Source organism: Methylomonas koyamae, from assembly GCF_019669905.1.
GTDB classification, from domain to species: domain Bacteria; phylum Pseudomonadota; class Gammaproteobacteria; order Methylococcales; family Methylomonadaceae; genus Methylomonas; species Methylomonas koyamae.
Genome location: NZ_AP019777.1, coordinates 2920317 through 2977987 on the forward strand (window position 1 = coordinate 2920317; position 57671 = coordinate 2977987).

A 57671-nucleotide genomic window follows, 5' to 3' on the forward strand; every position below is an offset into this window, starting at 1 on the left:
CCGACCATCGATCCGGAAACGGCGGTCAGCGGCAAAGAACCGCTGGCCACATTGAGCCGCTTGCGCAAATGGCAAAATAAAGTGTATTTCGGGCAAAATGCGCTGCACGATAAACCGGGCAGCCTGGCCGTGGGCCAGACCGTGCGGATCGACGAAATCGGCGCACCTCAACCGCCTTTGGCTTAAGCCGGCATGTCGGCCGAAAACGGCCGCCGCCGATTTTAAGAACGATTTAAGATAACGGCGTTTAAATTCCCGGCAACCGGCGCGATGCCGAATCAGCGCCGCCGTTTTTGCATCACAACCAGGACCAAGACTATGTATAAAAAATTACTTGCCATCTCCGTCAGTGCCGCGCTGCTCGGCGCCTGCACCACCAATCCGTACACCGGCCAGTCCGGCATGAGCAATCTCGGCAAAGGCGCCGGCATCGGCGCCGCGGTCGGCGCCGGCGCCGGTACGCTGTTCGGCGGCAACGATTGGAAGAACGCCGGTTTGGGCGCTTTGGCCGGTGCGGCTGTCGGTGCCGGTATCGGTTATTACATGGATAAACAGCAGGAAGAAATGCAGCAATCGCTGCAGGGCACCGGTATCGAAGTCCAACGTACCGCGGAAAACCAATTGGTATTGAACATGCCCAGCACCAGCGACGTGACTTTCGCCTTCGGTAAATCGGATTTGACGCCGGAAGCGCAACATGCGCTTGATCCGGTGGCGCGGGTACTGAACAACTATCCGGATTCGACGATTTCGGTTACCGGCCACACCGACGACGTCGGTTCCGATGCCGACAACCAGCGCCTGTCCGAGGCGCGCGCAACCAGCGTCGCTAATTTCCTGTCGTCACGCGGCGTGAATCGGATGCGGATTTCGCAACAGGGCATGGGCGAAAGTTCGCCGAAAGTGCCGAACACCAGCGACGCCAACCGCGCCATCAACCGCCGGGTGGAATTGTCGATCAACGCCAACCAGAACGCCGGCGCCGCGCAGCAAAACCAACAATATCCGCAGCAGAACCAGCCTTACCAACAACAGGGCTATCCGCAGCAGCAACAGGGTTATCCGCAACAAAACCAGCCCTACCAACAACAGTACCCGCAGCAAAACCAACCCTACCAGCAGCAACAACAATACCCGCAGCAGGGCTATCCGCAACAACCATACCAACAAGGCTATCCGCAACAGCAGCAATACCAGCAGCCTTACTACCGGCAATAGCCCCGCTGCGCTGGAGACAGATACGAATAAGGCCGGAATTCCGGCCTTATTTTTTAGTGTGGGATAGAAAAACTACAGATCAGACTTCGCCGGCCCTGACGTCGAATTCGATTTTCCAGCGCTGTTGATCGCGCCGCGACACCGCTCGCAATTCCAGCGTGCCAACTTCGGTCACCGCCGCCGACAAATGCACCGGTACGATTTCGCCGACTTGGCGGCCGTCTTCGACCGGCAGCGTGATTTCGATTTCGTCCAGCTCTTCCAGCTCGTCGTCGCCCCATTCGTCGAGACGATCGCCAACCTTGTCCTCGCGCCGAGTCTTGGAACCGAAGAAACGGAAACGCACCGGCTCGCCGATCACCAAGCCGAATTCGTCGTTAGGCAACTCCTGCTCGCTACCCTCTTCCATGCCGAACGGGGCGATACAAAGCGCCTCTATCGCCGGCGGCAAACCGGGTACTGCCGGCATTGCGCTTTCGATACCGACATAATAGGCTGCTGCAGTGCCGCCTTTGATCCGCACACCTTTACCTTGGCGCACGAAACCATAATAAGCCGCGCCGCGGGCGACGGCCAAATCCAGATCGGCTCCTTGCAACAACCGGGCAGGAGGTGCCTGCTCCGCCTGCAACCAATTATTCAACACGGCCAGCAACCGCTCAGCCAATACGCCGGCCTTCAACACGCCGCCGTTGAACAGCAACGCCGTCGGGTGCAGAAAGCTGGCGTGTTCGGGCAGCGCGATGGCATTGAACTCCTCGGTAGCCTGGCGCTGTCTGGACAAAAAGGCCGCCAGATGCCGGGTGATGCCTGCGTCTTGGGCGTACGGCAGACCGACGCTGCGCAAACCGCTGCGCGGCCGCGACACCGGCTTATCGGTGGCTTGCGCATACGGCAAAAAGCCATCCACCAATATCCGGTTCAATTCGTCCCGAGTCAGTTCGCTACGCAAGGTACCGCCGATCAGCGACGAACCGCGGCCGGCCACCGCTAACGGCATGCTGGCCAATTCGGACTGGTTGAACAGTTTTTCCTTGGCTTCGCGGCAGGCATGGGTTAAGGCCTGCAATTGCCACGGCTCTAATTTTTTGGCGCCGTCGGTTTCCAGCTTGGCCTTTACCATGTACGCCAGCGCCAAATCCATGTTGTCGCCGCCGAGCAGGATGTGGTCGCCGACCGCGACCCGGGTCAACTGCAAATTTCCGTCCTGTTCGGTTACGGCAATCAACGACAAGTCGGTGGTGCCGCCGCCGATATCGACCACCAAAATCACATCGCCGACTTTGACCTGGTTGCGCCAGTCGCCGGCGCTTTTTTCGATCCAACTATACAAAGCCGCCTGGGGCTCTTCCAGTAACACGGCCTGCCCCAACCCGACCTCGCGCGCGGCTTCCACGGTCAGCTCCCGTGCAGCCGGATCGAACGACGCCGGCACCGTGATAGTCAGGTCCTGCTGCTGCAACGGCTGCTCCGGAAACCTGTGGTTCCAGGCGTCGCGCAAATGCTGCAAATAGGCTTTGCTGGCGGCAAACGGCGAAATTTTGGCAACGTCTTCCGGCGCGTCGACCGGCAGAATCGCCTGTTTGCAATCGACGCCGGCGTGGCACAGCCAGCTTTTAGCGCTGGCAACCAGCCGAATCGGCGTCTTACTGCCCAAGCTACGGGCAATTTCGCCGACCAGATACTCGGGTTTGGCGGTCCAGGGCAAAGACGAGGCGCCCTCGGCGATTTCCGCCGGATGGGCGATGTAGGCGAACGAGGCCAATTGGGCTTTATCTTCTATCGCCCCCGGCGCAACCAGTTGCGGCGTGTAAAACACTTCCAACACCGGGTTATCGTCGCCGGCCGCCAAATCGACATAGGACATTACACAATGCGTGGTACCCAAATCGATACCGACCGAGTAGCGCGCCGTCATAATTCAACCTCGGCCGCGGCGATGATTTTGGCATTGTGGCCTTCGGTCAGTTTCGGCAAGTGCAGTTCGGTCACTTGCCAGCCTTTATGCACCAACACGCCGGAGAACGGCGCTTCGCCGACGATATTGCCGGTCAAACGAAACGCGGCGGCATCGAAGCCTTTGTTCAAAGTAACTCGGCTGCCTTCCGCATCCGGGCTGACCGGTGCCAATTTGAAATGTTCGTTGATCACTTTGCTGCAACCCTGATGCACGACGCGGGCCGCGGCGCCAATATCGGCATCGGCAAAGGCGCTGACGTCTTCTTTGATGAAATCGATGAAACGGGCTTCCTTTTGCAACAAACTTAACAGCTGTAATGCCGCATCCGGGGTGGCTTCTTTCAGCACCACCGGTTCCGGAGCCGGCGCCTGGACGATTTTTTCCACTTCCACGATCTTCTCGACGATTTTGATTTCGGGTTGCGGGGCCGGTACCGCTTCAACCGTTCGCGGCGCGGATTTACAGCGGCGCAGGCCGAGTAAGACCGAGATCAACACGACGATCAGGATAAAAGCCAACACTGCCGCGGTTCCGGCCAGGCAAACATGCCACAAGTCGAAGGTAGTCGGGCGTAACGATAAATCTATGGTGTATGTGTTCATGAACAATGCATGGTTGGTGAAACAAAGCGTTGCACGCGGAGACGGCTCTGCGCCGGGCGCCGGATGGCGCTTAGCTGGCCGATACGGATTATTGCGGCATGCCGGATTTTCTCGCCGCTTCGGCGTACATCAATTCCTGCAACAGATTGCGGGTAACTTGAATGCGCAGTTTTTTTAGGTGGCGGTCGGCAATAACGCCGGGAACTTGGACATCCAAATAGACTTGGCGCATTTCGCCCAAGGTCGGTTCGCACAGCTTGATAATGGCATCGGTCGCATTGCGGCTTTCCAGCTTGGCGAACTCGGGTTTTTGCATCGTATCGACCACGCATTTCTTATAGTTGAATTGCGCTTTCTGAATTTTTTCGATGGTTTCGTTGCTTAAACTGGTCTCGTTCCATTCTTCTTTGGCTTCTTCGGCGCAAGCCATGCCGGCGGCAAGCATCAGCAGGGCAAACAAACGGTATTTCATGAGTTCTTCTCCAATACGGGCATGATGTCGAACGGCGATTTTACGCGATGCCGGCGAACTTGAACAACGACGCCGGCAAATCGCGGTCCGCGCCGGCACCGGCACAGCCGCAGCCGAACCTATTCCACCCGTCAGAAGCGCCGCCCGCGATAGGGTCTAGCGGCGTTCGGACCGGTCGCAAATATGCCGGGTTTCGCCTGGCTCCGAGTAGGACTCGGCGGCAGTTAGCTCCGGCGCCAATCCCGTCAAGTCCTCACTGCATTTTTTAGTCAGTTGCATGGCTTTGTTGCCGGCAATTTCCTGGCCGAACCGGATCGCCCGCTGTTGGGCTGCGTCGCGTTGCCCCGCCGCGCACAACTGCTTAACTTCCGCGCCCAATTGCTTGGCTTGTTGTTCCAGGGCTTTCAGAGCGGATTTGTCGACATTTTTCATGCAATTTTGCATGGCCTGGATTTTTTCCAGCATCTGTTGCATTTTTGGATTCGCGACGGGTTGGCCGCTCCGGCTATCGGTATCGTTTGCGGCCGCCAAAACCGGCGCCATCAAAACAATTATCGGCAATAGTCTTTTCATACAAAGCCTCTTGGTAGTGGTTTCCAGAGTTCCACTGTAGGGCGATCGGGTTCGATCCGCAAGTGCCGCCGCCAAAACCGGGACTCCGCGACCTGCCATGGGCGGATTTAGCAGGATTCGCGAGACAAGCGGCGGATTTTCCAGGAAAATAGCCGCTTCTTTACCGTTTGCTGCACTGCATGTACAAATACGAAGGCCTGGTCATCCACCAAAGCCATGACGACGAGGGCGTCATAGAAGTGGTCGAGAACAACGGCGAGCGCGCCCTGCACTTCGGCTCTCCGGCCCGGCAAAGCAGCATGTTGATTGCCGACCCGAACCGTTTGCACTCGTTTTACGCCCGAGCCATGATGGCCTTGCTGCTGTTCAACGACAACCCGCGCGACGTGCTGATGATAGGCCTTGGCGGCGGCACCATCGCCAAGTTCATGCTGCACCAGTTTCCGGATTGCCGGCTGAAGGTCGTCGAATTCCGCAGCAGCGTGCTTAAAGTAGCGCGCAGCCATTTCGGCCTGCCGTTCAACCCGCGCCTTAAAATCAAAATCGGTTGCGGTGCCGATCATGTCCGGCACCAAAGTCGGGAACTATCGGAGATTCACGATTTGATCATGGTCGATGCGTATGACGACAACGGCATGGCTCCTGAAGTCGGCAGCGAACGCTTCTTCGACGATTGCCGAAATCTGCTGAAAAAAGACGGGGTGCTGGTGATCAATTTATGGGGCACCGACAAGCCGATGTTTCAGCAGGTGTCCTGGCACCTGGGCCGTATTTTTAATTGGCGCATGCTGTATTTGCCGGTGCGTAACCGCGGTAACATCATCGGCTTCGCTTTCGGCGAAAACTTCCCGAAACCCCAGTTCAAAAGCCTGATCGCCAAAGCCAACGACCTGGAACGGCAATACCAACTGGAATTTCCGGTTTTTTTACAAGACTTTAAACGCAACAATCCCAGCATTCTGCATCGAGTTCTAAAACCATGATCCATAACGCCCCCAACATTTTCGGCTACAAAAAATACTGGGCGCACCGTTTCGGCCCGGCCCCCGAATTGCCGATGAGCCGCGCGGAAATGGATGCGCTGGGTTGGGACGCCTGCGACATCATTTTGGTGACCGGCGACGCCTACGTCGACCATCCCAGCTTCGGCATGGCGGTGATCGGCCGGGTACTGGAGGCACAGGGCTTTCGGGTCGGCATCATCTCGCAGCCCGATTGGCACAGGGCCGACGATTTTCGGAGGCTCGGCCAGCCGACGCTGTTCTTCGGCGTCACCGGCGGCAATATGGATTCGATGGTCAACCGCTATACCTCGGACAAAAAAATCCGCTCCAACGACGCCTATACCGCCGACGGTGCCGCCGGCAAGCGGCCGGACCGCGCCGTGAACGTCTACTCCCACCGTTGCCGGGAAGCCTATAAAAACGTGCCGATCATCATCGGTGGCATCGAGGCCAGTTTGCGCCGCATCGCCCATTACGACTATTGGTCGGACAAGGTGCGCAAATCGATCTTGCTGGATTCCAAGGCCGATTTACTGGTGTACGGCAACGCCGAACGCCAGATCGTCGAGATCGCGCACCGGCTGGCTAAAGGCGAGAGCATTCACGATTTGAAAGGCATTCGCGGCACCGTGCACTTCGTCAAACAAGTGCCGCAAGGTTGGATCGAAAAGGATTCGACCCATTTCGACAAGCCTGGCGCAGCCATCGTGCACCAAAATCCGTATCAGGAGATGCCAAGTTGCGAATCGGCACCGGTAGCGGTTGAAAGCGGCCTGGCCGATAACGAAAAAGTCATCCAATTCAAACCGATCGCCAACAAGAATCGGGCGCAAACCGTGATTCGCCTGCCCGATTACGAGGCCGTGAAAGACGACCCGATCCTCTACGCCCACGCTTCGCGGGTCATGCACGGCGAAACCAACCCCGGTAACGCCCGCGCCCTGATCCAACGCCACGATAAGCGCGACGTGTGGATCAATCCGCCGCCGCTACCGCTAACCACCCCGGAAATGGACGGCGTGTTCGATCTGCCCTACTCCCGTCTGCCGCACACCGCTTACGGCAAGGCCAACATTCCGGCCTTCGAGATGATCCAGCATTCGGTGCTGATCATGCGCGGTTGTTTCGGCGGCTGCAGTTTTTGTTCGATCACCGAACACGAAGGCCGCATCATTCAGAACCGTTCGGAAGATTCGATCATCCGCGAGATCGAAGCCATCCGCGACACTTCGCCGAACTTTACCGGCAATATCTCCGACTTGGGCGGGCCGACCGCCAACATGTGGCGCCTGGCCTGCAAGGACCCGAAGATCGAGGAATCCTGCCGTAAGCCATCCTGCGTTTATCCGGGTATTTGCCACAACCTGAACACCGACCAGACTCCGCTGATCAAGCTCTATCGCCGTGCCCGCAAACTGCCCGGCATCAAGAAAATTTTCATCGCCTCCGGCCTGCGCTACGACATCGCCGTCGAAACCCCGGCCTACGTCAAGGAATTGGTGACTCACCACGTCGGCGGCTACCTGAAAATCGCGCCGGAACACACCGAGCAAGGTCCGCTATCGAAAATGATGAAACCAGGCATGGGCACCTACGACCGCTTCAAGGCGATGTTCGACAAATATTCTAAGGAAGCCGGCAAGGAACAGTATCTGATTCCGTACTTCATCGCAGCCCACCCAGGCACCACAGATCGGGACATGCTGAATCTGGCTTTATGGTTGAAACGCAACGGCTTTCGAGCCGACCAAGTACAGGCCTTTTTGCCCTCGCCGATGTCGATCGCCACCGCGATGTACCATTCCGGAAAGGACACCTTGCACAAAATCGGCCGCAACGTGCCGGACATTGCGATTCCGCGCAGCATGAAGCAGCGCAAACTGCACAAGGCGTTCTTGCGTTACCACGACCCGAAAAACTGGCCTATATTAAGAGAAGCATTGAAGGAAATGGGGCGGGCAGATTTAATCGGTAACGGCAAACAGCATTTGGTGCCGAGTTTTCAGCCGAAAACTCATAATAAACCCATTATTACAACCAATAAACAACAGGCTTTTAAAACCAAGCATATTGGTTATGATAAGGCAGACCACAAACCTAAATTAGGTAAAAGGCGGAGCCAATAATTAGTTATTCATTCTCTACTTGCATTTATCCAATATAGACTGATATAAGGCAATGTACCTATTTACGATATGCTCAGAATCAAAATCACGGACAACCTTATCACGAGCATTTAATCGAAGTTTTAAATAGTCTGCAGAATTCAAAATCCAATCGATACCCTTGGCAAGGTCTACGCTATCAAGAGGCCTCGCCAGGTAACCGTTAACCTGATGCTCAATCAGGTCATTGTTACCGCCTACATCGAATGCAACAACGGGAGTGCCACACGAAAGACTTTCCATAATAACATTTGATAAATTTTCCTGACGACTGGGTACGACTACAACATCAGCCGCGTTATAAAGAACCCTAAGACTCAAATCATCAGCCAAATGCCCAACGTAATGAATATTATATGGAAGCGCGGGAACACTTTCTGGTTGGCTGCAGCCGAAAATCACGATTTCAACATCTGGATCATTAATCAGATTCAATGCATTAAATAGTTCGTGATAGCCTTTGTTAATATCGGCAATTACTTTTATAGCACCAAAAACTACGAGATGCTTATCCAATGGCAAATCAAAGAGCTGTTTAGCTAAAACCCTATTAAATGGCGAAAATACATTAGTATCCAGTAAATTTGGCAAATGATGAATGTCATTTACGCAAAATAAGCTACTTTTTTTTGCGCAATCAGTAATCCAGCGACTAAGACCTACAACCGTTAGATCGGCTATTTTTGGATATATTTTTTTCTTTCTAAGATAAACAAAACGACTCAAATCAATATCTGAGCTAGATCCTAACCTAGGACATCTACCGCAAGCGTTAATATATCTATCACATTCCCACATAATATGACAACCACCAGTAAATGCCCAGTTATCGTGTAAACTCCATACAATGGGAGCGTTAATATGAGCCAAATCCTCAATTGAGATCATACCTCCGCAAATCCAGTGAAAATGGACTATATCCGGACTAAATTCTAAAATTTTCTCAAGAACACCTGTAAATGGGAACCATGCGGTAGAGAATAATGTTTTAGTACGATTCTTATAGACTTTAAGGGGCAACTGATCAAAAGTGGGCAATAGCATAGAATAATAATTTCTAGCTTTTGAGGGAGAATTGAAAACACTACGATCATCCGAAAGCTTAGTAACGACTAACATCTGACTGTTAATACCAGAACGGATCAGCGTTTTATGTAAGCGAAACGCTGATTTAGCTGCACCTCCAATATTGTCAGAGGCATTAACTATTAAAACCTTCAAACCGAGACCACTCGCCCCTTCAACATTTGTTTAAATGAACGAAAATGAAAGGTTGCCCAAGAAAAATTATCCGTAAGCATGACCCTTGGTAACGAAGTCAGATGCGCTGAGTGCTCCGGAAATATATTTCCAAAACGGGTGGTCACAGCAGTATCAAACCCTAACTCTTTAATAAGTTTAAACTCCCTTACACCTGCCTCATTTTGTCCACCAAACGGATAGCAAAAATGTTTAACACTTGTACCCAATTTAGATTCAATAATGGCCTTACTACCGATGACTTCATCAATTATCTGATTTTCGGTAAGCTTGGTCAGGGAATGATGATTCTTTGTATGAGCACCTATCGTAACCAAAGGAGACTTACAAAGTGTTTTTAGCTGATCCCAAGAAATCGCCAGTTCAGAAATTTTCTGCTGCCAATCAGGTTGTAAGTTAACAAATAGCCTATTCAACGAATCTATAAAACTCTGTTTCGGGAGATTGATAATCTTATCCCTGATCGCCATAAACGCAGCTTCCTTTTGCCATTTTTTGCCACATTGGAAATGCAGTCCGTCAGCCAAGTTAATTGTATCGTTTTCAACAATAAGATCCTCTAGTAGATACCACCATAGAAGAGCAGTTCTATTAGGAAACGCAGTTGTGAGGTAAATAGCAAACGGTATATTATATTTTTTAAAAATAGGATAGGCGTAAATCAAATTATCTGCGTAACCATCATCCAAGGTTATAACAATTGACTTTGTGTTTCCTTTAGACTTAAGCAAAGAACTATGCAATTCATCAAGACTGATAAATGAATAACCACTACCCAAAGCACTGACGATAAATCTCTCTAAAAACTCCGGGGAAACTTTTAAATTTTCATTTGCTGACAACTTATTAGCATCGCGTGGAAAAACACGATGAAGCATAAAAATGGTAGCGTCTCCCTCGAAAAAACTTAACATCAAAGACGATATCCATAAATATTGAGTTGCAAATCCATAGACGTTCGCCAATTTTTATTAACAAACGGCTTATCTATTTTTGATATTGATTGCAAGCGATAGCGAAATCCTCGCTCTTCTAATGCACCAAGAAGCTTGGAAAGTCGTTGCTGCTCACACCGAAAGGAATGGTATTCAATGAATATATTATCAACTTTATGTAGCTGGTCGGAACAATCCAATATAACATCCGTCTCAGCGCCTTCGATGTCAACCTTTAAAAAATCGATTTTTTCCTCAAGAAGTAACAAATCCCTAAGTCTAACACTTTCTACAAGACTCTCGTTATGTTGCGAAATAAAACCACCGTCGGCACCGTCCGCAAAAAAACCGATTCCATTGCTATGAATCCACAGCGCTTTGTTAACCAGAGAAATATTAGAAAACTGATTTTTAATAAAATTATTTTTCAGAACATTAAAGACATTCCTATCTGGTTCAAATGCAACTATCCTTGCACCCGAATAATATTTAGCAAAAAACAATGTGCTTAAGCCAATATTGGCGCCGCAATCGTAAATAACGGGCATAGATGATGTTGGTGAAAAGCTATAGCAATTATCGACAAATATATCTTTATACTGCCAAACAAAACTAGGACCATCCACTATATCTATTTGAAAACCGTTAAATTTTATATCTTCAACAATCTGATAACGAGGCTTATTCCCATAAAAAAAACTTAATTTATAAAACGTCAATAAATTAGCCTGCTTAAAACATCTATATAGCGGACCAAACAGATCTTTAATCAAGCGGAGCATTTCTTTGCTACTACACAAATTAGTATTTGATAATTGTTATCTTTAAACAACAATTCTCCTCTTGTCAACTCTTCAGACGCCAATCCATGTAAAAATGAAACTGCCGCGAGAACATTCCCATAATACTCTATTTTTACATTCCCTTTCCCAAAGACCTCTTCAAATAATTTAAGGATTGAGAGATCTGTAAACCGCCAATAATCCCCCCATCTATCCATGTCATATCGGGAAATCTGACTTAAACCAGCCACCGTTACCAGCGCAACACCGTCGTCTTTTAATACATAATGAATGCCGGAAATCGCACTTTTTACATCATAAATAAAATTAAGAGTCTGAGTACATATGAAGCAGTCTATTGTTGTCTTAGGCAGCGTTTGTGTATTTGTCAGATCTCCGACAATAGTCGCCTTGTTGTTTTCATTTGAGTAGTGAATAACTTCAAAAACACTTTCAGATTTTGCAAACTTCCTACTGTAATAGCTATCTTGTACCTCCAATACAGTTCCTTTAATATAATCACTATTTTCTTCAAGGAAATTTTCTATAAAAAATCGATCTATTGGAAGACCTCTATCCAATCCAAATACCGCTGAAATGGGATTCACAATACGAAGATTAAGCCAATTAGGCCTATTAAAAACTCTAAACAATTTTTTTACCACTTAAAAATAACCCTTAATTTTTTATATATCTTCTCAATTAAAGGCTTTTTTAAACCTATAAAAAAATCCTCGAAAGCTTTTCTTGCATCGATATTTTCGGAAATTTTTTCTTGAAATAACACATCGTAGGAATATGTCACCTCCACATCGAAATCGTCCGTATTTGCGCAATTAACACCGAGACCATCGTGCCCAATATTTTTAACAAAAGAGGTACTTGGATGAAGAGATAAACCATTATTGATATATGATGATGCATACCAAAAAATCGCCCAGGTATCAATACGCCCTTTCTTATTTAGTTTTATATAATCAAAATATCGATAAGCCCCATTTAAATTGAAGTCGTAGATCATTTTTTTATCGAATAAGCATAAGTATAAATCCGAGTCTTTAATAAAATATCTCCACGCTCTATCCCAAGTCCCCCAACCCCAACATGTCGTTGGCTTTAAAAAAAAAGTACTATCTAATTTTTCGTTGTTAATAGGATATAAATAACCTGATACATGAAAGACTTTCGCTTCGCCTTCATAAAAGTTCAATGCTTCATTCATAAATTTCAAAAAAAATTGACTAGTAACTAGATCATCCTCCAAAACAATAACTTTCCCATATTGATTTACAACGGTTGTTACACCATCAATAATAGATTTCGCTAATCCCCAGTTTTTTTCCCTTTCAATGATCGTAACTTTTTTAAAGCCTATAATAGATTTAATGTACGACCTGACACCCAAAACTGCTTGCTTCGAGTCTTCATACTTAGGTGCATCACTATATATAATTAACTCGCTTTCAAGCGCCAATTCATTATTTTGTAAAGCCTCAACAGTTTTTTGTGTATGCCAGGGGCGATTGTAAACAAAAAGAACAATTGGGGCTAATGTCATTATTTTATCTCAATAGTTTTTAAAACTAAACACCCAAAACCACCGAATTATTTATCTGAAGGCTACTTACTAGTGCTTACGAATTACAAGCATCTCAGACACAGCGCTGCAAAAACTTTTATTAAATAAATAAGTCAAAATTATATAACTTGACCCACCTATAATTAATCCTGATGTCAACCGAAAAACAGGCAGATCAAAATTAGTATAAATCTTACTAAAATAAGCCACTAGTCCAGATATAAATGACAAAGCAAGCGGCAGGCTCAACTGAACAAAATACTCAGATAGCTTAGCATCGCAAATAGGATATACCAAAAAATACCAAGATGGAATCATCAAAAATATTTGGGTAAGTAGCAAAGCAACCGCTAAATCTTTTATACCAAACTGACTTCCAATCGATACGACTGCTGGTATAACCAAGAGTAAAGCTATATTCCATTTAAATTCTAAATCCGGACGACCGCATGCCATCACAAGACTACCAACTAGATTGCCAGTAGAGCGCACTAATGCCCAAAAAGCAAATATCCTTAAAAGCGGAATGGCCTCTCGCCACTGATCGCCGAACAACACAAACAATGTTTCTTCAGCAAACACCCCCAAAGCCACGTATATAGGAAAATTAATGGACGCCGTCATACGCATACTTTTTAGATAAATTTCTTTTATCAGGCTCCTATCATTCTGTGCCTTTGCCATTACTGGAAAACTAACTTGTGTTATAATGGGGTTAATTATACCCGAAACTCTGAGACTCAAGTCTTTTGGAAGATTATATAAACCAACCGATTGAGCGCTCAAAAAATACCCCACTAGTAAAACATCAATTTGTGAGTTTAAAGTATTTGCCAGGTTATTACCTATCATATAAAAACCAAACTTTAGAAATCCTTTAACGTCTTTCAATTGCAAATGAAACTTAGGGCGCCAACCTTCGGCTAAGAAAAAACACACAAATAACGCATTAGAAACCGTACCAGCTAAAGTGCCTATAATTAGCGAATAAACCCCACCGTTACCCAGAGCCGCGCCTATGGACACACAAAAAACAATCGATGCTACAGACAGATCTATTGCAGCCAATTTTTTAAATCGCATGTTTTTTTGCGCCAATACTCTAAATTGTTGACCAATAGCCGAAACCAATAATGAAAGCCCAGCCAACATCAATAGTAATTGCAACTCATATTGACCATAAAAATAAGCCAACCATGGACTACATATAGCAACAAATACCCCTAGAATAATGCCAATTAATACATTTAACCAATAAAGACTTGAAAGTTGTGATGGGGTAATATTTTGAAAATGAACGATAGCATTGCTAATCCCTAAATCAGAAAAAATCTGCAAAACCATTATGATAGAAGTGACAATTGCCATTAAACCGAAATCGGCAGGCGTCAGCAATCTCGCCAAGATAGCAAGTTGCAATAATTGTAATATCGCCCTACATAAAAATGAAAATGTCGTCCACCTCACACCTGAATAAGCTTGGGCTTTTAGGTTCATTATTATGTGGCTACCATTTTAATAAACGTGAAGTATTTTTCTTTTCTGAACCTCATCAATAAAAAAACCCACATTCCTCCTGACTACTTCATCGCTCCAAAAGTTATCAATAACTTCCCGGTTTTTTTTCTTCTGACTTTCAGTCAAAGGAGTAAATATATTATAATCATATACAGTCAAATTAGATAATCCAAAAACATGTGCATCTCTAGCTCTAAAAAAACGGTATATCACACTTTCATCATTAATAAAGACTTTTGCACCCTTATAAAGCATGGCACATATATTACCAAGCGCCTGTTGTCGTCGATGCCCCATAATTACAACGGAGCAACTTGCAATCAAAGTATTGTATTCATCTAAGGGAACAAATTTTAACAATGGCTCAAATCTAGACCCAAATAATTTATAACCTTGATGAACAATTTCATTTTTATAGCTATCTGCCCCATAACTCAAGGGCACGATTATTTTTCTTTCGCCCAATTCCATTTTATAAAGAATTCGAAAAACATCCATATGATTATTAGTTTCAGTTGCAGAATTTCCTACAAGAATATTTTCGTCAACGATTTCTTCCAGGCCAGGTAAAAATGTTTTCTCTACGCTGCCATAATTTAGTTGAATATAACTAGCTCGAAAATTAGCTCCCAACCCGGATTTCAGCAAATAAAAGTCTTCGGGAACAGGCGCTGAAAAAAAATCAACTCGCTTTATAGCTGCCTTAATGAGAGGATAATCAAATATGTACTTTTTTAAATAAAACTCAGCTTCGCTAGCTAACCGCGGCAAATTAGATATTGAACACAGCTCTTTTTTTCTCATCCTTGTAACAAGATACTTAGTCTCATCACCCCAATAATTTCGCTCCCCGCCGGGCAAAAGCTCATAATAATCCCCACCCCAACCACTCCAAAGCACATTAACTCGCTCTGGTGCACTCAAAATTATTTTTGCTCCAAATACATCTAAATAATGAACAACCAAAGAGTCGCACCAAGCTAGGTCATCATGCATAGATGAAGATCGGAAATAACGCTTATCAATAATTCGCATATTACCCGAACTATTCAAATATTTAAGCGGAGACGAAATATCTTTGACTTTTACTAAAAACAGGTTGTTCGAATTTTTACATGCACTAAATAGATCAATCGTAAATGGAATAAATTTCTCATCATAAACAAGATGCAGAATATTCACTATTCCGGTTCCTTTTTAACACTTTGAATAAATTTGTATTCAAGATCAAGAATATTTCGTTTCCTATTGCGAATATGCTTGGCAGGCACACCAGTAACCATGGAAAACTCGCCTACAGAATGCGTGACAAGAGATAATGCTCCAACAGCAGCACCATCACCTATAATGACCCCGGGCAATACAATAGACCCAGCACCGATTATGACATGGCGACCAATTCTTATATCAGCATGTTTTACATTTGTAAACTCTGCTGGTACAGTTGGATTGGTCATTGCTGTACCACTATAATCATCGGAACTTGAATACAAAGAAACACGGGAAGAAAGACCAGAAAAATCTTCTAAGATTATTTTTCCTTTACCAATTAACGAACAATATACTGCAATATGAATATTTCGGCCAATTTCAATACCCCCCTCTCCTGCCGCCAGAACACAAAAATCATCAATTCTTATATCATCACCCAATCGAATATTTTTGCAATTATAGAATGTAGATTTTTCGGAAATCCTTACATTTTTTCCAACATAGGAAAAACCCATATTCTCCATTTCTTCTTCTGTCAACCAAGCCATATCAAACTTTAGCAATTAATGAAATAATATTAATTTGATCAGATACTTTTAGCGCTGGAAAAATCGGCAAACATATGATCGAGTCCGAAATAATTTTTGCTACTTTCAAATTTGATTTTGCTGATGACACCAATCCTCGATACATCGGAAAATCACTAACTAACGGGTAAAAATATCTCCGCACATAAATATTATGATCTCGAAATTTTTGGTATAGATCATCTCTACTTAAAGGATATTCAGGATCGACAATAATTGGAAAATAAGAATAGTTTTGCCTAGTATTGATAGGTAGTGGCAAAAGCCTGATACCTTTGACATCTTTCAAGCCGTCTCTATAAAGGAAGTCGATCTCTTGCCTCCTGTTAATTGCCAGCTCAATATAGTTAAGCTGCAATAATCCCAAGGCAGCCTGAAACTCGTTCATTTTTCCATTGATGCCGGGAGCAACTACGGTGACCTCATCAGCAAACCCAAAGTTTTTTAGGTAGTCTATACGCTGCTTGGTCTTTTTGTCAGGACAAATAATTGCCCCTCCTTCGAAGGTATTGAATACCTTAGTAGCATGAAAACTCAGGATGGATAGGTCTCCATATTTAAGAATACTATTTTCGTGATAAGTGACGCCAAACGCATGAGCAGCGTCATAAATTACTTTCAATCCGTAAATATCAGCAATCTTTTGTATAGCATCAATATCACAGGGACGTCCATATACATGAACGGGCAATATAGCTGTTGTTTGGGGTGTGATAGCCTCTTCAATTCTATTTGGATCCAGGTTTAGGCTAATTGGATCTATATCTGCAAAGACCGGTTTAATGTTATTCCAAAGTAATGAATGCGCAGTCGCAGCAAATGAATACGGTGTTGTGATTACTTCTCCTGTAATTCTGAGAGCTTGTAATGCAGTAACTAAAGCAAGTGTACCATTAGCAAACAAGGATAAATGTTTAACGTTTAAATATTCTGCTAATGCTTTTTCAAATTCTTGGTGAAAGGGACCTGAGTTCGTTAACTGCCTATTTTCCCAAATTTGTTCTAGGTATGGAACAAACTCTTCTAGAGGCGGAAGAAAAGGTTGAGTGACATTAATTTTAGGCATAAATTATGGTCATAGAAAATAACAAAAACGCCTAACCAAATAAATTAAAAAATACCTTATAGTATACAAGGAAACACCTAATAGATATATACAACGAATCGGATAATGTGCGCTAAATAAAGAAGTTACATCTGGCAAGTTCCGATGCGACCGGATATTCATTAACGACTGTAAGAATTCAGCAAAATTGAGCGAGCCTGGATTATTCGCTAATGTTGTGCATGTATAATCAATATCAACCATAGCCTTAGTTGCCACATAAAGTCGCACATCCTGATTGCGTGCGCGTAAATAGAAATCGTGATCGGCTCCATAGTGAGGCAATCGTGTTTCATCGAACATCCCAATTCTGCTGAATACTTGTGTAGAAATAAGTGCGCCCCTACCTCCCACAATTAGCTTAACGGGAATTAAATCGTACATTTCCATTCTAGGCATCATTTTTTTGGGGCCAGAAAGAGTAGGAAACCCAAATAGAAAACAACTACGCGGGCTAATAGTGAGGTCGCCATTACGACAATCGCGCTGCACCGGGGCAATTATGCCGTGCGGATGTTTCTCGAATAACTCGACCAGGATATTAATTGCATCAGGGACAACATAGCAATCGTTATTTACTAACATAATGGCATCTGCTCCGCCCTCCAAAGCAAAGTGTATCCCCAAATTATTCGCGCCCGCCCACCATAGGCTTGAGGAACCACTTATACGGATTACGCCTGGATATTCATTTTCCAGCCCGATTCGGGTTTCATCAGTCGTGCCATGATCCACTACCAATACGGTAAAGTCTTTGTACGTGCTTGCGTTTAACGCATCCAAGCAACGCCGGGTTTGCGTAAAACCGTTAAAGTCGGTGATGACTATATAAAGCTTATTCATGTGACAAGCATAGTCAATTTGTTGTTAAGTGTTTGTCCAATCGATTGCCAATCCAAATTAGAAGGGTACGGCACAATTTCCGGATGTTCCAGTTGTGATTTAAGTACACGTGCCATGTCTTCTGCGACGGGCTCGCATAAAGAAGCGGGTGACTCTTTAAATACTTCCGCATGGTCCGAGACCCTTGTAGCAACTACCGGCTTGCCGCAGGCTAGGTATTCGGCGATTTTGCAGGCACCTGACATAGAATTGAACTGATCACCGGCATATGGCACAACAACAACATCGCAAGCATTAATTAAATCGGGCACGGATGATTGCGGCAATTCTCCGTAATATTTGATCCAGGGATCGTTGAAATCGATTCCTTCGACGCGTCCGGCAAATGCGAGATTTAAATTGGGTTTCGCTTCTATCAAAAGCCTGCAAGCTTCAATCAAAATTGGACCTCTCGCCGGATTTATCGAACCGAAATAACCAACCACTTCTGTGTCTAAGGCGAGATTTAGTTTACGCCTAGCGTTAACGCGATCGCCTACGGTAAATACATTGCGATCAACACCGTTCTGAATTAACAAAGTATGTTGGTTAAGCCTAATTTTGACCCAACGCTGCAGCGATTCGCTTGCACAAGTAACCAGACTGGACTTCCTCACAATATAGTTAAATACCGATGTGAAGCCGGGAAATCGATTAATTCGAAACGCGGGGTAATAATCATAAACATCGTATACAAACTTTATTCGCAATCTGCGAGCCAGTAGAAGCCCAATTAGTCCGATATAGATATCGCCGCTAGCGACAATAACATCTGGATTTATAGTTTTCACATGCAAATAAACCTGCCGAATCGCTTTAAGTAAACTAGCCGGTCTTAATGGAATGGTTTGAAATGAAACCTCATTCTCCCTTACAACTAAAGCAGTTCGATTCCGGTAATCGAAGGCATCTACGAAGACAATATGTCCTTGTTCCGCCAATTGTTTGGGTAAATGATAAAGCCGACCGAAGCAGTCATTGATGAGGTCTTTGTTGGTATAGTAGCGTTTACAAAGGATAAAGATATTCATAAGCGCGAATAACGGAAACGAGCTAAGATTTGAATTCGGAGGGATTTGATATCGAAAGATATAACAAACTCAGTTCACTTGCTATAAATTTCCAATCGTAAGCCCGGGCAAATATTTTGCCGTTTTTTCCCAAGGTTATTCTGAGTGTGTCGTTTATTATCAAAATTTCGATCGCTTCAGCAAGCGCCCTTGCGTTATGGGCTTTTACAAGTAACCCGTATTTTTCATGCTCTATTATTTCCGCAATCCCCCCCACATCGGTGGCAATAATCGGTAATCCACTGGCCAGTGCCTCTAAAAATATGACCCCCTGTCCTTCAGTATCGCCAACTTTGTCAATTATAGACGGCGCAACAAAAATATCTGCCGCTGCATAATAATCAGGCAATCGATTATTTGGCTGCTTGCCATAAAAAACAACTTGGTGATTAATTCGACGCTCGGTTGCCATTGTCTTCAATCTACCGGCTTGATTACCGTCTCCTATAATCCATAACTCCGTTTTTGCTAGCAGTGTATCGGGAAGTAAAGCATAGGCTTCCAGTAAATCCGCCACGCCTTTTTTTTCCACCAACCGCCCTACAAATAACAAAATCAATTTTTCCGGCGTCAGCTGACCGATCAATGCTTCACGGTTGCCGGAGGCGAAACGCATATAGTCGACGCCCATAGGAATAACATGAGGCTTAGGTAAATCAGCGCCAAATGCTACGGATGTTGCTTTAGTATTACTCGTCCAAGAATTACAATTTTTGATGGTCCAACGCTTGACTGCTCCCATCAGCTTTCCCTTTAGCGCAAACGCATCGCCGCCGTGGGCGGTAATGATTGTGGGTATGCGAAACAACTTCCCCAACAGCACTGCGACAGTACCTTGCGGAAATATCCAATGGGCATGAATCAACGAGGGACGTTGGCTAAGCAATATCCATGCTGCGCTTACGAACATGGATAATATGAAAAACGGAACTTGCAAATATAACCAAGGTGCGGCGCGCAGGTTTGGCAGGATGCCGGAACCGTAGGCTAATTGCTGCAGCCTGCGCGGAAAAAAATAGCGGAAATGTCTACAAACTAAGCCAGGCGGCTGCCGAAATGGCTGAACTTCGGAATGATCGGGCGCGAGAATTAGCAGATCGACATTCTGCTTTACCAGCGCTTCCGCCAAGTAACGCAGAAATATCGAAGCGCTGTCATCCTCGTTACGGGGGTAGCTCGATGTGAGCCAGAGAACTTTGGTCCGCTTAGCGTCGTTAGGCCGGTCGCTCATTGTTGGAATCTCTAAAAACTCATACCAGCTTAGGCGATTTCTGCAAACCTACAGCAAATTTAGCGGAATAACATAAACGGAAGGGATGATTGAATCTGCCGCCTATCTCTCCCTCATTGCTAGTTCCGAGAAAAGATGAGTTTTTAAAGACTCCCTTATTCGACCCGGTCCGACAGAACTAATGCACCAAACTCAACAACACCCCTGCCGCTACCGCCGAGCCGATCACGCCGGCCACGTTCGGTCCCATCGCGTGCATCAACAGGAAGTTGTGCGGATTGCTTTCCAGACCGATTTTGTTGGCGACGCGAGCCGCCATCGGTACCGCGGAAACCCCGGCCGCGCCGATTAACGGATTGATCGGCGTCGAGCTGAACCGGTTCATGATTTTAGCCATGATGACGCCGCTGGCGGTACCGATGGCGAATGCGACCGCACCAAGGCCGAGAATACCCAAGGTTTGCACTTTCAAAAACGCCTCGGCGCTAAGTTTGGAACCGACCGACAACCCGAGAAATATGGTGACGATGTTGATCAACTCGTTCTGCGCGGTCTTGCTTAAACGATCCACCACCCCGGTCGCATTCATCAAGTTACCCAGGCAAAACATACCGACCAGCGGCGCCGCCGACGGCAATAATAACGCAGTCAACATCAACAGCATCAACGGAAACACCACTTTCTCGGCCTTGCCGACAGTCCGCAGTTGCTGCATTTCGATGCGGCGCTCATCCTCGCTGGTCAACGCCCGCATGATTGGCGGCTGGATCAGCGGCACCAGCGCCATATAGGAATACGCGGCGACGGCAATGGCACCCAATAATTCGGGCGCCAGCTTGGAGGCGACGTAAATCGCAGTCGGGCCGTCGGCACCGCCGATGATCGCAATCGCCGCCGCTTCTTTCAAGCTGAACGCCATGCCCGGCACGGCATTCAAGGCCAGCGCGCCGAACAGCGTGGCGAAGATGCCGAATTGGGCGGCTGCACCGAGAAACAGCGTTTTCGGATTGGCTAGCATCGGCCCGAAATCGGTCATCGCCCCGACGCCCATGAAAATCAACAACGGAAATACGCCGGCCTTGATGCCGCCATACATGTAATAAAGGATGCCGCCTTCGTCTATCATCCCGGCAACCGGAATATTGCTCAGTACGGCGCCAAAACCGATAGGCAACAACAATAGCGGCTCGAAGCCTTTTCTGATCGCCAGATACAACAACACAAACCCGACCGCCATCATGATGATTTGCGGCTGGGTAATGTTGTAAATACCGGTGCTTTCCCACAACAGTCTGAGATTTTCCATGGCTTGATTTATTCGATTGGGTTGGCTGGCAACAAGGCTAAGGCATGCGGTCGAGTTTAGTTTGGCTACCGGCTACCGCCCTAGGGCAACCGGAGCAAACCAACTATGAGGCGGTTACAAGGTGACCAGAACGTCGCCTACCGCAACTGAATCGCCTTGGCGCACGTTGACCGCGCTGACGATACCGGCGACTTTGGCCCGAATCTCGGTTTCCATTTTCATCGCTTCCATGATTAACACGACGTCGCCTTCGGACAGATGGGAACCGACGTTGACGTTGACTTTCAATACTACGCCGGCCAATGGCGATTCGACCACGCCGCTGCCGCTGACGATGGGGGCTGTCGAAGCCAGCATCGGACCGTTTTCCGATGCCGAGGACGGTTCCACCACTATTTCGCCGTTGCCCGGCGCGATTGCGACGTGGTAATTTTTGCCGTCCACATTCACGGTGTAGGTTTCGGCCTCGACCGCCGTTTTAACGGCAGCCGGTACCGAAACCGGGGCGGGTTCCAGACCCGGTGCCGGCTCGAATGCGGCAGGATTGCCCCGGTTTTGGATGAATTTCCAACCCACTTGCGCGAACAGCCCGTCGATCAGCGCGTCTTCTTCAACGTTATCGGCCAGCTTGACGCCGTCGGCCTGGGCTTTGGCCTGGACTTCGGCCACCAATTTGCTCATTTCCGGCTCCAACAAATCCGCCGGACGACAAGTGATCGGCTCGGCACCGTTCAATACTCGCGCTTGTAATTCTTTATCGACAGGTGCCGGAGTTGCGCCGTACTCGCCGCGCAGCACGCCGGCAGTCTCTTTGCTGATCGTTTTGTAACGCTCGCCGGCCAAAACATTCAATACCGCCTGGGTGCCGACGATTTGCGACGTCGGCGTCACCAGCGGGATATAGCCCAAGTCTTTGCGCACCAACGGAATTTCCTGCAGTACCGCGTCGAAACGGTCGGCCGCACCCTGCTCCTTCAATTGGCTTTCCATATTGGTCAGCATTCCGCCCGGTACTTGCGATACCAAGATCCGGCTATCCACGCCTTTCAGGCTACCCTCGAACTGCGCATATTTCTTCCGCACCTCGCGAAAATAAGCGGCGACTTTCTCCAGCTTGGCCAAATCCAGACCGGTATCGCGCTTTTGGCCGGCCAATGCCGCGACGATGGTTTCGGTCGGGGTGTGGCCGTAAGTCATACTCAACGAAGAGATCGCGGTATCGATATTATCGACGCCGGCTTCGATGGCTTTGATACAAGTGGCAACGCTCAAGCCGGTGGTGGCATGGCAATGCAGATGGACCGGAATCGCGACAGCCTTCTTCAATTTGCCGATCAGATCGTAGGCGTCGTAAGGGGTCAGCAAGCCGGCCATGTCTTTGATGCAGATCGAATGCGCACCCAGATCCTCGATCAGCTTGCCCTGCTCCACCCACTTCTTGGTGGTATGCACCGGGCTGGTAGTGTACGAAATGGTACCTTGGGCATGGGCATCGGTATTCAGCACCGCCTTGATGGCTCTTTCGATATTGCGCATATCGTTCATCGCATCGAAAATTCGGAATACGTCAATACCGTTGACCACGCAACGCTCGACGAATTTATCGACCACGTCGTCGGCGTAATGGCGGTAACCGAGGATATTCTGGCCGCGGAACAGCATTTGCTGCGGTGTGTTGGGCATGGCTTTCTTCAGCAAGCGCAACCTTTCCCACGGGTCCTCGCCCAAATAGCGGATGCAAGCGTCGAAGGTCGCGCCACCCCAGGATTCGATAGACCAATAACCGATCTGGTCGAGTTGCCCGCAAATCGGCAACATGTCTTCGATACGCAGCCTGGTCGCCAGAATTGACTGATGGGCGTCGCGTAATACCACCTCAGTAATTCCCAGGGGCTTGTTTACCTTTTCCACTCTTTACTCTCCTAATGACTTTTTTGGGTCGTACCAGACCTTACCTTGTGGGTAACTATCCGTTTTTATGCTTTTTGCGGTATTGCAGAACTGCGGCGGTTATCGCGGCAACCACCGCTTTATCGTTACCGGCGACGACCGGTTGCTCGGGAAATTTGGACGGGACTTCGGGAAAATAGCGCCGGACCAGGTTGCTCATGGTATTGATCGCAACCACCAGCATGGCCAAAAAAGCGTAAACCATCCCCATGCCGATTAGCATTAATTCAATACCCGAAGACAGCATTTCGTTCATAATCGTCGTCCAAATGATTAATTAGCCTGGGCATTATCGCCCAAATAAGCAGGACTTCACAATCCTGAGCGGAATGAAGGGTTTAAGGCCGCAGTATCGAAAAGTAAAAAACCGGCAGCACCTGCGTTAGGCAAAAAAGCCGGCTGCGACCGCCGCCCGTAGCGGAAAAAATCGCGGCGCTCGGGCCTGCAAGGCCCGGCCGCCGAGGTCAGAGCGCTTGCAGAAAATCCAGCACCTCGGCTACGTGGACTTTGACCTGCACCTTACGCCATTCTTTGGCGAGAACGCCGTTCTCGTCGATCAGAAACGTGCTGCGTTCGATCCCTTGCACCTGTTTGCCGTACATATTCTTCATTTTGATCACATCGAATAAACGGCACAGGTTTTCGTCCTGGTCGGATAGCAAATCGAACGGAAACGCTTGCTTGCATTTAAAGCCTTCATGGACTTTGACGCTGTCGCGCGATACCCCCAACACCACGGCATTCAACGCTGCGAATCGGTCGATATTGTCGCGGAAGGCTTGGCCTTCCTGGGTGCAGCCCGGCGTATTGTCTTTGGGGTAAAAATAAAGCACGACTTTTTTGCCGCGATAATCGCTGAGTTTGACGGCTTTACCGCCGGTCGCGGCTACTTCGAAATCCGGAACGGTATCGCCGATGGCTATGGCTGTCATGAAATCACCTTTTAACAGGTTCGAGAATGGCGTCTATATTCAAGCTGTCGCAAAAATCCAGAAACTCTTCGCGCAAAGACAGAATCCGCACCGCTGGCGGCACCAACAGGATGAATTTGGTGGAAAATACCGAAGTATTGAAAAAAGCCGCGCTGTGACGGCTGGCGGAGACTTCCTCGATACAGATGCCCCGGTCCAATAGGAAGGAGGTTACGGCAAACAGGATGTCGTTCTTGTCGACGGAGATGGTTTCCAGCGTGTATGGCACGCCTTCGATCGCTTGTGGTTCCTGGCTCGGCCGCAGGAAGCTCATCTGGATTTCCAAGCGGATTTTAATCGCATCCAGCATGCCTTCCAGCTTGGCGATATGGTTCCAATTGCCGTCTATCAACAGATAGGCGGCGGTAAGCTCGGTCAAATTGGAGGTACGCAGCTCCAGTACGTTACATTGGCAGGCGCTCAACGCCGACAAAATTTCCCCAAGAAAACCGTTGGACTTCTCGCCCAACACCGTAATCGCCAGTTGCATAATCCCAAGTCCTTAAGTACGCTCCATCCAGTTTAACACCAACCGCGCTAAAAACGCAGTTGCGAAATGGCAACCGCGTCAGTCGTGGCGAATGGCGGTGATCCCGGCTTGTTCGTCGAAATGAACCGTCAATTTTTTACCGGTCCGGGCTTGACGCAATCCGGCCAAATCGACTTTAAACGCTACCGCCAGTTGCTGGTCGGTGACCGGCGCGGTGCGTTTCGGCGCGACGACGGCATGGCGCCAGGACAGCAACAAAGTCCAGCCCAGCCATAACAAAGCGATCGCCAGCACGATCTCGCCGTACAACGCCAATAACTCCAGCAAAGTCTTGTAACCGCCGAACCAGCGAATCTCGTCCGATAAGCTTTTCAGCCCCATCAGCCAGCCGGCCAATGTCAACAACGGCCACAAAAAATACAGCCACAGTAGCCAACTGACCAGCGCCATGAACGCCGAACCGCATTTCTGCCGAAAGCTTTGCAAATGCGGTTGGTTGATAATGATTTCTTTCATTTTTGCCGTAAGCCCCTGTCCAAAGTCACCCAAACCGCGCGCTGGCCGCGTTTTTTGCGCAGAGCCTTGATGCAGCCGTTGATGGTAGTGCCGACGTTGATCAACCAGTACACGATCGGATACCAGATCATCCAATAATAATGCTGGGCCGAGCCGCCGCTTTTCTTTTCGTAGACCGAGTCTATCGTCAGACTGACCGCAAACTGCACCAAACAGGTCACGCACAGCAGCATGCTGGTCCAGTGCGGCGATAAATCTTCCAGCGCTTCCTGCGGTTCGCTACTGAACCATTCCAGCGGCACCGAGGCCAACATCGCCACCACTAAAAACGCCCAGCTCAGGCTGATGCAGCATTCCAGATACAACGGCCACATGCCGCGCGAGCGCCAACGCAACAGCGGCCGGAAATAGCGTAACAGCACTTCGACCCCGCCCTGCGCCCAGCGACTGCGTTGTTTCCATAAGCCGTTCAGCGTTTCCGGCATCAACACCCAGCACAGCGCATTCGGCTCGAAACGGATCGCCCACCCGGCCAGTTGCATTTTCCAACTGATATCGATGTCCTCGGTGACCATATCCGGGCTCCAGTAACCCACGTCGTGCAAAGCGGTTTTACGGAAACCGGCAATGACGCCGGATATCGTGAACACGTGACCGTAAGCGCGCTGGGCGCGTTTGATCATGCCGACGATGGCGGAAAACTCGCCGACCTGGATCTTGCCCAGCAACGTGGAACGGTTACGAATGCGCGGATTGCCGGTCACGGCACCGACGTGCGGATCTTCCAGAAAATGTTTGACGATCCACGCCGTTGCGTTCGGCGCCAACAAGGCGTCGCCGTCGATGCCGATCAGAATCTCGCTATTCGCCAACAGCGCCGCGGTGCGCAAACCGACCGCCTTGCCTTGGTTACTGGCCAGATTGACGACGCGGATTTGGCTGTGTCGGTCGGCCAGTTCGTGCAGGATTTCCAGCGTATTATCTTTACTGCCGTCGTTGACGGCGATGATTTCGTAGTTCGGATATTGCTGGTGCAACAAATATTCGATGGTTTCGCGAACGTTTTCGCCCTCGTTGTAACACGGGATCAGTATCGACACCGGCGGATATTCCGCCAGCACCGGCAAGTCCGACAACACGTTGCCGCGGTTACGTTCCCAGCGAATGTAATAGACGATGCCGCCCAGCATCCAGACGTAAGCCATCAACAACGGATAATAAAATACGAAGCGCGACAGCCACTCGTTGAACTGCCACCAGGGCACCTCTTCCAAGCGCTCCCGGCCGATCAGCCACAAGTCGATTAAATGCTGCATCCAAGGTTGCGAGAGTAGCTGTTCCATGTCCGGTTTAATCCTTGATTTCTACCGGAAAGTATTTCTTCAACTCGGCCAGCTTGGGTTGGTCGTGAAACACATTATCCGGGTAATAGCCGATATGCTTGGCACCGAGTTTCTTCAGCAATTGAAACTGTTCGGTAAATATCGGCATCGGAATATCCTGCTGGGTTTTCCAGTTTACCGCCTGTAACTCGAATACCATTTTGTCCAGCGCTCCGGGAGTTTGCGCGGTTTTTTCGACCAATTCGGCCAACCATTGCTTCGGGTTTTCCGCTTCTTCCATGAACGGCATCGCTTCCACCGCCACGTAGTCGTAATGTTTCAAGAATGTCGGCAAGGACTGCGCGTACCATTCTTCGCTGTAGGGCTTCAATAGCGGCAGCGAATAGAAATTGCGTGCGGTTTTGATATAAGGCCGGTAAAAGCGGACTTTATTGGTCAAATAGTCGGTGAACTGCCCCATCAGCTCGGTTTTGTATTGGGCCCAGCGCAGGCGCAACTCGCTGGACGAATGAATCGCGTCGAATTCGGCCGGCAAGCCCCAGACTTTGTGGGTAAATTCCATCGCCAGCGGCGACACGTCCTCGAAGTCCGACAAGATACCGTCGTCGTGAAACAGGATACCGTTGAAATCGCAAGATTTCGCCAGATCCTCGTAGATCTCGCCGACGAATTGGCGGGCCTCCGGATTGAACGGCGACAAACGGGTGTAGACGTGGCGGGACAACTGCGGCTCGCCGTCGCGCCATTCTTTGACGTACCATTTCAGCGGCACATCGGCTTTGTAGGCCATCATCGGCATCCAGGCGTAGACTTTGACATCGGCTCCCTTTCTCAGCCGCAGCGAAACGTAGTTGAACAAATCCCGCCGCATCGGCAGATGTCGGTTAGGAAAATACAACTTGTCGGCGTTGCCGTCGCCATCCGGATCGGAAAAAGCTTGCAGATAGACGGTATTGGCGCCGCTGGCCTTGATCCTCTCGACCACGGCGGACAGGTTTTTCTCGGTTTGCTCCTCGTCTTCGTCGTAGATATAGTCCATGTCGACATGGGCCACCCGCAACTCGCGGCCGGTGCGCAATTTGGTGACGATGGTGGCAAAGCGCTCGGCAGTAGGGTCGTCGGTCATGATCATGCGCTTCATCACCGCCGCGTCGGCCAGTGTATTGGCGCCGTCGTTAAGGCCCATCGTCAACGGCATGCCGGCGTTTTTCGCCGCTTCCAACGCAATCGCGTTATATTCGCCGTAAGGCCAGACCATCACCCGCGGCCGCTTGCCCAGCATTTGCAGCAATTGCTCGGAGCTTTTCTCCAGTTCCTGAAAAATCCGCTTCCGGTACTCCTCGTCTTTTTCGTATTCCTCGTATTCGCTGCTGTAAAGCCGGGTCGTGATCGCGCTTTGTTCGTTGCCTTGCGGATTGGCGACGATGCCGTGGTGGGCGTTAAAGCTGTGCGAGGCGATTTCGACCAGGCCGCTGGCGGCAACCTCGCGAATCTGCGCCGGCGTCATCAACGGCTTGTTAGTACCCGCGTGGTTATGCTGTTCCATCCAACTGCCGACCACGGCCAGCGTGGCCGGGTATTTGTACTTTTTCAGCAGCGGCATCGCCCGGGTATAAAAACTTTGGTAGCCGTCGTCGAAGGTCAGGATGACGGCTTTGTTCGGCAACGGCTTTTTGCCTTGCATCGCGTCGAGCAAATCCTGAATCGAAATGACGCGGTAGCCGTTGCTTTTCAACCAGGCAAAATGGTCGTTCAGATGCTCCTTATTCACCGCCATCCGGTCGAACGGCGGGACCCTTTCTTCCTCCTCCAAAATATCGTGGTAATTCAGCACGATAAAACTGGAACTCGCGGAATCTGCAGCCTGCAACGGCCCGGCAATCCAGCAGGCGATTACAAAAAATATCCCGGCAATAAGGCGCATGTTCATTAAAAGTTAAATTCAGCGGAAATTGAGAATGGAAACGGCCGCCATCGCGAGTCGCGCGGGCCTAAAATGGAGGGCGCATTTTACCCGAACGGCCTGTTTTAGCCCGTTTTTTATTTTTTACCGTCGACGACGCAACGGCAGCTGCCTTACCCGGCAAATCGGATTGGCTAAGCCGGCTTGGTTTCGGCGAAAACCGGTTATCATGCCGCCACTATCCGCCCAGCGCAGGTGCGACCGGTTGCAACCGCCGGACCGTATCGCAGCGGGGCTGGCTCGCAACCCTCTATTCCGGAGCACTCATGGCAAACCGAACTAACCCAGCAAATCTTTCCGGACACGGCTCCAGTGGCGAAAAACGGCTCGGCGACCTTTATGCCGGTTTCTCCGTGTTTCTGATTGCGCTGCCGTTGTGCCTCGGCATCGCCACGGCCTCCGGTTTTCCGCCGATGTCGGGCATCATTTCCGCAATCGTCGGCGGCCTGCTGGTGTCGCGCATCAACGGCTCCCAACTCACCGTAACCGGGCCGGCGGCCGGCTTGATCGTCGTGATATTCAATGCGGTGCAAGCCTTGGGCGACGGCGACGCCTGGGCCGGTTACCGTTATACGCTGGCGGCGATTGTCGTCGCCGGCCTGCTGCAAATTGTATTGGGCTATTTCAAAGCCGGCCGTCTGGCCGGTTTCTTTCCGGCCTCGGTAGCGCACGGCATGCTCGCCGCAATCGGCCTGATCATCATCGTCAAGCAATTGCCGGTGATCGCCGGGTTGCAGCTACACGGCAATGGCTTGCCGGCGGCGATAGCGCAATTACCGCAGACCTTAACCTATTTCGTACCGACGACCGGACTGATCGGCCTGGCCGGCATCGTTACGTTGCTGGCCTGGCCTTATCTGCGGCATCCGCTGTTGCGCCGCATTCCGGCTCCCATCGTCGTGATCGGCATCGGCGTACTGATGGGCAAACTGTTCGGACTTGAGCGTCCGCACCTGGAATACGCTTTCGTGTTGCCGTCCGGACTCGATTTCGCAGCCAATTTTCTGGTCGCGATTCCGGCCGGCCTGGCCGACAGCCTGCAATTGCCCGATTTCGGCAAACTGGCGAGTTGGCCGTTCTGGGAGAGCGTTATCGCCATTTGCCTGATCGGCAGCCTGGAAAGCCTGCTCAGCGCGGCGGCGGTCGACAAACTCGACCCGGCCCGGCGCTATTCCGACCTGAACCGGGAGCTGACGGCGATAGGCGTCGGCAACGCGGTGTCCGGCATGCTGGGCGGCTTGCCGATGATTGCCGAAATCGTCAGAAGCTCGGCCAATATCGATGCCGGCGCCCGCAGCAGTTGGGCCAATTTCTTTCACGGCGGCTTTTTGTTGCTATTCGTCGTGCTGTTCCCGCATTGGATCGCGGCGATACCGTTGGCATCGCTGGCGGCGCTGTTGGTCTACACCGGTTACCGCTTGGCCTCGCCCAAGGTGTTCGCCAAAAGCATGGATCTGGGCAAGGAGCAATTGGCCTTGTTCCTGATCACGATTGTCGCGATCCTGGCCGGCAATCTGCTGTCCGGCGTACTGATCGGTATCGGCGCAAAAATACTGCTGCATTTGGGCCGGGGCGTACCGCTGGCCAACCTGCTCAGCCTGTCTTACCATCTGCGGGCGGACAGCGCCGACCAATGGACGGTCAAGGTCGACGGCTCCGCATTGTTTTCCAATTTTCTGGCCTTAAAAAGCCAATTGGCGACACTCGGCGACGGAAAAACCGTGATCTTCGATTTAAGCGGCGCCGAACTGATCGACCACACCGTGATGGAATTCATCGATAGTTACCGCACCGATTACACTGCCCGCGGCGGGCGTTGCGAAATCCGCGGTTTGGAAAATCTGCAAGCCCTGGGCGAGCACGCCTTGGCGGCCCGGAAACGAGCCTGAACCGAGCGGAAAATGCCGCACGTTGCGTTACCTGCTGTTGCCGTCCGAGCCAGAGCGGCCTGTCGCCTGGCGAAGCGCGGCAATCCCGACCACCGTCGGACCATCGCTGCCGTGCAAAGGCGATCTCGGCCGATTTATCATGTAACGAAACGCCTCAGCGGAGCTTTACTGCCGCACCGCGCTAAAACCGATATTCCCCAAGTATTGATACCGCCCATGAAACGTCCGATTTTGCTCAGCTTCCGCTTTGGCCGCATGTTGTTTTACCTTGGCCTGCTCTTCCCGATTTACCCTGCCCAAGCCGGATCCGCCGCTGCCGCATGGGCTGCGGTTTCCGGCCCCAGCACCGATGCCGACGGCGGGCAAAGCATCGGCACCTATAACGGCGGCTGCATTGCCGGCGCCGCGACGCTGCCGCTGCAAGGCCCCGGTTACCAGGTCATGCGCCTGTCGCGCAAACGCTATTACGGCCACCCGGCATTGATCGGCTTCATCCAGCAGCTTGGTCTGGCGGCCGAGCGGGAACGCCTCGGTTCCTTACTGGTCGGCGATCTCGGCCAACCCCGCGGCGGCCCGACACCGAGCGGACACCGCAGCCATCAAACCGGCCTGGACGTCGACATCTGGTTTTTGCTGCTGCAGCCGGCCGAAACCCGCATCTTGAGCGAGGCGGAACGGGAAACCTGGAATGCACCCTCCGTCGTCGACAGCCGCGCCGATGCGGTCGATCGCCGGCAATGGACCGCAGCGCATGCCAGAATATTGGAAGCCGCGGCCCGGCAGCCGGAAGTGGACCGGATATTCGTCAACCCCAGCATCAAACAGGAGCTGTGCAACCGCAAATCGGCCGGCGCGTCCGATTGGCTGCGCAAAATCCGGCCGTGGTGGAAGCACGACGACCATTTCCACGTGCGCTTGAAATGTCCGCCGCATAACGGTCTGTGCCAAGCGCAAGAACCGCTGCCGGCCGGAGACGGTTGCGACGCCAGCCTGGCCTGGTGGTTTTCCGACGAAGCCAAGGCGCCCGCCAAAAGCGCGCCGCAACCGGCGCCACCGTTACCGCCACAATGCGAACGCCTGTTGCGGCAACCCTAAGCGTTACACCCAATGTCGTTAAGTTGAGGATGGTAGGAGCGGGCCATGCCCGCGATCAAACGCCTTCGGTCGCAGGCATGGCCTGCTCCTACAGGATTTGAACAAGCCGGGCTGTTCCTTAAGTTAACGGAATTGGCTTTACACCGGCTTGACCGGGGTACCTGAAGTCCTCGGCCGCTAAGCCAGGCGAGAACCGGCCAGCAGTTCCAGCAATTGCGGCCCGGCCATCGGTTCGTTGAACAGGTATCCCTGCGCGTAATCGCAACCGGCCGCAATCAACCAGTCGCGTTGCTGTGCGGTCTCCACGCCTTCGGCCACCACTTTCAAGCCTAACTTGTGCGCCATGACGATGATCGCTTCGCACAAAGCCTCGTCCTGGGATTCCGGACTTAAGTTATTGATAAAGCTGCGGTCGATTTTGATGTAATCGATATCGAATTTTTTGATGTAGGACAGCGACGAATAACCGGTGCCGAAATCGTCGATCGCGACTTGCACGCCGGCGTCGCGAAAATCCAGCAAGCGGGCTTTGGTCAGTGTTTGCGCATCCAGCAGCAGGCCTTCGGTAATCTCGACCACCACGGCCGCGCCGTCCAACTCCAAACTCTTCAAGTAATTGAGCCAGCCGAAATCGGCGTCGGAACGCGGCCGGAATTGCACCGGCGATTTATTCACGCTGATCTGAAAATCGGCCCGGTAGCGCTCGCGCAACAATTTGGCCTGCTGCGCCGCTTGGCGGAACACCCAGTCGCCGATCTCGTGGATCAAGCCGCTTTCTTCCGCCAACGGGATGAACTGGGCCGGGCTGACCATGCCGCGTTGCGGGTGCCGCCAACGCAGCAAGGCTTCGGCTTTACTAATCGCGCCGTCCGGCAATTCGACAATCGGCTGGTAATACACCTCGAGCTGGCAATTGGCCAGCGCACTGCGCAAATCGGTAACCATAGCCAGCCGGAATTGCGCGGTTTGCTGCATCGACGCCGTGAAAAAGCTGTAGCCGTTCCGCCCTCTTTCTTTGGCGGCGTACATGGCTTGGTCGGCGTTTTTGATCAATTGCTCCTGGTCCAGGGAATCGTTGGGATACAGCGTGATGCCGATGCTGGCGGTGACGTAGTTCAATTCGCCGTTCAGCGGAAAAGGTTCGGCCATTTTGCGCAGAATGTTCTGCGCAACGCGTTCCGCACTTTCACCGTTTTCCAAATCGGGCAGGATAATGGTGAACTCGTCGCCGCCCAGGCGGGAGACGGTATCGGTGTCGCGCACGCAACCGGCCAGACGCTCGGCGGCAATCTGCAGCAGGCTGTCGCCTTGGATATGCCCCAGAATATCGTTGATTTCCTTGAACCGATCCAAATCCAGAAACAACAGCGCCAGCACGCTGCCGTTGCGATGCGCTTTTCTAATCTCCCGCGCCAGACGGTCGAGAAACATGCGCCGGTTCGGTAACCCGGTCAACGCATCGAAATTGGCCTGCCGCCAAATCTGTTCTTCGGATAATTTTTTCTCGGTGATATCGGAAAACAGGCCGATGTAATGGCGGATGTCGCCGTTACTGCCCGGTAGCGTCGAAATACTCAACAGACCGGCGTGGAGTTCGCCGTTCTTTTTCCGGTTCCAGATTTCGCCGCGCCAATAGCCCTGTTCGCGCACGCTTTGCCACATCTCGGCGAAAAATTCCGGGGGATGGCGGCCGGAACCCAACATACGCGGATTTTGGCCGACGGCCTCTGCCCGGGAATAACCGGTCATCGTAGAAAAAGCCGGATTGACATCGACGATGTTGCCGTCGACGCCGGTAATCATGATGGCTTCGTGCGCTTCCTGAAATACCCTGGCCGATAGCTCCAGCCGCTCCTCGGCTTTCTTGCGCTCGGAAATGTCGGTGCTGCAACCGTACCACTTCGCGATTGCGCCTTGGCTGTCGCGGTGCGGCACGGCGCGGGCCAGATGGTAGAAATACCGGCCGCTATGGTGGCGCAAACGCAATTCCGCTTCGTAGACACTGCCCGATTCCACGGCTTGCCGCCAACATGCCGATACCGCCGGCAAATCCTCGGGATGTACGTATTTCTGCCATCCAGCGCCGGCCAGTTGTTCGGCGCCGCAACCGAAATACTCGATGACCCAGTCGTTGGTGTAATCCAGCGCGCCATCGGCCGTCGCCGTCCAGACCATTTGCGGCAACAACTCGCTCAAGGCCCGGTAGCGCGCCTCGCTGTCGGCCAAACGCTGCTCGAAGCGTTTGCGTTCGGTAACGTCGCGGCTGATACCGACCACCCCCGAAGCTTGGCCATCCGCCCCGAAAAACGGCGTTTTCACCGTGTCCAACAACACCCGTTCGCCGTCCGGGTAAGTGATCCATTCTTCATGGCCGATGGAGCGGCCGGTCTGCAAGATTTGTATGTCGTGCTGGCGAAAACCGGCGGCGGTCTCGTTGTCGAAACAATCGAAATCGGTCTTGCCGAGCAGCTCCGCTTCGGCTTTGCCGGCGTAGCGCGCGAACGCCTTGTTGCAGCCGAGATAGACGCTATCGCGGTCTTTGAAGAAAATCAGGTCCGGCACCGCATCGACCAAGCTGCGCAGCAGAGCCTGCTCCTGTTGCAGCGATTCGCGCAGCGCGTATTCCTCGGTCACATCGCGAAACACCAGCACGACACCGCATATTTCGCCGTCCTGGCGCCGAATCGGCGCCGCCGAATCGGCGATTTGGTATTCGGCGCCGCCTTTCGCGATCAGAACGGTATGGTTGGCCAGGCCCATGATGCAGCCGGTCGCCAGCACTTTGGCGACCGGCGCTTCGGTCGGCTGGCGGCTGTAGGCATTGACGATGTGAAACACCCGCTCCAACGGCAGGCCCGCGGCGTCCGCCAAGTGCCAGCCGGTCAATGTTTGGGCCACGTCGTTCATGAAACTGACCCGGCCTTGGGCATCGGTGGCGATCACCCCATCGCCGATCGAAAACAACGTGACCGCCAGATTTTCCTTGCTTTCCGCCAGCTCGGCGATGGTAGTGGCCAATTCGGCCGCCATCCTATTCAAAGCGTCGCCTAGAATAGCCAACTCGCTGTTGCCGGCCAGCCGCGAGCGTACCCGGTAGTCGCCGCCGGCGAAGCGCCCCACCACATCGACCAGATGCCGCAACGGCCGCTCCATCCATAGCGAAATCGCCGAGGCCATCGCAATCAGCAATAAAATGCCGATACCCCAGATCGGATACATCGAGCGCACCAGCAAATTCCAGCTTGCCGCCTTGCTGCGCGACAAATCGTAATTCAGCACCAGCAAGCCGATTTGGTTCGGCCGCAGCCTGCCGGGATCGGTGGCCATCGCCACCGCTTGATAAGCCGTCAAGCGCTGCCTGTCTGCGGAAAAACGGACCGCGGCCCGGCGCTCGGCCCGGAGCCGCTCGAATTCAGCCGGGCCGGGTTCGGTGGAAAGTTCGGCATAGTTGCGTCCGATCCATTCGAAACGGGTCGCCCGCAGCACTTTACCGCTGGCATCCAGCAACGCGGCACTGTCGATATGGCTGTCTACCGCCAGCTCGGCGATTTGTTCGGCGATCAGTTCCTGTTGGCCGTGCCGGTACAGGGTTTCGATATGCAACTCGGTGTCCGCCAACAAGCGGCGCACATCCTCCATCGCCTCGGTTTCGATGCCGAGCAACATCCGGTTATGCTGGTAAAACAGCGAAAACAGCAACAACAGGCCGAAACTGCCGATCACCAAGGCCGGCAACGCCCTACTCAAGCGAAGCGTAACGATAGGTTTCACCGTTGCGGCTCCGCGACGAATTCGGCGGCGGCGATATTAGCAGTAGCGACCGGATTCGCGATCAAGCGATGCTGCAACATCAATTGCACCAACTCGGCGGCGACCCTCGTCAACTCCGGCTCGGCGCCGGTCAGCCACTCCCGATTGGCGCTGCGATCCGGCAATTTCAAGCCTTCGAATAACGGCAACACCCGATCCGCGGCGACGCCCAACCGCGGCGCCATTCGTTGCGCCGCATCGCTTGGGTTGGCCGAAAAATAAGCGAGCGCGGCAAAATGCGCAGCGACCAGACTCCGCAGCGCTTCTCTATGCGCCGCCAGCACGTCGGCGCGCACCACCAGCACATCTAAAATGCGGCCGGGGATTTGCCGGCTGCTGAACAATTCGCGGGCACCGGCCGCCAATATCCGGCTGCGAAACGGTTCGAAGGTGACCACGGCATCGATACCGCCTTGTTGCCAGGCCGCTAAATGGTCGTTCACCGTCATCGGTGCAATGCTGACTTGGCCGATGTCCAATCCGGCGCTTTGCAAGGCCGCATCGAGCAACACCGCTCCGGTCGCGGTGTTTTCCACCCCGATCCGCTTACCGCGCAAACCGGCCACGGTATCGATCCCGTCCCGCGCCAGCAATGTGTCTGCACCCTCGGAGCTATCCAGCACCAACACCACGCGCAAATCGACACTGTCTTGCTGCATCGCGGCAATGGCTTCGTCCAGCGTTAACGCGGCCGCTTCGACGGCGCCATTCTGCAAGGCATGGGAAACCTGGCTGGCTGAGGTCATTTCCACCAGGCGTATCGGCGCCGAGCCGAACAAGCCCAAACTCCGGGCCAAGTACAAGGTTTCGTAACCGGGCCAGACGTTGGTGGCGACCCGCAATAGCGGTTGCGGAGCGGTCGCAACCCAGGAAAAAGCAGTGAGGTAAAACAGTGCGATTAAGCCGGCCAGCGTCAGTAACGGTCGTAGCTTTGCCGGCAGTGAGCGTTTAGCGGTAGGCATTAAACAACATCCGAGTATTCATTCCGAAAGGCAAAACATCCGGCCGGTTTAGGTTGGGCAGACCTCTGGGCTATGGCGTTAAGCTGAGCCGCTCCCGGTGAGGCGTTGGAACTACGGCCGGCCGACCTTAGGTCCGCTGCGGCATGCCCGATAGCCCGTGCTATACAAGGCCTTAACCGACTAGCTTCGGCCTCCGAACAGCTACGCTAACGGAAAGCCCGCAGCGCACCGAATGCAACCATGGGCCGTTACGGTACAAGATTAGCGACGACCGGCAGGATTTCAAATCGGGCGGGCCCGGACAGGCGGCCGGCCTGGGCAGGCCGGCGTTGCCGCACCATCAATGGTGGCAACCGGCGCCGTGGATGTGGCCGTGGGAGATTTCGTCGGCGCTGGCCGGGCGGACCTCGACCACTTCGACGTCGAAAGTCAACGCTTCGCCGGCTAAAGGATGGTTGCCGTCGACCGTTATATCGTCGCCGTCGATTTCGGTGATGGTAATGATGCCGGGACCGTGGCTGACATCGGCATGAAATTGCATGCCGACCTCAAGATCCATACCGTCGAACATTTTCCGGGAGACAACCTGGATCATGTCTTCGGAGACTTCGCCGTAGGCCTGGTCGGCGGGAATCGTCACATTGAATTTGTCGCCGGCCTGTTTGCCGGTCAGCGCCGCTTCCAAACCGGCGATGATATTGCCGGCGCCGTGCAGGTAAACCAGCGGAGCTTCGCCTCTGGAACTATCCAACTGCTCGCCGCTGCCGTTGGTCAAGGTGTAATGGATGGAAACGGCGGTTTTGTCTGTGATTTGCATAAGGCGTCTTTACTGGTTAGAAAAGCCGACATGATAAAGCCTTTTGCCGCGTATTGCGCTATTTCTGGTACTCGATCGCGTTGATGTACCAGGTGAACGTGCCGGCTTCGGTTTTGACCACGGCATCGTCGTCCACTTGTTTTTTTAACAATGCCCGCGCCATCGGCGAATCGACCGAAATATAATCCTTGCGGTCGAAAATCTCGTCGTAACCGGCAATGCGAAACCGCTTCTTTTCGCCGTCGTCGTTTTCGATCTCGACCCAGGCGCCGAAAAACACCCTGCCCTCCTGGTCCGGATGGTAGTCGACCACTTTCAACGTATCCAAGCGCTTTTGCAGATAGCGCACCCGGCGGTCGATCTCGCGCAAACGCTTCTTGTTATATTGGTAGTCGGCATTTTCGCTGCGGTCGCCCAGGCTGGCAGCCCAGGTCACCAGTTTCGTCACTTCCGGCCGCTCTACCCGCCACAGGTGATCCAGTTCCTGTTGTAATTTTTCGTAACCCTGCCGGGTAATCAAAGGTGTTGCCATAGTTTTGCCCGCCTCGTTTCGGGAAGTCGCAAAATTGGAGTCAATGCAATTGGTGCAATTGCAAACGGCGCAATTGCGGCGCCAGTTTTGCCGTGCCGGCTACGACCAGCAAGGTCATCGCACCGCCGAATACCACCGACGGCACCAAACCCAACAAGCGGGCCGCGACGCCGGATTCGAAGGCGCCGATTTCGTTGGACGAACCGATGAATATACCGTTGATGGCCGACACCCGGCCGCGCATCGCATCCGGCGTCGCCAACTGCAAAATCGTCGTGCGCATCACCACCGACACGCCGTCGCACAAGCCGGACAACAGCAGCAAGGCTCCGCCCAGCCAAAAGCCGGGCGCCAGGGCAAAGCCGATCATGCACAAACCGAAACCGGCCACGGCCGCCAGTAGCCAGCGGCCGGCGTGGGCGTCGATCGGACATCGGGCCAGGAACAAGCCCATCGCCACCGCACCGACTGCCGGCGCCGCGCGCAGGATACCCAAACCTTCCGGGCCGTAGTGGTAAATTTCATGGATAAAGGCCGGCAGCATCGCCACGGCCCCGCCGAACAGCACCGCAAACATATCCAGCGATTGTGCACCGAGTACGATCTGATTGCCGAGCACAAAGCGCAAGCCTTCGCCGATGCTGGTAAAAATCGGCGCGCTCTGCGCCGGCGACGGCTCCGCGACCCGCAACGACAACAGCGCCAGCGTGGCTACCAGACACAAGCCGGTCGCCGTTTGGTAAGCCGCCGCCTTGCCGGCCCAGGCCACGATCAAACCGCCGATGGCCGGCCCCGCCACCAGGCCGAATTGAAACGCGGAACTGCCGATGCCGGCGGCGCGGGCGTAATGTTCGCGCGGCAGCACCAACGCGAACAACGCGCTGTAGCTGGGGCCGATAAAAGCCCTGGCGATGCCGGTCAAGCCGACCGCGGCATAAATCCAGACCAGCGGCCGGCTGACGATCCAATTCTCCGCCACGGCAACCAGCATCAGCCCGTTCAAGGCCACCAGCAGGCAGGCGCCCAGCCCGAACCAGCGCCGGGAATAGTGGTCGACCGCATAGCCGGCGAATAGCGCGCAGCAAAAATACGGAAGCGCTTCGGCCAGACCGATCAAGCCCAAGGCCAGCGCATCGTGGGTCAATTCGTAGATATGCCAGCCCACGACGATAGCCATCATCTGGTAGGCCAGCACAATCAATAAGCGGAAACCGAGTAATTTGATAAAAGCGGAATTGAAATAAGCAGGCAGGTGCATGTGGTTTCGAAGCAAAGGGTCGCAATGCGGCGGTTGCCGCGTACCGATAAGTTTACCGCGTTTCGAGCTGCCGCAGGCCGGCCGGCAACGCGCCAAAGAGAGGCCCACACGGCTTACGGTACACTGGTGGGCTGCCGGCAGACAGATTGAGAAATCGCCGGCATTGGCTATTATCAAACCTAATCCGCTAGATCAACGAGGGCATCGATGAGCTTGACCGCAACCGCTAATAAGAACAACAACCGCAGGCTGGCGCTGCGCATCTACGAGCAAATCAACCTTTTCTACCAAGTACTGCCTTACGGCGAATTCTCGACGGCAAACGGCCGGCTATCCGGCCCGGAGCTGCCGGCATCGAACAGCATCGAAAACGATACGCTGCAGGCCAATATCAGCGTCAACGGCATGTCGTTCACCAGCAAGGAACGCCTGCAAAGCGGGGATTACCTGCAACTCAGAATATTATTGTTATCGAGCATGACCACGGTCAGCACCTGCGGCCAGGTGGTGTATTGCAAACCCAGCAATCCGTATGAAGACGGCCGTTACCCGCATAGCGTCGGCGTCCGTTTCGTTAACTTGAGCGAATCCGACGCCGCATTGCTACACCGCCACGTCGAACGCCGCCGGCGGCAAAACATGGCGATTACCGCGCTGGCCGCCGTTACCATTTTGGCTGCGCTGGCCATGCCCGATCTGGCCTGGTCGCTGCTGCTCGGACTGCTGCACCATCTGTGGGCAATCGCGCTGCATCTGGCCCATCTGTTGTTCGAGTATCTGGAGATGGGGCTGGATCACGTGGTCGAACATCTGTTCCACACCGACACCCACGAGACCCAGGTCATCGTGTTTTATACCATCGTCAGTACCGGTGCCGTGGCGTTGTACTTGATAGGCCGTAAAGTACCGGCCGCCGCCAAACGCCGCTACCAGGCTTTGCGGTTGTTCGCCTCCCGCAAAAAATCCAGTTGCCTGTATTTCTGGGACCAGCAAAGCGGCCTGGACAAATTGAAAATCGTCGGCATCGGCGCCGGCGCTTTGAGCGCTTACCTTTATTTGGCGTTCTAAATTGCTTCGGCAATACCCCTCGCCTGCGATCAAACGCCTTCGGTCGCAGGCATGGCCTGCTCCTCCAGAATTTGAACAAGCCGGTCTGTGCCTTAACTTAACGACATCGCAGCGGGCCCAACCCCGGTTTTACCCGATTTTACACTTCCGGCCGGAACGCTCCGGCCGCACTTCAGTCAGAATATTTGCTTGTATGGCAGGCAACAGCCGATGTGCAGCGGCTGCTGATTTTCAAACAGTCCGATCCGATTAATAGCAACGAACGGCTTGAACCAACGACTTTCAACCGGTGGCACGGTAAATGCTAAGTTAATATTCCAATTTCAATCGGCAATTTTAATTGCCCAGTTTGTTAAAGGACGAACAACCGCGCGCATGACCGATCTTAAAACCAAATCAGCCCGCACCCGCACCCGGCTATTGACTGCGGCTGGCCGCATCTTTGCCGAGAAAGGCTACCAGGAAGCGACGATTGCCGAAATCTGCGAACAGGCGCAAGCCAATATCGCTGCGGTAAATTACCACTTCGGCGACAAGCGCAATCTTTATCTGGAAGCCTGGCGCCATGCGTTCAACGACGAATTGGCCCGTTATCCGGCCGACGGCGGCGTCTCGCGGCAGGCCTCGGCGGAGCGGCGCCTGGCCGGCAGGATCGAGTCGATGATCCGCCGCATCGCCGACGCCCAGTCTTATTCGTTCGCCATTGTTCACAAGGAAATGGCACAACCCACCCGACTGCTAGCCGACATCCTGGAAAAGGAAATCAATCCGCAACGTTTGCAAATGTTCGCTTTATTGCGCGAATGCCTGGGTCAGAACGCCAGCGAACAACAACTGCAATATTGCCATGCCAGTATCATGGGCCAATGCTTTCAATTGCTGCGCTTGAAACAAATGCAGCAGGCCCGGCCGCAACGCGCTTATCCCAGCGATTTGAGCGATATCGACGCCTTTGCCGCCCATGTCATCGATTTCTCGCTGGCCGGAATTAGCGCCATCCGTTCGCAAAATTTACCTAAACGCCTCTCCGTATGACGAATCAACCGACAACTTCGCCGGTGTCCGGCAAAAGCCGAACCTGGTTTTGGCTGGTAACCCCATTGCTTCTCAGCCTGGCCGGTACCGGCATTTATTTCCATAACGGCGAAGCCGCGCCGGAGCAAAAAGCCGAGAAAGGCAGCAAAGGCCGGCGTTTTTTTCAGGAAGACGACGCTCCGGCGGTGGTCGCGGTCGAAACGGCACGTAGCGGCGACTTTCCGGTGTATCTGAACGCACTCGGTACCGTAACCGCGCTGAAAACCGTCACCGTCAAACCGCGGGTGGACGGCGAACTGGTAAAAGTCCACTTCAGCGAAGGCCAGTTGGTCAAAGCCGGCGACCTGCTGGCCGAGATCGACCCACGGCCGTTCCAGGTGCAGTTACAACAGGTCCAAGGCCAATTACAACGCGACCAAGCCCTATTGAAAAACGCCGAACTCGACCAGAGCCGTTACCAAACCCTGCTGGAACAGGATTCCATCGCGGCTCAACAGACTGTGACGCAGGAGTCGGTAGTCAAACAATACCGCGGCAGCGTCGAGATGGACCAAGCGCTGGTCGACAACGCCAAATTGCAACTGAATTACGCCAAATTGACCGCACCGATTTCCGGCCGGGTCGGTTTGCGCCAGGTTGACCAAGGCAATATCGTCCGCGCCGGCGACGCCAACGGCTTGGTGGTCATCACCCAATTGCAGCCGATCAGCGTCGTCTTCACATTGCCGGAAGACCGACTGCCGGAAGTGGCCAAACGTTATCGACAAGGCCAGGACATCGGTATCGAAGCCTACGACCGTAGCGGCAAGACCAAACTGGCCGCCGGCAAACTGATCGCGCTGGACAACCAGATCGATCCGGCCACCGGCACCATCAAACTGAAAGCCGAGTTCGATAACCGCGAACAAACCCTGTTCGCCAACCAGTTCGTCAACGTCAGAATGCACCTGGAAACCTTACGCGGTGTCACGCAAATCCCGGCGGCGGCGTTGCAGCACGATGGCCAAGGCCCTTTCGTCTATGTGGTAGACGGCGAAAACGTAGCCCATCTGCGCCGCATCGAACCCGGCCCGGGCAACGACGAAAAAATCGCCGTGCCAAACGCGCTGGCCGCCGGCGAAGCCTTGATCGTCAACGGCAGCGACCGGGTCAAGGACGGCGCTAAAGTCGACGTTGCCGAGCGGGACGGCCAGACGGTCGCCGCCCAACCGAATGCCAATCCACCCGATAGCGAAGCGGGCAAACGCCGGCGGCGCGGTTAAGCCATGAGTTTCACCGATCCCGGCAAGGCCGGCTTTAATCCGTCCAAATTATTCATCCTGCGGCCGGTCGCAACCTCGTTGTTGATGGTGGCCTTGTTGCTGGTCGGCGTACTGGCCTACCGGCTGCTACCGGTGTCTGCGCTGCCGCAGGTCGATTATCCGACGATACAGGTCACCACGCTGTACCCCGGCGCCAGTCCTGAAGTAATGACCGCCATCGTCACCGCACCGTTGGAGCGCCAGTTCGGGCAAATGCCGGGGCTGACCCAAATGACCTCGACCAGCTCCGGCGGCGCATCGGTGATTACGCTGCAATTCAACCTGAATCTGGATCTGGACGTCGCCGAACAAACCGTGCAGGCCGCGATCAACGCCGCGACCAATTTCCTGCCCAGCGACCTGCCGCAAGCGCCGATCTACAGCAAGGTCAATCCGGCCGATACGCCGATCATGACGCTGGCGGTCAGTTCCAAAGCGCTGCCCTTGTTCAAAGTCGAAGATCTGGTCGATACCCGCATCGCCCAGAAAATCGCCCAATTGCCCGGCGTCGGCATGGTCAGCATCAGCGGCGGCCAACGTCCGGCAGTGCGGATTCAAGCCAACCACAAAGCCCTGGCCGCTTACGGCATCAGCCTGGAAGACGTGCGCGCCGCAATCGCCGCCGCCAACGTCGCCCAACCCAAAGGCTCGATCAACGGCCCGGCCCGCGCCGCGACGATAGACAGCAACGACCAATTGCGTTCGGCGGCCGAATACCGCGAGTTGGTCGTCACTTATAAAAACGGCGCGCCGGTCAAACTGGCCGACATCGCCAATGTCATAGACGGCGCCGAAAACGTGCGACTGGCGGCCTGGGCCAACGACAATGCCGCCGTGGTCGTCAACATCCAGCGCCAGCCCGGCGCCAACGTAATCGAAGTCGTCGACCGTATCAAAGAACTGCTACCGAAATTACAGGCCGGGCTGCCAAGCGGCGTCGAAGTCTCGGCGTTGACCGACCGCACCGTGACCATCCGCGCCTCGGTACGCGACGTGCAATTCGAATTGTTGCTGGCCGTGGCGCTGGTGGTGATGGTGATCTTCCTGTTTTTGCGTAACGTCCCCGCCACGATCATTCCCGGCGTCGCGGTGCCGTTGTCTTTGGTCGGTACCTTTGCCGCGATGTATCTGGCCGACTTCAGCATCAACAACCTGACGTTGATGGCTTTGACGATTGCGACCGGCTTTGTGGTCGACGACGCCATCGTCGTCATCGAAAACATCTCGCGCTACATCGAACGCGGCGAACCGCCGTTGAAAGCCGCGCTAAAAGGCTCGGAACAGATCGGTTTCACCATTATTTCGCTGACCTTCTCGCTGGTTGCCGTGCTGATTCCGCTGCTGTTCATGTCGGACGTGGTCGGCCGGCTATTCCGCGAATTTGCGATCACGTTGGCGGTGGCGATTTTGATTTCGGCGCTCGTCTCGCTGACCTTGACGCCGATGATGTGCGCCAAATTATTGCGCAGCGGCCACAGCGAGACCGAGGCCGGCGCCGGTTGGTTCGACCGCTTGATTGATGGCTACGGCCGCACGCTGGAATGGGTCATGCGCCGGCAAACCGCCACCTTGTTGGTGTTCTTCGCCACCGTCGCGCTGACCGTGGCGATGTATGTCTGGATTCCGAAGGGATTTTTCCCAAGCCAGGATACCGGCCTGATTCAGGGCTTTTCCGAAGCGCCGCAAACGGTATCGTTTCAGGCCCTGGCCGAACGGCAACAACAATTGGCCGCATCGATCCTGGCCGATCCGGCAGTGGCGAGCCTGTCGTCGTTCATCGGCGTCGACGGCATTAATCCGACGCCGAACAGCGGCCGGTTTTTGATTAACCTGAAACCGCACGGCCAACGGCCGCCGGCGGACAAAGTCATCGCCGCGCTGCGCGAACGCCTGGCCGGCCAGCCCGGCATTGCCTTGTATCTGCAACCGGTGCAGGATTTGACGCTGGAAAACCGGGTCAGCCGCACCCAATACCAATTCACGTTGGAAGGTGCCGATCTGGACGAACTGAACCGCTGGACCGGTAAATTGGTCGACCGGCTCCGGCAGCGGCCGGAGTTCGCCGAGGTGACCAGCGACGTACTGGACCAGGGCCGACAGGTGTTCGTCAATATCGACCGGGCCACAGCCAGCCGGCTCGGCGTCAGTACCGCCGCCATCGATAACGCCCTGTACAGCGCTTACGGCCAACGCCTGGTCTCGACCATTTTTACCCAAGCCAACCAATACCGGGTGGTGCTGGAAGTCGATCCGGCTGAGCAAACCGGGCCGCAAGACTTGCAGGGATTGCGGATACCGTCGACCAACGGTAGCCAGGTGCCGCTGTCGGCCATCGCCGAACTGTCCGAGCGGCCGACCACGTTGGCGATCAATCATCTCGACCAGTATCCGGTCACAACCGTATCGTTCAATCTGGCACCCGGTTATGCTTTGGGCGACGCGGTCGCGGCGGTCGAAGCCGCTAAACAAGATGTCGAATTGCCGCTGGCTATCCGCAGTGCCTACCAGGGCGCCGCGCAGGCCTTCAACGCCTCGCTCGGACATACGCTGTGGCTGATTCTGGCAGCCATCGTCACGGTCTATATTGTGCTCGGCGTGTTGTACGAAAGTTACATCCACCCGCTGACGATCTTGTCCACCCTGCCCTCGGCCGGCGTCGGCGCGTTGCTGGCATTACAGCTATCCGGCGGCGATTTGGGCATCATCGGCATCATCGGCATCATTTTGCTGATCGGCATCGTCAAGAAGAACGCGATCATGATGATAGACTTTGCATTGGAGGCCGAGCGCCAACAGGGCCTGCCGCCGGAACAGGCGATTTTTCAGGCCTGCCTGCTGCGGTTTCGGCCAATTCTGATGACGACGCTGGCCGCTTTGCTCGGCGCCCTGCCGTTGATGCTGGGCAACGGCGTCGGTTCGGAATTGCGCCATCCGCTGGGCATCACGATGGTCGGCGGCTTGTTGTTGAGCCAATTGTTGACGCTATACACCACGCCGGTGATTTATTTAGCAATGGATAATCTGGCGCGCCGGGTCAAAACCGCATGCGGCGTTGTCGGCGACGGCACAACCGAAACCGGCGGCGAATCGCGATGAATTTATCGACCCTGTTCATCCGCCGTCCGGTCGCGACCACGCTGCTGACCGTGGCAATCTCGCTGTGCGGCATGTTGGCGTTCCTGAATTTACCGGTATCGTCGCTACCGCAAGTGGACTTTCCGACCGTGTCGGTGCAGGCGCAATTGCCCGGCGCCAATGCCGAAACCATGGCCGCGACCGTCGCCACGCCGTTGGAGCGGGCATTGGGCCGGATCGCCGGCGTCACCGAAATGACTTCCAACAGCTCGCAAGGCTCGACCCAGATTACCTTGCAGTTCGACTTGAGTCGCGACATCGACGGCGCCTGCCGCGACGTGCAAGCCGCGATCAACGCCGCCGCCGGCATGCTGCCCAGCAACATGCCGAACCGGCCCAGTTATCGGCGCGACAATCCATCGGATTCGCCGATCCTGATTCTGGCATTGACTTCGGACAGCTTCAGCCGCGGCCAGATGTACGACGCCGCGTCGACGATATTGCTGCAAAAAATTTCGCAAATTCCCGGCATCGGCCAGGTGCAAATCGGCGGCGCGGCCTTGCCGGCGGTGCGGGTCGAATTGAACCCGAATGCGCTGAGCCATTACGGCATCGGTTTGGAAGACGTGCGCAATACCATCACCCAGACCAACGTCACCCGGCCGAAAGGCGTGTTGGAAAGCGCCGATACCCGCTGGCAAATCCAGGCCAACGACCAGGCCCGCAAGGCCGACGAGTATCTGCCGTTGATTGTGGCCTACCGTAATGGTGCGCCGGTACGGATCGCCGACCTGGGCGAAGCGGTCGATTCGGTCGAGGACCTGCGCAATACCGGCTTGCATAACGGCAAACCGTCGGTTTTGCTGATCATCCGCAAACAACCGCTGGCCAACGTGATCCAGACCGTAGACCAGGTCCTGGCCGTGATGCCGCAACTGCGGGCGGCATTGCCGAGCAACATCGAATTGTCGGTGGTGGTCGACCGCTCGCTGTCGATTCGGGCGTCTATCGCAGAAGTCGAACACAGCCTGTTCGTCGCGGTGGTGTTGGTAATCCTGGTGGTACTGGTGTTTTTGCGCAATCCGCGCTCGGCGCTGGTGCCGGTCGTCGCGGTGCCGGCTTCTCTGCTCGGTTCCTGTGCCGTAATGTATCTATGCGGATTCAGCCTCAACAACCTGACGCTGATGGCCTTAACCATTGCTACCGGCTTCGTCGTCGACGACGCCATTGTCGTGGTCGAGAACACTAACCGCCATATCGAGGCTGGCGTGGCGCCGTTCCGCGCCGCTTTGTTGGCAGCCAAGGAAGTCGGTTTTACCGTATTGTCGATGAGCCTGTCGCTTGTCGCGGTATTCCTGCCGATTCTGCTGATGGGCGGCGTGCCGGGCCGGCTGTTTCGCGAATTCGGCGTGACCTTGTCGGCCGCGGTGCTAGTGTCCTTACTGGTGTCGTTGACGACGACGCCGATGTTGTGCGCGCGCTGGCTGGGCAAGGACGAAAAACGGCACGGCCGGACCTACCATGCGATTGGCTCGGCCTTGGACTGGCTGCAACGGCTTTACCTGAGCAGCTTGACTTGGGCCCTGCGCCACGGCCGGATCATGCTGTTGTTGCTGCTGGCGACCATAGGCTTGAACGTTTATCTGTATGGCGCGATCGACAAGGGCTTTTTTCCGACCCAGGACGGCGGCCGCCTGCTGGGCGAGATTCAGACCGACCAGAACACCTCGTTCCAGACCCTGCAAAAGCAGTTCGGACAAATCGTGGACATTCTGCTAAAAGACCCGGCCGTCGCCAACGTGGCCGGTTTCGCCGGCAGCTCGCAAAGCGCGAACAGCGCTCGGATCTTCATTACCTTGAAACCGCACGAACAGCGCGACGGCATCGAGATTGTGATGGACAGGCTGCGCAAGGCGGCTGGCCGGATACCAGGCGCCAATCTGCACATGTTCCCGGCCCAGGAACTGCGTATCGGCGGCCGGATGTCGTTCGGCCTGATCGATTACACCTTACAGTCCGACGATCTCGAACTGCTCCGGCAATGGACGCCCAAAGTCCAGGCCGCGTTCGCCAAATTGCCGGAATTGAGCGATGTCAACTCCAGCCAGCAAGACAAAGGCGAACAGATCGGTCTTACCGTAAACCGCGATCTGGCAGCCCGCTACGGCGTCAGCCAGGGTTTGATCGATACCAGCCTGAACAATGCCTTCGGCCAGCGCCAGGTATCGGTGATCTACAATCCGCTAAACCAATACCGGGTCATCATGGAAGTGGCACCGCAATATTGGCAGTCTACCGATACTTTGAAGCAGCTTTACATCAGCGCTCCCGGCCAACCCGGAGCCGCCGAATCGAGCCAGCCCAAGCAAGTGCCGCTGTCGGCGCTGGCCAGTTTTGCCCCGACCAATACACCGTTAACGGTGCGCCACCAAGGCCAATTCGCGGTCAACGAGTTGTCGTTCAACCTGAAACCCGGCGTATCGATGTCGACCGCCAGCGCCGCGATCGATCAAGCCTTGCGCGACATCGGCCTGCCGGCAACGATAACCGGCGGCTTTCAGGGCTCGGGCAAGGCGTTTCAGGAAGCGCTGCGCAACCAACCTTGGCTGATTTTGGCGGCCTTGATCAGTATTTACATCGTGCTCGGCGTGCTTTACGAAAGCCTGGTGCATCCGCTGACGATCCTGTCCACCTTGCCCTCGGCCGGCGTCGGCGCGTTGCTGGCGCTGATGGCCTGCGGCAAGGAATTCAGCATCATCGCGCTGATCGGCGTGATTCTGTTGATCGGCATCGTCAAGAAAAATGCGATCATGATGATCGACTTTGCCTTGCACGCCGAACGCGAGCACGGCCTGGATTCGCGCGCTGCGATTTTCGAGGCCTGCTTGCTCAGGTTCCGGCCGATTCTGATGACGACGTTGGCCGCCTTGTTCGGCGCGCTGCCGTTGGCCTTCGGCAGCGGTTATGGCGCCGAATTGCGCCAGCCGCTTGGCATCGCGATCATCGGCGGGCTGATATTCAGCCAATTGCTGACGCTTTACACGACACCGGTGGTTTATCTGTATCTGGACCGATTCCGACTGTGGCTGCACAGCCGTTTTAACAACCTTAACGCCCGCCCGGCGACCCACTCCGTTTAACACTGATCTTCATGCGCTCAACAAAAAACTCCGCCACGCTCGCCTGCTTGCTGACCTTGCCTTTGGCCGCCTGCACGGTCGGTCCCGATTATGTCCGCCCGCAAGCGGCGCTATCCGACGAATTCAAGGAAATTAAAGGCTGGAAACAGGCACAACCGCGCGATAGCGGATTGCCCGGTAAATGGTGGGAAATATACGGCGACCCGTTGTTGAACAGTCTGGCCGAGCAAGTCGCCGGCGCCAACCAGTCCGTCATGCAAGCCGAGGCGCAATACCGCCAGGCGCAGCATCTGGTGCAATCGGCGCAATCGTCGCTGCTGCCGGTGGCAACCTTGACCGGTACCTTCAACCGCTTCAAAGCCGCCACCGGCCAAAACGTTGCCGTCGCCGGGGTACGCAACCTGTTCGGCCAGGCGGTCGGTATCGCTTGGGAGCCGGATTTATGGGGCCAGGTCCGGCGGCAACTGGAAGCCAATACCGACAGCGCCCAAGCCAGCGCCGCGACATTGCACGGCTTGATTCTTTCCAGCCAGGCCACGCTGGCGGACAACTATTTCCAATTACGCACGCTGGATGCGCAGAAGGCTTTGCTCGAGGAAACCATCGCCGCGTTTGCCAAGACCCTGGAAATCACCAAAAACCGCTACGCGGTCGGCGTCGCCGCCAAAGCCGATGTCGTCCAAGCCGAAACCCAACTCGAAACCGTCCGCGCCCAAGCCATCGATTTGGGCGTGCAACGCGCCAAACTCGAGCACGCGATTGCAGTCCTAATCGGCAAAACCCCGGCGGAACTGGCATTGGCGCCGACGCCGCTAAACAGCCAACCGCCGGGTATTCCGGTCAACCTGCCGTCGGAATTGCTGGAGCGCCGCCCGGACATCGCCGCGGCGGAACGCCAAATCGCCGCCGCCAACGCCCAGATCGGCGTCGCCAAGGCCGCGTATTATCCGACCCTGAATCTGGGCGGCACCAACGGCTTCCAGTCCGGCGACCCCGGCAACCTGTTTACCATGGCCCGCCGCTATTGGTCGCTGGGCCCGGCCGGCCTGGCCTTGACCCTTTTCGACGGCGGCGCCAAGAACGCCCAGTACAAACAAGCCATCGACGCCTACGATGCCAGCGTCGCCGCGTACCGGCAGACCGTACTGACCGGCTTCCAGGAAGTGGAGGACAATTTGGCGGCGTTACGGATTCTGGAACAGGAAACCCAAGTCCAGGACAAGGCGGTCGCCAACGCCAAACAAGCCCTGGCGTTGACCAACAACCAGTACCAAGCCGGCACGGTCAGCTATCTGAACGTGATGACCGCGCAAACCGCCGCGCTGGCCAACCAGCAAACCGCGGTGCAGTTATTGGGACAACGCCTGTCGGCGTCGGTGCAACTGGTCAAAGCGTTGGGCGGCGGCTGGAACGAAACCCTGCTGCCGACGGCGGACCAGGCCGGCGGCGAGCGGAAGTGGACCGATTATTTGATTCTACCGTTGGTGGAATAAACGGCTTGGCGGCTTGAGCCGCGACAACGGATTCGATGCGGCGGCGGTGTTAACCCCGTCAGCCGGCATCGGCCAACAATACCCTGCCCAACAAGCTCTGCTTGTCGATCGCCGTTTCCGGCTCCGCCGCGCAACGCGCGACCAGCGCCTGCAACTCGGCGCGCAATGCTTCGTTACGCTGCTGTTCCGAGACCAATACTTGCTTTATCTCTGCGAACACCGCGGCCAAAGCGTGTTGCAAGCCTTGGCGCAAACCTTTCAATCCAGCCTTGTACAACGACGGCTGGATTTTTTTATGCAGGAAAAACGGGATCAGCCAGCTCAAGCCGATCAACAGTACGCTGTGCACGGCAAAGTCGGTACCGAGATAGGCGCTGTGCTCGGCTGTACTGTGGTAGTAGCCGGAAAAAACCTGGTAGCCGACCGCGCCCATCGCCGCCAGCGGCAGCACGGTTTCGGCGGCTGCGGTCAGTTTCAAGAGGAAGCGTTGCGCGCCGTTACCGGGATGCAACATCGCCCGGCGCCCGGCCAGTTCGGTCTGCGCGGCCAGAGTATTGCCGGCCTGCTCGCGAATGTTTTGCAGAGCGGCCTTCAACGGCTTGGTCGGCAATCCGGCTTGCGCCGCCTGCAGCACCAATTCGTCGAGCATGTCGTCCAGCCGGTTCTGCGCCCAAGCGTCCCACAGCGCAATCTCGGCCTTATCGCCCAGGTTGTCGGCCCAGAATTTGGCCAGTTGTTGCATGGCCCAAGCCAAACCGGTTTGCAATTGGGTTTCGGCTTGCTGCCACTGCGCGTCGAGGTTGGCCTGTAACGCCTGAAAATCGCGGCCGCCGAGCCCGTCCGCCAGGTGTTGCAGAGTTTGTTGCAAGCGCCGCCGGCGCAGTTGCTGATTGCGGCGTTCCAACTGGGCCACGTTATGCCGGCCGGACAATTGCCGCAATTGCTCCAGCAACAGGCCGAATTCGTCGCCGTGCGGTTCGCTGCAACTGGTGCGGAAGATCAACGGATCGGCGAAACCGGCCTTGGCCAGTTGCTGCCTGAAGTCGTCGTATTGCACCGGCAGACCGCGGTCCCATTGGTTCATGACGAACAGCCAGGCGTGTTTGGCGCCTTCCGCCAGCAGCAACTGCCACGCTTTGTTGTCGCGGTAACGCTCCGGGCTGACCACGTACAACAGCACGTCGATATGCGGCAGCCATTCCAGCACCAGGCGCTGGTTGCCGAGTTCGACGCTATCGAAATCCGGCATGTCGATCCAGACGATATGGCTGTTGCGCTCGTCGTCGTGCCGGCTGATTTTGATGCTGTCCAGCGGCAAACCCTCCGGCAATTTATCGACACCCAGGCTGCTGTGGTGGTATAGCGTGACTTCGCGCGAGGTTGGCCGTTCGATACCGGCTCTGGCGATGGCTTGGCCGGCCAGCCGGTTTAACAGGCTGCTCTTGCCGACGCCGGTACCGCCCATGAAAGCGACGATCAAAGGCGTACCGTCCCGGCAGGTCTCGGCATTAAATAGCGCAGCGGCTGCGGCCGGCTCCAGATTCTGCAACAAAGCAACCTGCTCGGCGCTCAGCCGGCCTGCCGCAGCGGCGCCTGCCGCCCATTGTTGGGCAGCGGCCAACAGCTCAGAGTATGCGTAAGCCATGTTTCTTCTCTTTCAAAGCCAGTTCCGCGGCGTGGCATTGTTGTTCGGAGATGTTGAAGCGGGTCTGGCTGTGTACGGCCAGCGGCAATTGGTACAAGCGCTGTTTCAGACAACCGTCGAACAAGGCGTTGTTCACGGTAGCGAATTGGTGCTGTTTCAATTCGGCTTCGACCCGGTGCATGTAACTGCCGATGGCGCTTTCCGCCAGCAACGACGTGATGGTCAAGATCAACGGCGTAATCACCAGATCTTGTACACCGATGCCGCCAGCCTGAATCGCCAGCAGCATTGCCCCGGCGTCGGTGGTGGCTCTGGTCGCGCGCAGGCTGTTCAGAACCAACGGCTGGTCCTGTAATTTACGGTACAGGCGTTGCGCGGCCGCTTCGACATCCTGCTGGAAATCCTGGTGGTAGCTGTCGACGGCGCGTTGGTAGGCCATCAGAATTTCGCCGCGGCGCTGGCGCAAAGCCATCGCGTTTTCCCGCCACCAATAACTGTCCGCCGGTTCGGTTTCGGTTTTCTCCAACACCCGGTCAGCAAGTTGAATCAACAGATGCTCGCCCAACTGCTGCAATACCGCCAGTTCATGGCTGGGATTGGCGGCGGATTTGGCGTTGCTCCAATCCATCATCTTGCGAAACGGCCAGGTCATCGCTCGCCGGGTTTTACCTAATATCCGCGCCAGGCCGGGAATTTCCAATAGCGTCAGCAGATTCAACAACGCATTCTGGAAGGTTTCGTAATGGTGGGGATGGTTCAGGTAGTCGCGCCGGTAGTCGCGCAAGGCATCGGCTAGGCATTGGTCGACCAGGGTTTGCCAATGGCGTTGGGCATGGTGTTCGCTGAACACAGGCTCCAACCACGGCAGCCAGTAACGGCCGATAAGCTGTTGCTGCTTGTCGGCATGCTTGCTGCGCACCGCATTCTTCGCCAGATCGGCCACAAGCCGGGCGGCCTGAGCCGGCCATTGCGGTTGCGCCGGCGCTTTTTGGAACAGCAGCGCCACCATCGGCGGCGGCGGGTCGCTGCGGGTTTGCCGCCATTTGTCGCGCAACGAATCCAGAATCACGGCCTCGCTGCCTTCGCTGAGTTTGTTGACGCAAACCAGGGTCGGCTGGCGGTAGGCTTCGATAAATTTCATCAAGTCCCACACCGATTGGTCGGCGTATTTTTCCTTGCTGACCACCAAAATCACGGCATCGGCCAAGGCTATCGTACGCACTACACCTTCCCGGTAATCGGCCGAATCGATCGAATCGAAATCCGGGGTATCCCACAACACGCAGTCCGGCAGCAGGCTGGAATCGGCTGCGGACGGGCTCAGCGAGTAGCAATCGTAGCGTCCCGGCCGCAACGCATCGCGTTGCAACTGCTGGAAGCGGCCGAAATACTGCTGCAGACCGGCGCAATCTTCAATCGGTACCCGATGGCAAAAACCTTGGGCGTGCACCGTATAGCCGGCCAGCGGGCTGACCCCGGCGCTCGCGCTGTTCAATAGCAGATTGACTACCGAGCTTTTGCCGGCTTGAGTCGGACCGATCACGGCAATCTGCAACGGCAAGGCCGGCTGGTTTTCCAGCAATTGGCCCTTGCGGATAAACGCCTCGGCGTGAAGTAGTTGTTCTATGCGTTGCTGGTATTCCGTAAAGCGGGAATTTTTTCGGTCCAACTGCTGTAGCACAATTTCGTAACGCTGTTTGAGAAGTTGGATAAATTCCAGCATGTGGTAAGCTTGTGTTTTTAATTACCGAGTAATTTGGTTTGTTGGGTGACCCGCATTACAACCATTATAAATACAAAAAATCGGGTTTGTTTATTTAGCCACTGGGGGGCTGCAGTATGAAAAAAGCGTCAACGGTATTGGTTTTATTGCTGTGTTCGGTGATGGCCGGTTGCAACAAAAGCAACCAGATCAACGGCAGCAGCATGAAAACCGTCAACAGGTCGATCAGCCACATCAAGGAGAAATTGCCGCTGGACCAGCGCATCGAGTTCGAAGTGTCGTTCTGGACCTTGCGCGACGAGATCCGCAGTAACCAGGAGTTCCTGGACGCGATCGACGGCAAAACTCCCGAGCAGTTGATAGAAACCGGTAAGGAGTTGTTCGCCAAACGTAAGGCTTCCGGCAATAAAGAGTACTCCCAGTACAGCTCTTGGGACCAAATGATTACCCAATATTCGCAAGAACGCATCGACCAGAACCGTAAGAAAACGCCGGACGCCCGCGACAAGAATCCGCCGGCGCGGGTCGATTACAAAATGCACGCGATGTAATTATTTGCGCACGGCCACCGGGGCCGGCAGTTGCTTCTGGTCCGCGAGGACCGCAACAAACTGGCTGGCCTCGGTAATGGTTTTCTCCATCACCTCGATCAACTTCGAAATATCCACGCCAATCTCGACAAACTCGTGCCGCAACGCCGCGATGGCGTGAGCATTGAGGTTGTGCTTCAGAAACAGAACCTGGTCCTGAAACGCCGCCAACACCGGCACCATGCGGTTTTCCGCAGTTTGCAGCGCCTTGAGTAAACGGGCATATTGCTGGCGGGATTTTTTCAACTGTTGCTGGCTGCGGGCCCGTAATGCCCGGTTGCTGTATAAATCCAGTTCCGTTTCCCATTCGGCGAACAAGGCCTCGCTGACCTCCTCCACCGCTTGTATCTTCTGGCTGACGGCGTCGGCTTTACTACGGCATAAATCGTAGCGCCGCTTCAATTGCTGGTAGCGTTGTTCCAACGAGCTCTCCGGCAAGTGCACCAGGGTTTTGAATTTATCCAACGCTTCGACGAATTGGTCGCGGCTGTCTTTCAGACTATGGCAGGCCTGGTCGACCTGCATCACGACGATGTCGCGTTTGTGGTGGCCGAGCAGGGATTCCCGGCTCTGGTAATAGGCTTTGCGCAAGCGCCGGTTCAGAATGGCTTTCAGGAAATTAATCATGGCGAAACAGGAATTCGTCTTTATTGACCACGGTAATCTTAAAGGATGCGGCGTTAGCGAAGCGGGCAAAAGCCGGGTCGAGAATGCCCTGCCGCTGCAATTCCGGCCAAGCGGTGCCGGCGGTAATCCGCGCCGACTTGACCACGACCAATGCGTCGGCGGCGATGCGTCCGGCCAGCCAAGCGGCCAGACTATCCGAGGTGATATCCCAACTGGCCGGAATCCCGGCCGCGTCCAATTCGGCGATTTGCGGCACCCAAACTAGCGTTTTGGCGGAAACCGCTGCGGCTGCCACCGATTCGGCACCGGATACGATTTCCAGTTCGGGACACAGTCCGCGCATCAATTCGGCCATTTGCTGCATGGCCAGCAGCGCCATACGGTGTGCGGCAACCTCGCCGAAACGATATCGGCGCTGCGCCGTCCGCACCTGATCGGCAAACGGGCCGCCGCCGGGCACGATCACAGTCAGTCCCGGCAATCGCATCGCGGCCGCCAAACACAGCGGCAACGCGGCGGTTTCCAACAAACTGCCGCCGAGTTTGACGACGCGAATCATGTCCCGAATTGCGCCAACACCTGCAACAGTGCCGCCGCTTTATCGAAGCATTCCTGGTATTCCGCGTCCAGCACCGAATCGTTGACGATGCCGCCGCCGGCCCAAAAGCGGATGCTGCCGCGGTTGTGCACCAGCGTCCGGATCGCGATATTGGTGTCCATATTGCCGTCGAAGCCGACGTAACCGATCGCACCGCAATAGATGCCGCGCCGGTGCGGCTCCAATTCCTCGATGATTTCCATGGCCCGGATTTTCGGCGCACCGGTAATCGAGCCGCCCGGAAAACAACTGCGCAACAAATCCAACGCATGCTGGCCGGCCGCCAACTGGCCGGTGACGGTACTGACCAAATGGTGCACGGTGGCATAGCTTTCCACCGCGAACAAATTCGGCACCCACACCGAACCTTTGCGGCAACACTTGCCCAAGTCGTTGCGCAGCAAATCGACGATCATGACGTTTTCCGCCCTATCCTTGGCGCTGGCCACCAAATCCTCGATCTGAGCCTGGTCCTGTTCCGGATCGGCCCGGCGCGGGCGGGTACCTTTGATCGGTTTGGTCTCGACCGCACCGCCGGTCACTTTCAAAAATCGTTCGGGCGACGAACTCAATACCTGTACGTCCGGCAGATTTAGATAGGCGCTGAACGGAGCGGCATTGATCCGCCGCAACACCGCGTATGCTTGCCAGGGGTCGCCGGCGCAGGCACTGCTGAAACGCTGCGTCAGATTGATCTGGTAACAATCGCCTTCTTTTAAATAATTTTTGATTTTGCCGAATGCCGCCGCGTATCGGTGCTTGTCCATGTTGGCGGCCGGCGCCTGCAACACTCGAAAAGCTTCGGCCGGCGCCGGCGGCGCTAGTTGACTGAATTCGGCAACCAGGCGCTGCTGCAACGCATCCGCCAGATCGTATCCGACCAGCCAGCTTTGTTGTTGCTGATGATCGACCACCACGGCCCAGCGGTAAATGCCGACGGCCATTTCGGCGATTTGCTCGGCATCTTCGGCAATGGCCGGCAATTTTTCGATGCGCCGCGCCAGATCGTAGCCGAAATAGCCGATCGCACCGCCGCAAAACGGCAAGCCGTCGATGGCCGGCAAGCTTGCGCCCAAGTGTTGCTTCAACAATTCGAACGGATCGGCGCCGCTCTCGACGACCCGGCCGTCGCGCTCGATCCGGGTGGTATTGCCGTAGGTTTGCAAGGTGGCAACCGGCGCGTAAGCCAGAATATCGTAACGGTCCTGGCGGCTATGGGGTTGCGCGCTATCCAGGAACACCGCCCACGGCAGATGGGCAATCGGAGCGAATAATTGCGCGCTGTCCGGAAAATAGGGCAGCGGATGTTTAGTGGGTTTGGCTAGAAGCATTAAACGGGGATGCAGGGCCGGCTTGGCCGGCAAGGACGTGATTGAACACCGTCAGATTTTATACCAGCCGCCGGCTTTAACCAAACCGGCCGGCCAGATAGGCCACTGCGGCGGCCGGCGCACAATCGCCGGCATCGATCTGGCCGCCCCCGCCTGCCGTAGGCAGTAAATCGGCGAAATCCCGGTAAATCAAGCCTAACTCGGCGGCGATCTGTTTGACCAGGAAGCGGCCGACACCGGCACCAAGCATGATGCAGCATTGCGGCCGCGCCGCCGCTTGCAGCCGCCTTCGGCAAGCCTCGACAAGTTGTTGCTGCTGGCATTGTTTAAGGTGGGCAGCAAATGCCAGCCACAGCGGCCAATCGGCAGCGTCGAATTCGTAACCGGTCAAACGCGACAAACGCCGGGCGCTGGCAAGCGCCGTTTTTTCCGCACCGTCGGCGGTATCGGCCTGATCGTGGGCGTCGTTCAAGTCGCCGGTCAGCCGATAGACATCGGCCGTTGTGGCGAACAGTTCGGCCATTAAACCCATGTTCCGGCCATTGAACTCGGCCTGTTGAGCAATCGCCATTACCGGCGTTCTGACCACGCCGGTATAGACCAGCTCACCGGACACCAGGCGCTGGTAATCGGTATAGCCTGCTACGCGGGGCTGGGATTGTTCGATCAACAATAAATCGGTCGTGGTGCTGCCGATATCGACGAACAACGCATCCGGTATGTGTTGGGCCGCCAGCATCACGCTGGCCAACCAATTGGCGGAGGCGATGTCCATACAATCCGCCGCAGCCACCCGCCCGGCCGCCAAAAAACCGCGCAAACCGGCGAAGACATCGATCCGGTCCGCACCGTAATGGCGACACATCGCGTCGATAATCGCCGCGACGCCCTGCTCCCGGCTGGTAAAACAATCGACCAGTTCGCCGGTCATGGTCAACGCATGCCGGCAGGCGCTCAAATCCAGGTTGGCGGTTAGTTCGGCTATCGC

48 protein-coding genes (2 of these 48 cut by a window edge) are annotated in these 57671 nt (G+C 54.1%); 13 read left to right on the plus strand and 35 right to left on the minus strand.

The features are described from left to right. Nucleotides 1-186 carry the 3' end of an MOSC domain-containing protein gene (locus tag MKFW12EY_RS13105; protein ID WP_054759058.1) on the plus strand. 636 nt of this gene lie to the left of the window's left edge, so 186 of the gene's 822 nt are visible here — the last part of the coding sequence; the start codon falls outside the window, past its left edge; it ends in the stop codon at nt 184-186. Between the two features lie 132 nt (nt 187-318). Further along, nucleotides 319-1218 (plus strand): YiaD family glycine zipper/OmpA-like lipoprotein, encoded by a 900-nt coding sequence (locus MKFW12EY_RS13110; RefSeq protein WP_064029120.1) that lies wholly within the window; start codon nt 319-321, stop codon nt 1216-1218. Nucleotides 1219-1297: 79 nt separating this feature from the next. On the opposite strand, the gene MKFW12EY_RS13115 is transcribed toward MKFW12EY_RS13110, so the two are convergent. The 4 genes from MKFW12EY_RS13115 to MKFW12EY_RS13130 all read right to left on the minus strand — a co-directional run bounded on the left by MKFW12EY_RS13115 (nt 1298) and on the right by MKFW12EY_RS13130 (nt 4825). After that, nucleotides 1298-3136 (minus strand): Hsp70 family protein, encoded by a 1839-nt coding sequence (locus tag MKFW12EY_RS13115; RefSeq protein ID WP_221053142.1) that lies wholly within the window; start codon nt 3134-3136, stop codon nt 1298-1300. Continuing rightward, the gene (locus MKFW12EY_RS13120) at nt 3133-3780 is read right to left on the minus strand and encodes a DUF2760 domain-containing protein (protein ID WP_054759062.1); all 648 of its coding nucleotides are present in this window, start codon (nt 3778-3780) and stop codon (nt 3133-3135) included. Before MKFW12EY_RS13120 ends, MKFW12EY_RS13115 begins: the two co-directional genes overlap by 4 nt. An 88-nt stretch (nt 3781-3868) precedes the next feature. Then, on the minus strand, nt 3869-4252 hold the full coding sequence (locus MKFW12EY_RS13125) for a hypothetical protein (protein WP_054759064.1): 384 nt from the start codon (nt 4250-4252) through the stop codon (nt 3869-3871). A 156-nt stretch (nt 4253-4408) separates the two neighbouring features. Beyond that, complete coding sequence (locus MKFW12EY_RS13130; RefSeq protein WP_054759066.1) at nt 4409-4825, minus strand: hypothetical protein; 417 nt, start codon at nt 4823-4825, stop codon at nt 4409-4411. 179 nt (nt 4826-5004) lie between these two features. On the opposite strand from MKFW12EY_RS13130, the gene MKFW12EY_RS13135 reads away from it, so the two are divergent. Both MKFW12EY_RS13135 and MKFW12EY_RS13140 read left to right on the plus strand, forming a co-directional pair. Next, a complete protein-coding gene (locus MKFW12EY_RS13135) occupies nt 5005-5808 on the plus strand; it encodes a spermine/spermidine synthase domain-containing protein (RefSeq protein WP_221053143.1) in 804 nt (267 codons plus the stop codon). Beyond that, complete coding sequence (locus MKFW12EY_RS13140) at nt 5805-7955, plus strand: YgiQ family radical SAM protein (RefSeq protein ID WP_221053144.1); 2151 nt, start codon at nt 5805-5807, stop codon at nt 7953-7955. The genes MKFW12EY_RS13135 and MKFW12EY_RS13140 overlap by 4 nt, the downstream gene beginning before the upstream one ends. A gap of 15 nt (nt 7956-7970) precedes the next feature. Here the strand turns inward: MKFW12EY_RS13140 and MKFW12EY_RS13145 are convergent, their stop codons facing one another. The 20 genes from MKFW12EY_RS13145 to pgaB all read right to left on the minus strand — a co-directional run bounded on the left by MKFW12EY_RS13145 (nt 7971) and on the right by pgaB (nt 28661). After that, a complete protein-coding gene (locus tag MKFW12EY_RS13145; RefSeq protein WP_054759069.1) occupies nt 7971-9215 on the minus strand; it encodes a glycosyltransferase family 4 protein in 1245 nt (414 codons plus the stop codon). Beyond that, nucleotides 9212-10168 (minus strand): polysaccharide deacetylase family protein, encoded by a 957-nt coding sequence (locus MKFW12EY_RS13150; protein ID WP_054759071.1) that lies wholly within the window; start codon nt 10166-10168, stop codon nt 9212-9214. Before MKFW12EY_RS13150 ends, MKFW12EY_RS13145 begins: the two co-directional genes overlap by 4 nt. Beyond that, nucleotides 10168-10962 (minus strand): FkbM family methyltransferase, encoded by a 795-nt coding sequence (locus tag MKFW12EY_RS13155; RefSeq protein ID WP_221053145.1) that lies wholly within the window; start codon nt 10960-10962, stop codon nt 10168-10170. Before MKFW12EY_RS13155 ends, MKFW12EY_RS13150 begins: the two co-directional genes overlap by 1 nt. Then, nucleotides 10959-11636 carry a methyltransferase domain-containing protein gene (locus MKFW12EY_RS13160; RefSeq protein ID WP_221053146.1) on the minus strand — a complete coding sequence of 226 codons (678 nt, stop codon included), beginning with the start codon at nt 11634-11636 and terminating at the stop codon, nt 10959-10961. Before MKFW12EY_RS13160 ends, MKFW12EY_RS13155 begins: the two co-directional genes overlap by 4 nt. After that, complete coding sequence (locus MKFW12EY_RS13165) at nt 11630-12529, minus strand: glycosyltransferase (RefSeq protein WP_221053147.1); 900 nt, start codon at nt 12527-12529, stop codon at nt 11630-11632. Before MKFW12EY_RS13165 ends, MKFW12EY_RS13160 begins: the two co-directional genes overlap by 7 nt. 69 nt (nt 12530-12598) lie before the next feature. After that, complete coding sequence (locus tag MKFW12EY_RS13170) at nt 12599-14047, minus strand: MOP flippase family protein (protein WP_082409638.1); 1449 nt, start codon at nt 14045-14047, stop codon at nt 12599-12601. Nucleotides 14048-14065: 18 nt separating this feature from the next. Then, a complete protein-coding gene (locus tag MKFW12EY_RS13175; RefSeq protein WP_054759083.1) occupies nt 14066-15250 on the minus strand; it encodes a TDP-N-acetylfucosamine:lipid II N-acetylfucosaminyltransferase family protein in 1185 nt (394 codons plus the stop codon). Further along, nucleotides 15250-15828 (minus strand): acyltransferase, encoded by a 579-nt coding sequence (locus MKFW12EY_RS13180; protein ID WP_082409639.1) that lies wholly within the window; start codon nt 15826-15828, stop codon nt 15250-15252. The genes MKFW12EY_RS13175 and MKFW12EY_RS13180 overlap by 1 nt, the downstream gene beginning before the upstream one ends. Before the next feature lies 1 nt (nt 15829). After that, the gene (locus MKFW12EY_RS13185; RefSeq protein ID WP_054759085.1) at nt 15830-16933 is read right to left on the minus strand and encodes a DegT/DnrJ/EryC1/StrS family aminotransferase; all 1104 of its coding nucleotides are present in this window, start codon (nt 16931-16933) and stop codon (nt 15830-15832) included. Nucleotides 16934-16942: 9 nt separating this feature from the next. After that, complete coding sequence (locus tag MKFW12EY_RS13190; RefSeq protein ID WP_082409640.1) at nt 16943-17815, minus strand: glycosyltransferase family 2 protein; 873 nt, start codon at nt 17813-17815, stop codon at nt 16943-16945. After that, nucleotides 17812-18885, minus strand: coding sequence for a glycosyltransferase (locus MKFW12EY_RS13195; protein ID WP_054759089.1), 1074 nt, complete (start codon nt 18883-18885; stop codon nt 17812-17814). Before MKFW12EY_RS13195 ends, MKFW12EY_RS13190 begins: the two co-directional genes overlap by 4 nt. 22 nt (nt 18886-18907) lie before the next feature. Then, nucleotides 18908-20155 carry a glycosyltransferase gene (locus MKFW12EY_RS13200; RefSeq protein ID WP_221053148.1) on the minus strand — a complete coding sequence of 416 codons (1248 nt, stop codon included), beginning with the start codon at nt 20153-20155 and terminating at the stop codon, nt 18908-18910. Nucleotides 20156-20333: 178 nt separating this feature from the next. Further along, on the minus strand, nt 20334-21461 hold the full coding sequence (locus MKFW12EY_RS13205; RefSeq protein ID WP_064021335.1) for a sodium ion-translocating decarboxylase subunit beta: 1128 nt from the start codon (nt 21459-21461) through the stop codon (nt 20334-20336). Between the two features lie 114 nt (nt 21462-21575). Beyond that, on the minus strand, nt 21576-23372 hold the full coding sequence (gene oadA, locus MKFW12EY_RS13210) for a sodium-extruding oxaloacetate decarboxylase subunit alpha (protein ID WP_054759091.1): 1797 nt from the start codon (nt 23370-23372) through the stop codon (nt 21576-21578). A gap of 55 nt (nt 23373-23427) precedes the next feature. Beyond that, the gene (locus MKFW12EY_RS13215) at nt 23428-23667 is read right to left on the minus strand and encodes an OadG family protein (RefSeq protein ID WP_054759093.1); all 240 of its coding nucleotides are present in this window, start codon (nt 23665-23667) and stop codon (nt 23428-23430) included. Nucleotides 23668-23875: 208 nt separating this feature from the next. Further along, nucleotides 23876-24343: a peroxiredoxin gene (locus tag MKFW12EY_RS13220; protein ID WP_054759096.1), complete on the minus strand. Its 468-nt coding sequence runs from the start codon at nt 24341-24343 to the stop codon at nt 23876-23878. Between the two features lie 4 nt (nt 24344-24347). Next, nucleotides 24348-24872 (minus strand): glycine cleavage system transcriptional repressor, encoded by a 525-nt coding sequence (locus MKFW12EY_RS13225; protein ID WP_054759098.1) that lies wholly within the window; start codon nt 24870-24872, stop codon nt 24348-24350. A gap of 78 nt (nt 24873-24950) precedes the next feature. Beyond that, nucleotides 24951-25388, minus strand: coding sequence for a poly-beta-1,6-N-acetyl-D-glucosamine biosynthesis protein PgaD (pgaD, locus tag MKFW12EY_RS13230; protein ID WP_054759100.1), 438 nt, complete (start codon nt 25386-25388; stop codon nt 24951-24953). Beyond that, the gene (pgaC, locus tag MKFW12EY_RS13235; RefSeq protein WP_082409641.1) at nt 25385-26731 is read right to left on the minus strand and encodes a poly-beta-1,6-N-acetyl-D-glucosamine synthase; all 1347 of its coding nucleotides are present in this window, start codon (nt 26729-26731) and stop codon (nt 25385-25387) included. The genes pgaD and pgaC overlap by 4 nt, the downstream gene beginning before the upstream one ends. A gap of 7 nt (nt 26732-26738) precedes the next feature. Next, nucleotides 26739-28661, minus strand: a complete 1923-nt coding sequence (pgaB, locus tag MKFW12EY_RS13240; RefSeq protein ID WP_221053149.1) for a poly-beta-1,6-N-acetyl-D-glucosamine N-deacetylase PgaB — start codon at nt 28659-28661, stop codon at nt 26739-26741. 299 nt (nt 28662-28960) lie between these two features. Between pgaB and MKFW12EY_RS13245 the strand changes: the two genes are divergently transcribed. Together MKFW12EY_RS13245 and mepA are read left to right on the plus strand one after the other, a co-directional pair. Further along, entirely contained in the window at nt 28961-30583 is a 1623-nt protein-coding gene (locus MKFW12EY_RS13245; RefSeq protein WP_221053150.1) for a SulP family inorganic anion transporter, read from the plus strand. Between the two features lie 216 nt (nt 30584-30799). Further along, the gene (gene mepA / locus MKFW12EY_RS13250) at nt 30800-31678 is read left to right on the plus strand and encodes a penicillin-insensitive murein endopeptidase (protein ID WP_245006309.1); all 879 of its coding nucleotides are present in this window, start codon (nt 30800-30802) and stop codon (nt 31676-31678) included. A gap of 177 nt (nt 31679-31855) precedes the next feature. On the opposite strand, the gene MKFW12EY_RS13255 is transcribed toward mepA, so the two are convergent. The 5 genes from MKFW12EY_RS13255 to MKFW12EY_RS13275 form a co-directional block, all read right to left on the minus strand. Then, the gene (locus MKFW12EY_RS13255; protein ID WP_221053151.1) at nt 31856-35449 is read right to left on the minus strand and encodes an EAL domain-containing protein; all 3594 of its coding nucleotides are present in this window, start codon (nt 35447-35449) and stop codon (nt 31856-31858) included. Next, nucleotides 35446-36450, minus strand: coding sequence for an ABC transporter substrate-binding protein (locus tag MKFW12EY_RS13260; RefSeq protein ID WP_221053152.1), 1005 nt, complete (start codon nt 36448-36450; stop codon nt 35446-35448). Before MKFW12EY_RS13260 ends, MKFW12EY_RS13255 begins: the two co-directional genes overlap by 4 nt. A gap of 340 nt (nt 36451-36790) precedes the next feature. Further along, entirely contained in the window at nt 36791-37267 is a 477-nt protein-coding gene (locus MKFW12EY_RS13265; RefSeq protein ID WP_054759111.1) for an FKBP-type peptidyl-prolyl cis-trans isomerase, read from the minus strand. Nucleotides 37268-37325: 58 nt separating this feature from the next. Next, nucleotides 37326-37799: a transcription elongation factor GreB gene (gene greB / locus MKFW12EY_RS13270; protein WP_054759113.1), complete on the minus strand. Its 474-nt coding sequence runs from the start codon at nt 37797-37799 to the stop codon at nt 37326-37328. A 40-nt stretch (nt 37800-37839) separates the two neighbouring features. Further along, nucleotides 37840-39057 carry an MFS transporter gene (locus tag MKFW12EY_RS13275; protein ID WP_221053153.1) on the minus strand — a complete coding sequence of 406 codons (1218 nt, stop codon included), beginning with the start codon at nt 39055-39057 and terminating at the stop codon, nt 37840-37842. Between the two features lie 207 nt (nt 39058-39264). Here MKFW12EY_RS13275 and MKFW12EY_RS13280 point away from each other — a divergent pair, with 207 nt between their 5' ends. From MKFW12EY_RS13280 to MKFW12EY_RS13305, 6 genes are all read left to right on the plus strand, one after another. Continuing rightward, entirely contained in the window at nt 39265-40125 is an 861-nt protein-coding gene (locus MKFW12EY_RS13280) for a PilZ domain-containing protein (protein ID WP_054759115.1), read from the plus strand. A gap of 375 nt (nt 40126-40500) precedes the next feature. Continuing rightward, on the plus strand, nt 40501-41160 hold the full coding sequence (locus tag MKFW12EY_RS13285; RefSeq protein ID WP_054759117.1) for a TetR/AcrR family transcriptional regulator: 660 nt from the start codon (nt 40501-40503) through the stop codon (nt 41158-41160). Then, nucleotides 41157-42422: an MdtA/MuxA family multidrug efflux RND transporter periplasmic adaptor subunit gene (locus tag MKFW12EY_RS13290; RefSeq protein WP_221053154.1), complete on the plus strand. Its 1266-nt coding sequence runs from the start codon at nt 41157-41159 to the stop codon at nt 42420-42422. Before MKFW12EY_RS13285 ends, MKFW12EY_RS13290 begins: the two co-directional genes overlap by 4 nt. A 3-nt stretch (nt 42423-42425) precedes the next feature. Further along, on the plus strand, nt 42426-45557 hold the full coding sequence (locus MKFW12EY_RS13295) for an MdtB/MuxB family multidrug efflux RND transporter permease subunit (RefSeq protein ID WP_221053155.1): 3132 nt from the start codon (nt 42426-42428) through the stop codon (nt 45555-45557). After that, entirely contained in the window at nt 45554-48676 is a 3123-nt protein-coding gene (locus tag MKFW12EY_RS13300) for an efflux RND transporter permease subunit (protein WP_221053156.1), read from the plus strand. Before MKFW12EY_RS13295 ends, MKFW12EY_RS13300 begins: the two co-directional genes overlap by 4 nt. Nucleotides 48677-48687: 11 nt before the next feature. After that, nucleotides 48688-50169 (plus strand): efflux transporter outer membrane subunit, encoded by a 1482-nt coding sequence (locus tag MKFW12EY_RS13305; RefSeq protein ID WP_221053157.1) that lies wholly within the window; start codon nt 48688-48690, stop codon nt 50167-50169. A 58-nt stretch (nt 50170-50227) separates the two neighbouring features. On the opposite strand, the gene MKFW12EY_RS13310 is transcribed toward MKFW12EY_RS13305, so the two are convergent. Next, nucleotides 50228-51814 carry a GTPase gene (locus MKFW12EY_RS13310; protein WP_221053158.1) on the minus strand — a complete coding sequence of 529 codons (1587 nt, stop codon included), beginning with the start codon at nt 51812-51814 and terminating at the stop codon, nt 50228-50230. Next, nucleotides 51795-53537 (minus strand): GTPase domain-containing protein, encoded by a 1743-nt coding sequence (locus MKFW12EY_RS13315; RefSeq protein WP_221053159.1) that lies wholly within the window; start codon nt 53535-53537, stop codon nt 51795-51797. The genes MKFW12EY_RS13310 and MKFW12EY_RS13315 overlap by 20 nt, the downstream gene beginning before the upstream one ends. Before the next feature lie 116 nt (nt 53538-53653). On the opposite strand from MKFW12EY_RS13315, the gene MKFW12EY_RS13320 reads away from it, so the two are divergent. Further along, nucleotides 53654-54088: a DUF6694 family lipoprotein gene (locus tag MKFW12EY_RS13320; RefSeq protein ID WP_054759119.1), complete on the plus strand. Its 435-nt coding sequence runs from the start codon at nt 53654-53656 to the stop codon at nt 54086-54088. Here MKFW12EY_RS13320 and MKFW12EY_RS13325 read toward each other — a convergent pair whose 3' ends face one another. The 4 genes from MKFW12EY_RS13325 to MKFW12EY_RS13340 all read right to left on the minus strand — a co-directional run. Continuing rightward, a complete protein-coding gene (locus tag MKFW12EY_RS13325; RefSeq protein ID WP_054759121.1) occupies nt 54089-54754 on the minus strand; it encodes a DUF2959 domain-containing protein in 666 nt (221 codons plus the stop codon). Then, nucleotides 54747-55313, minus strand: coding sequence for an amino acid kinase family protein (locus MKFW12EY_RS13330; RefSeq protein WP_054759123.1), 567 nt, complete (start codon nt 55311-55313; stop codon nt 54747-54749). The genes MKFW12EY_RS13325 and MKFW12EY_RS13330 overlap by 8 nt, the downstream gene beginning before the upstream one ends. Further along, nucleotides 55310-56683: an aminodeoxychorismate synthase component I gene (gene pabB / locus MKFW12EY_RS13335; RefSeq protein WP_054759149.1), complete on the minus strand. Its 1374-nt coding sequence runs from the start codon at nt 56681-56683 to the stop codon at nt 55310-55312. Before pabB ends, MKFW12EY_RS13330 begins: the two co-directional genes overlap by 4 nt. A 76-nt stretch (nt 56684-56759) precedes the next feature. Further along, nucleotides 56760-57671, minus strand: partial view of a hydantoinase/oxoprolinase family protein gene (locus MKFW12EY_RS13340; RefSeq protein WP_221053160.1) — the 3' portion only. Its footprint extends 147 nt past the window's final position; only the last 912 of its 1059 coding nucleotides appear in the window; the start codon falls outside the window, past its right edge; the stop codon is at nt 56760-56762.

What these genes read in the sequence shown, in the direction of transcription:
- MKFW12EY_RS13140 (WP_221053144.1), top strand. Translation starts at nt 5,805, where the DNA reads ATGATCCATAACGCCCCCAACATTTTCGGCTACAAAAAATACTGGGCG.
- MKFW12EY_RS13115 (WP_221053142.1), bottom strand. Translation starts at nt 3,136, where the DNA reads ATGACGGCGCGCTACTCGGTCGGTATCGATTTGGGTACCACGCATTGT.
- MKFW12EY_RS13295 (WP_221053155.1), top strand. Translation starts at nt 42,426, where the DNA reads ATGAGTTTCACCGATCCCGGCAAGGCCGGCTTTAATCCGTCCAAATTA.
- MKFW12EY_RS13135 (WP_221053143.1), top strand. Translation starts at nt 5,005, where the DNA reads ATGTACAAATACGAAGGCCTGGTCATCCACCAAAGCCATGACGACGAG.
- MKFW12EY_RS13265 (WP_054759111.1), bottom strand. Translation starts at nt 37,267, where the DNA reads ATGCAAATCACAGACAAAACCGCCGTTTCCATCCATTACACCTTGACC.
- MKFW12EY_RS13290 (WP_221053154.1), top strand. Translation starts at nt 41,157, where the DNA reads ATGACGAATCAACCGACAACTTCGCCGGTGTCCGGCAAAAGCCGAACC.
- MKFW12EY_RS13125 (WP_054759064.1), bottom strand. Translation starts at nt 4,252, where the DNA reads ATGAAATACCGTTTGTTTGCCCTGCTGATGCTTGCCGCCGGCATGGCT.
- MKFW12EY_RS13205 (WP_064021335.1), bottom strand. Translation starts at nt 21,461, where the DNA reads ATGGAAAATCTCAGACTGTTGTGGGAAAGCACCGGTATTTACAACATT.
- MKFW12EY_RS13170 (WP_082409638.1), bottom strand. Translation starts at nt 14,047, where the DNA reads ATGAACCTAAAAGCCCAAGCTTATTCAGGTGTGAGGTGGACGACATTT.
- MKFW12EY_RS13320 (WP_054759119.1), top strand. Translation starts at nt 53,654, where the DNA reads ATGAAAAAAGCGTCAACGGTATTGGTTTTATTGCTGTGTTCGGTGATG.
- MKFW12EY_RS13130 (WP_054759066.1), bottom strand. Translation starts at nt 4,825, where the DNA reads ATGAAAAGACTATTGCCGATAATTGTTTTGATGGCGCCGGTTTTGGCG.
- MKFW12EY_RS13195 (WP_054759089.1), bottom strand. Translation starts at nt 18,885, where the DNA reads ATGAATATCTTTATCCTTTGTAAACGCTACTATACCAACAAAGACCTC.
- MKFW12EY_RS13120 (WP_054759062.1), bottom strand. Translation starts at nt 3,780, where the DNA reads ATGAACACATACACCATAGATTTATCGTTACGCCCGACTACCTTCGAC.
- MKFW12EY_RS13190 (WP_082409640.1), bottom strand. Translation starts at nt 17,815, where the DNA reads ATGAATAAGCTTTATATAGTCATCACCGACTTTAACGGTTTTACGCAA.
- MKFW12EY_RS13220 (WP_054759096.1), bottom strand. Translation starts at nt 24,343, where the DNA reads ATGACAGCCATAGCCATCGGCGATACCGTTCCGGATTTCGAAGTAGCC.
- pgaB (WP_221053149.1), bottom strand. Translation starts at nt 28,661, where the DNA reads ATGAACATGCGCCTTATTGCCGGGATATTTTTTGTAATCGCCTGCTGG.
- pgaD (WP_054759100.1), bottom strand. Translation starts at nt 25,388, where the DNA reads ATGAAAGAAATCATTATCAACCAACCGCATTTGCAAAGCTTTCGGCAG.
- MKFW12EY_RS13110 (WP_064029120.1), top strand. Translation starts at nt 319, where the DNA reads ATGTATAAAAAATTACTTGCCATCTCCGTCAGTGCCGCGCTGCTCGGC.
- MKFW12EY_RS13305 (WP_221053157.1), top strand. Translation starts at nt 48,688, where the DNA reads ATGCGCTCAACAAAAAACTCCGCCACGCTCGCCTGCTTGCTGACCTTG.
- MKFW12EY_RS13300 (WP_221053156.1), top strand. Translation starts at nt 45,554, where the DNA reads ATGAATTTATCGACCCTGTTCATCCGCCGTCCGGTCGCGACCACGCTG.
- MKFW12EY_RS13150 (WP_054759071.1), bottom strand. Translation starts at nt 10,168, where the DNA reads ATGTTAAGTTTTTTCGAGGGAGACGCTACCATTTTTATGCTTCATCGT.
- MKFW12EY_RS13310 (WP_221053158.1), bottom strand. Translation starts at nt 51,814, where the DNA reads ATGGCTTACGCATACTCTGAGCTGTTGGCCGCTGCCCAACAATGGGCG.
- MKFW12EY_RS13325 (WP_054759121.1), bottom strand. Translation starts at nt 54,754, where the DNA reads ATGATTAATTTCCTGAAAGCCATTCTGAACCGGCGCTTGCGCAAAGCC.
- MKFW12EY_RS13185 (WP_054759085.1), bottom strand. Translation starts at nt 16,933, where the DNA reads ATGCCTAAAATTAATGTCACTCAACCTTTTCTTCCGCCTCTAGAAGAG.
- MKFW12EY_RS13165 (WP_221053147.1), bottom strand. Translation starts at nt 12,529, where the DNA reads ATGACATTAGCCCCAATTGTTCTTTTTGTTTACAATCGCCCCTGGCAT.
- pabB (WP_054759149.1), bottom strand. Translation starts at nt 56,683, where the DNA reads ATGCTTCTAGCCAAACCCACTAAACATCCGCTGCCCTATTTTCCGGAC.
- MKFW12EY_RS13330 (WP_054759123.1), bottom strand. Translation starts at nt 55,313, where the DNA reads ATGATTCGCGTCGTCAAACTCGGCGGCAGTTTGTTGGAAACCGCCGCG.
- MKFW12EY_RS13260 (WP_221053152.1), bottom strand. Translation starts at nt 36,450, where the DNA reads ATGCCTACCGCTAAACGCTCACTGCCGGCAAAGCTACGACCGTTACTG.
- MKFW12EY_RS13225 (WP_054759098.1), bottom strand. Translation starts at nt 24,872, where the DNA reads ATGCAACTGGCGATTACGGTGTTGGGCGAGAAGTCCAACGGTTTTCTT.
- MKFW12EY_RS13275 (WP_221053153.1), bottom strand. Translation starts at nt 39,057, where the DNA reads ATGCACCTGCCTGCTTATTTCAATTCCGCTTTTATCAAATTACTCGGT.
- mepA (WP_245006309.1), top strand. Translation starts at nt 30,800, where the DNA reads ATGAAACGTCCGATTTTGCTCAGCTTCCGCTTTGGCCGCATGTTGTTT.
- pgaC (WP_082409641.1), bottom strand. Translation starts at nt 26,731, where the DNA reads ATGGAACAGCTACTCTCGCAACCTTGGATGCAGCATTTAATCGACTTG.
- MKFW12EY_RS13200 (WP_221053148.1), bottom strand. Translation starts at nt 20,155, where the DNA reads ATGAGCGACCGGCCTAACGACGCTAAGCGGACCAAAGTTCTCTGGCTC.
- greB (WP_054759113.1), bottom strand. Translation starts at nt 37,799, where the DNA reads ATGGCAACACCTTTGATTACCCGGCAGGGTTACGAAAAATTACAACAG.
- MKFW12EY_RS13215 (WP_054759093.1), bottom strand. Translation starts at nt 23,667, where the DNA reads ATGAACGAAATGCTGTCTTCGGGTATTGAATTAATGCTAATCGGCATG.
- MKFW12EY_RS13285 (WP_054759117.1), top strand. Translation starts at nt 40,501, where the DNA reads ATGACCGATCTTAAAACCAAATCAGCCCGCACCCGCACCCGGCTATTG.
- MKFW12EY_RS13245 (WP_221053150.1), top strand. Translation starts at nt 28,961, where the DNA reads ATGGCAAACCGAACTAACCCAGCAAATCTTTCCGGACACGGCTCCAGT.
- MKFW12EY_RS13180 (WP_082409639.1), bottom strand. Translation starts at nt 15,828, where the DNA reads ATGGCTTGGTTGACAGAAGAAGAAATGGAGAATATGGGTTTTTCCTAT.
- MKFW12EY_RS13280 (WP_054759115.1), top strand. Translation starts at nt 39,265, where the DNA reads ATGAGCTTGACCGCAACCGCTAATAAGAACAACAACCGCAGGCTGGCG.
- MKFW12EY_RS13315 (WP_221053159.1), bottom strand. Translation starts at nt 53,537, where the DNA reads ATGCTGGAATTTATCCAACTTCTCAAACAGCGTTACGAAATTGTGCTA.